This is a genomic window from Arthrobacter sp. M71 S08, from assembly GCF_059089725.1.
Genome location: NZ_JBNHEY010000007.1, coordinates 115,344 through 173,014 on the forward strand (window position 1 = coordinate 115,344; position 57,671 = coordinate 173,014).

At 63.7% G+C, this 57,671-nt stretch carries 48 protein-coding genes and 5 tRNA genes (2 of these 53 cut by a window edge); 32 read left to right on the forward strand and 21 right to left on the reverse strand.

The features are described 5' to 3' along the window. Both AC5RTB_RS13975 and AC5RTB_RS13980 read right to left on the reverse strand, forming a co-directional pair. A protein-coding gene (locus AC5RTB_RS13975; protein ID WP_494061663.1) for a hypothetical protein crosses the window boundary here: on the reverse strand, positions 1-78 show its beginning. It extends 522 nt beyond the left edge of the window; the window shows 78 of its 600 coding nt (coding positions 1-78); its start codon is at positions 76-78; its stop codon lies beyond the left edge, outside the window. Between the two features lie 104 nt (positions 79-182). Next, complete coding sequence (locus AC5RTB_RS13980) at positions 183-650, reverse strand: 23S rRNA (pseudouridine(1915)-N(3))-methyltransferase RlmH (protein WP_494061664.1); 468 nt, start codon at positions 648-650, stop codon at positions 183-185. Positions 651-861: 211 nt separating this feature from the next. Between AC5RTB_RS13980 and ectB the strand changes: the two genes are divergently transcribed. After that, on the forward strand, positions 862-2,133 hold the full coding sequence (gene ectB / locus AC5RTB_RS13985; protein ID WP_494061665.1) for a diaminobutyrate--2-oxoglutarate transaminase: 1,272 nt from the start codon (positions 862-864) through the stop codon (positions 2,131-2,133). Then, the gene (locus AC5RTB_RS13990) at positions 2,130-3,551 is read left to right on the forward strand and encodes an aspartate kinase (RefSeq protein ID WP_494061666.1); all 1,422 of its coding nucleotides are present in this window, start codon (positions 2,130-2,132) and stop codon (positions 3,549-3,551) included. Before ectB ends, AC5RTB_RS13990 begins: the two co-directional genes overlap by 4 nt. A 104-nt stretch (positions 3,552-3,655) precedes the next feature. Here AC5RTB_RS13990 and AC5RTB_RS13995 read toward each other — a convergent pair. The 3 genes from AC5RTB_RS13995 to tadA all read right to left on the reverse strand — a co-directional run bounded on the left by AC5RTB_RS13995 (position 3,656) and on the right by tadA (position 5,792). After that, positions 3,656-3,745 (reverse strand) — tRNA-Ser (locus AC5RTB_RS13995). A gap of 51 nt (positions 3,746-3,796) precedes the next feature. Further along, positions 3,797-5,266, reverse strand: a complete 1,470-nt coding sequence (locus AC5RTB_RS14000; RefSeq protein WP_494061667.1) for an SDR family NAD(P)-dependent oxidoreductase — start codon at positions 5,264-5,266, stop codon at positions 3,797-3,799. 46 nt (positions 5,267-5,312) lie between these two features. Continuing rightward, complete coding sequence (gene tadA / locus AC5RTB_RS14005) at positions 5,313-5,792, reverse strand: tRNA adenosine(34) deaminase TadA (RefSeq protein WP_494061668.1); 480 nt, start codon at positions 5,790-5,792, stop codon at positions 5,313-5,315. 22 nt (positions 5,793-5,814) lie between these two features. Between tadA and upp the strand changes: the two genes are divergently transcribed. The 3 genes from upp to AC5RTB_RS14020 all read left to right on the forward strand — a co-directional run bounded on the left by upp (position 5,815) and on the right by AC5RTB_RS14020 (position 8,299). Continuing rightward, complete coding sequence (gene upp, locus AC5RTB_RS14010) at positions 5,815-6,450, forward strand: uracil phosphoribosyltransferase (RefSeq protein ID WP_494061669.1); 636 nt, start codon at positions 5,815-5,817, stop codon at positions 6,448-6,450. Positions 6,451-6,897: 447 nt separating this feature from the next. After that, entirely contained in the window at positions 6,898-7,743 is an 846-nt protein-coding gene (locus tag AC5RTB_RS14015) for a winged helix-turn-helix domain-containing protein (RefSeq protein WP_494061670.1), read from the forward strand. Positions 7,744-7,774: 31 nt separating this feature from the next. Next, positions 7,775-8,299: a SixA phosphatase family protein gene (locus tag AC5RTB_RS14020; protein WP_494061671.1), complete on the forward strand. Its 525-nt coding sequence runs from the start codon at positions 7,775-7,777 to the stop codon at positions 8,297-8,299. On the opposite strand, the gene AC5RTB_RS14025 is transcribed toward AC5RTB_RS14020, so the two are convergent. Together AC5RTB_RS14025 and AC5RTB_RS14030 are read right to left on the reverse strand one after the other, a co-directional pair. After that, on the reverse strand, positions 8,296-9,705 hold the full coding sequence (locus tag AC5RTB_RS14025) for a dihydrolipoyl dehydrogenase family protein (RefSeq protein WP_494061672.1): 1,410 nt from the start codon (positions 9,703-9,705) through the stop codon (positions 8,296-8,298). The genes AC5RTB_RS14020 and AC5RTB_RS14025 overlap by 4 nt on opposite strands. Before the next feature lie 106 nt (positions 9,706-9,811). Next, positions 9,812-9,887: transfer RNA gene (locus tag AC5RTB_RS14030), tRNA-Arg, on the reverse strand. Positions 9,888-10,179: 292 nt separating this feature from the next. Here AC5RTB_RS14030 and AC5RTB_RS14035 point away from each other — a divergent pair. Continuing rightward, on the forward strand, positions 10,180-12,039 hold the full coding sequence (locus AC5RTB_RS14035) for a phosphoenolpyruvate carboxykinase (GTP) (protein ID WP_494061673.1): 1,860 nt from the start codon (positions 10,180-10,182) through the stop codon (positions 12,037-12,039). A gap of 80 nt (positions 12,040-12,119) precedes the next feature. Here AC5RTB_RS14035 and AC5RTB_RS14040 read toward each other — a convergent pair whose 3' ends face one another. Continuing rightward, positions 12,120-13,526 carry a phosphomannomutase/phosphoglucomutase gene (locus tag AC5RTB_RS14040; RefSeq protein WP_494061674.1) on the reverse strand — a complete coding sequence of 469 codons (1,407 nt, stop codon included), beginning with the start codon at positions 13,524-13,526 and terminating at the stop codon, positions 12,120-12,122. A 123-nt stretch (positions 13,527-13,649) separates the two neighbouring features. Here AC5RTB_RS14040 and AC5RTB_RS14045 point away from each other — a divergent pair, with 123 nt between their 5' ends. Continuing rightward, a complete protein-coding gene (locus AC5RTB_RS14045) occupies positions 13,650-15,764 on the forward strand; it encodes a RecQ family ATP-dependent DNA helicase (protein ID WP_494061675.1) in 2,115 nt (704 codons plus the stop codon). A 96-nt stretch (positions 15,765-15,860) separates the two neighbouring features. Here the strand turns inward: AC5RTB_RS14045 and AC5RTB_RS14050 are convergent. Beyond that, a tRNA-Ser gene (locus AC5RTB_RS14050) sits at positions 15,861-15,948 on the reverse strand. A gap of 64 nt (positions 15,949-16,012) precedes the next feature. Next, a complete protein-coding gene (locus AC5RTB_RS14055; protein ID WP_494061676.1) occupies positions 16,013-18,103 on the reverse strand; it encodes a prolyl oligopeptidase family serine peptidase in 2,091 nt (696 codons plus the stop codon). 92 nt (positions 18,104-18,195) lie between these two features. On the opposite strand from AC5RTB_RS14055, the gene AC5RTB_RS14060 reads away from it, so the two are divergent. Together AC5RTB_RS14060 and AC5RTB_RS14065 are read left to right on the forward strand one after the other, a co-directional pair. Next, the gene (locus tag AC5RTB_RS14060; protein WP_494061677.1) at positions 18,196-20,562 is read left to right on the forward strand and encodes an ATP-binding cassette domain-containing protein; all 2,367 of its coding nucleotides are present in this window, start codon (positions 18,196-18,198) and stop codon (positions 20,560-20,562) included. Between the two features lie 62 nt (positions 20,563-20,624). Then, the gene (locus AC5RTB_RS14065; RefSeq protein ID WP_494061678.1) at positions 20,625-22,541 is read left to right on the forward strand and encodes an FAD/NAD(P)-binding protein; all 1,917 of its coding nucleotides are present in this window, start codon (positions 20,625-20,627) and stop codon (positions 22,539-22,541) included. Between the two features lie 136 nt (positions 22,542-22,677). On the opposite strand, the gene AC5RTB_RS14070 is transcribed toward AC5RTB_RS14065, so the two are convergent. The 3 genes from AC5RTB_RS14070 to AC5RTB_RS14080 all read right to left on the reverse strand — a co-directional run bounded on the left by AC5RTB_RS14070 (position 22,678) and on the right by AC5RTB_RS14080 (position 28,224). Beyond that, the gene (locus AC5RTB_RS14070; RefSeq protein WP_494061679.1) at positions 22,678-27,156 is read right to left on the reverse strand and encodes an ExeM/NucH family extracellular endonuclease; all 4,479 of its coding nucleotides are present in this window, start codon (positions 27,154-27,156) and stop codon (positions 22,678-22,680) included. A 321-nt stretch (positions 27,157-27,477) separates the two neighbouring features. Beyond that, on the reverse strand, positions 27,478-28,020 hold the full coding sequence (locus AC5RTB_RS14075) for a septum formation family protein (protein WP_494061680.1): 543 nt from the start codon (positions 28,018-28,020) through the stop codon (positions 27,478-27,480). A gap of 116 nt (positions 28,021-28,136) precedes the next feature. Next, a tRNA-Ser gene (locus tag AC5RTB_RS14080) sits at positions 28,137-28,224 on the reverse strand. A gap of 75 nt (positions 28,225-28,299) precedes the next feature. Between AC5RTB_RS14080 and AC5RTB_RS14085 the strand changes: the two genes are divergently transcribed. From AC5RTB_RS14085 to AC5RTB_RS14140, 12 genes are all read left to right on the forward strand, one after another. Beyond that, positions 28,300-29,280, forward strand: a complete 981-nt coding sequence (locus tag AC5RTB_RS14085; protein WP_494061681.1) for an NAD(P)H-quinone oxidoreductase — start codon at positions 28,300-28,302, stop codon at positions 29,278-29,280. A 69-nt stretch (positions 29,281-29,349) separates the two neighbouring features. After that, positions 29,350-29,589, forward strand: coding sequence for a hypothetical protein (locus AC5RTB_RS14090; RefSeq protein WP_494061682.1), 240 nt, complete (start codon positions 29,350-29,352; stop codon positions 29,587-29,589). Positions 29,590-29,721: 132 nt separating this feature from the next. After that, on the forward strand, positions 29,722-32,019 hold the full coding sequence (locus tag AC5RTB_RS14095) for a carbon starvation CstA family protein (RefSeq protein ID WP_494061683.1): 2,298 nt from the start codon (positions 29,722-29,724) through the stop codon (positions 32,017-32,019). Further along, entirely contained in the window at positions 32,019-32,195 is a 177-nt protein-coding gene (locus AC5RTB_RS14100; RefSeq protein WP_494061684.1) for a YbdD/YjiX family protein, read from the forward strand. Before AC5RTB_RS14095 ends, AC5RTB_RS14100 begins: the two co-directional genes overlap by 1 nt. A 104-nt stretch (positions 32,196-32,299) precedes the next feature. Continuing rightward, entirely contained in the window at positions 32,300-32,548 is a 249-nt protein-coding gene (locus AC5RTB_RS14105; protein ID WP_494061685.1) for a hypothetical protein, read from the forward strand. Positions 32,549-32,592: 44 nt separating this feature from the next. Beyond that, complete coding sequence (locus AC5RTB_RS14110) at positions 32,593-33,240, forward strand: bacterial proteasome activator family protein (RefSeq protein ID WP_494061686.1); 648 nt, start codon at positions 32,593-32,595, stop codon at positions 33,238-33,240. A gap of 15 nt (positions 33,241-33,255) precedes the next feature. Then, complete coding sequence (locus tag AC5RTB_RS14115; RefSeq protein ID WP_490892598.1) at positions 33,256-33,714, forward strand: hypothetical protein; 459 nt, start codon at positions 33,256-33,258, stop codon at positions 33,712-33,714. Between the two features lie 65 nt (positions 33,715-33,779). Beyond that, complete coding sequence (locus AC5RTB_RS14120) at positions 33,780-34,619, forward strand: aldo/keto reductase (protein ID WP_494061687.1); 840 nt, start codon at positions 33,780-33,782, stop codon at positions 34,617-34,619. A gap of 117 nt (positions 34,620-34,736) precedes the next feature. Beyond that, positions 34,737-35,780, forward strand: a complete 1,044-nt coding sequence (locus AC5RTB_RS14125; RefSeq protein WP_494061688.1) for a lactonase family protein — start codon at positions 34,737-34,739, stop codon at positions 35,778-35,780. A gap of 54 nt (positions 35,781-35,834) precedes the next feature. Further along, a complete protein-coding gene (locus AC5RTB_RS14130) occupies positions 35,835-37,736 on the forward strand; it encodes an amylosucrase (protein WP_494061689.1) in 1,902 nt (633 codons plus the stop codon). 88 nt (positions 37,737-37,824) lie between these two features. Further along, a complete protein-coding gene (locus AC5RTB_RS14135; protein ID WP_494061690.1) occupies positions 37,825-38,973 on the forward strand; it encodes a zinc-dependent alcohol dehydrogenase in 1,149 nt (382 codons plus the stop codon). A 9-nt stretch (positions 38,974-38,982) separates the two neighbouring features. Beyond that, positions 38,983-39,561 (forward strand): hypothetical protein, encoded by a 579-nt coding sequence (locus AC5RTB_RS14140; RefSeq protein ID WP_494061691.1) that lies wholly within the window; start codon positions 38,983-38,985, stop codon positions 39,559-39,561. Between the two features lie 41 nt (positions 39,562-39,602). On the opposite strand, the gene AC5RTB_RS14145 is transcribed toward AC5RTB_RS14140, so the two are convergent. The 4 genes from AC5RTB_RS14145 to tmk all read right to left on the reverse strand — a co-directional run bounded on the left by AC5RTB_RS14145 (position 39,603) and on the right by tmk (position 43,108). After that, positions 39,603-39,675: transfer RNA gene (locus tag AC5RTB_RS14145), tRNA-Thr, on the reverse strand. Positions 39,676-39,756: 81 nt separating this feature from the next. Continuing rightward, positions 39,757-41,304 (reverse strand): alpha/beta hydrolase, encoded by a 1,548-nt coding sequence (locus tag AC5RTB_RS14150; protein WP_494061692.1) that lies wholly within the window; start codon positions 41,302-41,304, stop codon positions 39,757-39,759. Then, positions 41,301-42,464, reverse strand: coding sequence for a DNA polymerase III subunit delta' (locus AC5RTB_RS14155; protein ID WP_494061693.1), 1,164 nt, complete (start codon positions 42,462-42,464; stop codon positions 41,301-41,303). Before AC5RTB_RS14155 ends, AC5RTB_RS14150 begins: the two co-directional genes overlap by 4 nt. Beyond that, positions 42,461-43,108, reverse strand: coding sequence for a dTMP kinase (gene tmk, locus AC5RTB_RS14160; RefSeq protein WP_494061694.1), 648 nt, complete (start codon positions 43,106-43,108; stop codon positions 42,461-42,463). The genes AC5RTB_RS14155 and tmk overlap by 4 nt, the downstream gene beginning before the upstream one ends. A gap of 163 nt (positions 43,109-43,271) precedes the next feature. On the opposite strand from tmk, the gene AC5RTB_RS14165 reads away from it, so the two are divergent. Together AC5RTB_RS14165 and AC5RTB_RS14170 are read left to right on the forward strand one after the other, a co-directional pair. Then, the gene (locus AC5RTB_RS14165; protein WP_494061695.1) at positions 43,272-44,465 is read left to right on the forward strand and encodes a trans-sulfuration enzyme family protein; all 1,194 of its coding nucleotides are present in this window, start codon (positions 43,272-43,274) and stop codon (positions 44,463-44,465) included. A gap of 9 nt (positions 44,466-44,474) precedes the next feature. Further along, the gene (locus AC5RTB_RS14170; protein ID WP_494061696.1) at positions 44,475-44,795 is read left to right on the forward strand and encodes a DUF2516 family protein; all 321 of its coding nucleotides are present in this window, start codon (positions 44,475-44,477) and stop codon (positions 44,793-44,795) included. Between the two features lie 18 nt (positions 44,796-44,813). On the opposite strand, the gene AC5RTB_RS14175 is transcribed toward AC5RTB_RS14170, so the two are convergent. Then, a complete protein-coding gene (locus AC5RTB_RS14175) occupies positions 44,814-45,611 on the reverse strand; it encodes a class I SAM-dependent methyltransferase (protein ID WP_494061697.1) in 798 nt (265 codons plus the stop codon). A gap of 80 nt (positions 45,612-45,691) precedes the next feature. Here AC5RTB_RS14175 and AC5RTB_RS14180 point away from each other — a divergent pair, with 80 nt between their 5' ends. Beyond that, complete coding sequence (locus AC5RTB_RS14180) at positions 45,692-46,447, forward strand: phosphoglyceromutase (RefSeq protein ID WP_494061698.1); 756 nt, start codon at positions 45,692-45,694, stop codon at positions 46,445-46,447. 80 nt (positions 46,448-46,527) lie between these two features. On the opposite strand, the gene phoU is transcribed toward AC5RTB_RS14180, so the two are convergent. After that, on the reverse strand, positions 46,528-47,187 hold the full coding sequence (gene phoU, locus AC5RTB_RS14185; protein WP_494061699.1) for a phosphate signaling complex protein PhoU: 660 nt from the start codon (positions 47,185-47,187) through the stop codon (positions 46,528-46,530). Between the two features lie 172 nt (positions 47,188-47,359). Here phoU and AC5RTB_RS14190 point away from each other — a divergent pair, with 172 nt between their 5' ends. Both AC5RTB_RS14190 and AC5RTB_RS14195 read left to right on the forward strand, forming a co-directional pair. Then, positions 47,360-48,619 carry a sensor histidine kinase gene (locus AC5RTB_RS14190; protein ID WP_494061700.1) on the forward strand — a complete coding sequence of 420 codons (1,260 nt, stop codon included), beginning with the start codon at positions 47,360-47,362 and terminating at the stop codon, positions 48,617-48,619. Next, the gene (locus tag AC5RTB_RS14195; protein ID WP_494061701.1) at positions 48,616-49,296 is read left to right on the forward strand and encodes a response regulator; all 681 of its coding nucleotides are present in this window, start codon (positions 48,616-48,618) and stop codon (positions 49,294-49,296) included. The genes AC5RTB_RS14190 and AC5RTB_RS14195 overlap by 4 nt, the downstream gene beginning before the upstream one ends. Before the next feature lie 69 nt (positions 49,297-49,365). Here the strand turns inward: AC5RTB_RS14195 and AC5RTB_RS14200 are convergent, their stop codons facing one another. Next, the gene (locus AC5RTB_RS14200) at positions 49,366-49,905 is read right to left on the reverse strand and encodes a hypothetical protein (protein ID WP_494061702.1); all 540 of its coding nucleotides are present in this window, start codon (positions 49,903-49,905) and stop codon (positions 49,366-49,368) included. A 258-nt stretch (positions 49,906-50,163) separates the two neighbouring features. Between AC5RTB_RS14200 and AC5RTB_RS14205 the strand changes: the two genes are divergently transcribed. From AC5RTB_RS14205 to glgX, 6 genes are all read left to right on the forward strand, one after another. Next, positions 50,164-50,646 carry a CarD family transcriptional regulator gene (locus AC5RTB_RS14205; RefSeq protein WP_056546372.1) on the forward strand — a complete coding sequence of 161 codons (483 nt, stop codon included), beginning with the start codon at positions 50,164-50,166 and terminating at the stop codon, positions 50,644-50,646. A gap of 106 nt (positions 50,647-50,752) precedes the next feature. After that, on the forward strand, positions 50,753-51,472 hold the full coding sequence (gene ispD, locus AC5RTB_RS14210) for a 2-C-methyl-D-erythritol 4-phosphate cytidylyltransferase (RefSeq protein WP_494061703.1): 720 nt from the start codon (positions 50,753-50,755) through the stop codon (positions 51,470-51,472). Beyond that, positions 51,469-51,957 (forward strand): 2-C-methyl-D-erythritol 2,4-cyclodiphosphate synthase, encoded by a 489-nt coding sequence (gene ispF, locus AC5RTB_RS14215; protein WP_494061704.1) that lies wholly within the window; start codon positions 51,469-51,471, stop codon positions 51,955-51,957. The genes ispD and ispF overlap by 4 nt, the downstream gene beginning before the upstream one ends. A gap of 52 nt (positions 51,958-52,009) precedes the next feature. After that, a complete protein-coding gene (gene cysS / locus AC5RTB_RS14220; RefSeq protein WP_494061705.1) occupies positions 52,010-53,458 on the forward strand; it encodes a cysteine--tRNA ligase in 1,449 nt (482 codons plus the stop codon). An 88-nt stretch (positions 53,459-53,546) separates the two neighbouring features. After that, on the forward strand, positions 53,547-54,539 hold the full coding sequence (rlmB, locus tag AC5RTB_RS14225; protein ID WP_494061706.1) for a 23S rRNA (guanosine(2251)-2'-O)-methyltransferase RlmB: 993 nt from the start codon (positions 53,547-53,549) through the stop codon (positions 54,537-54,539). 16 nt (positions 54,540-54,555) lie between these two features. Beyond that, on the forward strand, positions 54,556-56,634 hold the full coding sequence (gene glgX, locus AC5RTB_RS14230; protein ID WP_494061707.1) for a glycogen debranching protein GlgX: 2,079 nt from the start codon (positions 54,556-54,558) through the stop codon (positions 56,632-56,634). On the opposite strand, the gene glgP is transcribed toward glgX, so the two are convergent. After that, positions 56,631-57,671 carry the final stretch of an alpha-glucan family phosphorylase gene (glgP, locus tag AC5RTB_RS14235; RefSeq protein ID WP_494061708.1) on the reverse strand. The gene runs 1,572 nt beyond the window's last position, so only the last 1,041 of its 2,613 coding nucleotides appear in the window; the start codon falls outside the window, past its right edge; the stop codon is at positions 56,631-56,633. The genes glgX and glgP overlap by 4 nt on opposite strands.

Below are 57,671 nucleotides of genomic sequence, written 5' to 3' on the forward strand. Positions count from 1 at the left end.
GTGCGCGCCTGCGGCAAGAAAGAAGACGACGACGGCGGTCGCTGCGGCGCGCACCATGCGCACGTGGGTGCCGGCCATCAGTCTCCCCCTCTCAGGACTTCCACTTCTTTCTACATCACGTAGAAGTGGTGTTGCAGTCCTACTGTATTCGTTGCCGCCGACGGTTTGGCTCGGTCGTCTGCCTACTCGTGATGGTAAGGGCGGCGCCCCGCGATTTCCTGGGACCGGTAGAGCTGTTCAGTCAGGATGAGCCGGACCAACTGGTGCGGGAAGACAAGCGGCGAGAGCGACCACACGAAGTCTGCTCGCTGATGCACTTCAGTATTCACCCCGTAGGCACCTCCGATGATCAGGGTGATGTTGCGCGAGCTGTCGAGAGGTTGCTGAAGCCTGGCCGAGAGTGTGGGGGAGTCCACGGCCTTGCCGCGTTCATCGAGGAGGATGACATAGTCAGTGGCGCTCTTCCCCCCGAGCCGTTCGAGGAGGCGTGCCGACTCTTCGTCCCGCGCGCCGTCGCCCTCGCGGGCGGAATGCGGGATGAGCTGCCAGGTGAGCTCGAAGGGCTTTTTGAGCCGCTTCTCGTAACGGGCGATGCCCTCCGCCACCCAGGACTCGTGTTTCCGGCCGACAGCCAGCGCGCGTAATGCCATAGGACAACGCTAGCGCCGGCGCATGTGTGCGCGAGTCGAGGATTTTCACAAGGTGCGGAGTTCAGAATCGAAGCATCACTCAGTACAGGTGCAAAGGTGCACCCGCGAACAGCAGGTCAATCTCCTGTTGCCGTATTCAGGCTCGCCGGAGCCTTCTATATCGATCATCAACCGCCACTCGGGGTTGTTAGACGAACCAAGGGGACCCGTGATGGATATTTTCGAAAACCTTGAATCAAACGTTCGATCCTACTGTCGGAATTGGGACACGGTCTTCTCCCATGGGGAGGGAAGCCATGTACGCACCGAGGACGGGAGAGAATATGTGGATTTCTTCTCCGGGGCTGGAGCCTTGAACTACGGCCACAACAATCCCGCTCTGCTCGCCCCGCTCATTCAGTACCTGCAGTCCGGCGCCATTGTGCACGCACTCGATATGAAGACTCCTGCCAAACGGAGATTCCTGGAAGTCTTCCGAGATCTCATCCTCGCTCCGCGCGGGCTGGAGTACAAGGTGATGTTCACCGGCCCGACGGGTACCAACGCCGTGGAAGCCGCCCTGAAACTTGCGCGTAAAAACACAGGCAGGCACCATGTCCTCAGCTTCACCAACGCATTTCATGGGATGACGCTCGGCTCCCTGTCAGTCACCGGTAACTCCATGAAGCGTGGGGGAGCCGGAATCCCGCTGAACAACACCTCCAGCATGCCGTACGACGGGTATCTTCCTGAACAGGCGGATAACCTCATTTGGTTGCGCCGGGTTCTTGAGGACAGCGGGTCGGGCGTGGACAAGCCGGCGGCCGTCATCGTCGAGACTGTTCAGGGCGAAGGCGGGCTAAGAGCAGCACGAGCACCGTGGCTCAAGGGCCTGTCAGAACTTTGCCACGCGCATGGAGTCCTGTTGATCGTCGACGACGTGCAGGCAGGATGCGGACGAACCGGATCCTTCTTCAGTTTCGAGCCGGCCGGCATCACCCCCGACATCGTCTGCCTGTCGAAATCCATCTCCGGTTTCGGACTCCCCATGGCGCTGACACTGTTCAGGCCGGAGCTGGACATCTGGCAACCAGGCGAGCACAACGGAACCTTCCGCGGCCACAACCCGGCCTTTGTCACCGGAGCTGCGGCGCTCGAGGAATATTGGGCCGACGGAAGACTTCAGGAGCACATAGCCGCCCGCGCAGGAGAACTGCATGAACGACTCGGAGGCATTGCGGCCCGCACAGAGGGGGCGAAGGTTCGCGGACGCGGAATGGTCGCCGGTATCTTCTACCCAGATCCGGAAACGGCACGGAAGGTTGCCTCCGAAGCCTTCAACGCCGGTCTGCTCGTGGAAACCTCCGGTCCGCAGGGCGAAGTGGTCAAGGCAATGCCCCCATTGACCATTACCGCAGAGGACCTCTCCCGCGGGCTCGACATCCTTGCGCAAGCGGCCATGTCGGTAACCGGCGACTCGATTGCAAAAGCTGATCTCCGATGACTTCGGACGTCGATTCGCCGGACGCGATAAGCCCGCCGGATGATGCCGGGGACCCCCTCTACCCCCCGTACGTCGGCCCCTCAAGCTATTTGCCGCCCCGCGGCAGCCTGATTGTGCAGAAGTTCGGTGGTTCGTCAGTCAAGGATGCCGCCTGCATCCTCAACGCCGCTCAGCGGCTTGCGGGCGCACACCTGGCCGGATACAAGGTGGTGGGCGTCGTTTCCGCGATGGGCGACACCACGGATGAGTTGCTGGAACTGGCTCACTCTGTGTCCGAACATCCACAGCAGCGTCATCTGGATGCGCTGCTGACTACGGGTGAACTTGTCCCGATGACGCTGCTGGCCATTGCTCTTGCTGATCTGGGGATTAAGGCCCGCACCTTCACGGGGGATCAAGCCGGCCTGATCACGGACCATGTCTACGGACATGCACACATCATTGACGTCAAACCACACCGTGTCCGAGCCTGCGTTGAACAGGGAGGGATTGCCATCGTCGCGGGCTTCCAGGGGCGCATCCGGAAGAAGAAGAGGAAGCTCACCACCCTTGGAAGGGGAGGGTCGGACCTGACTGCTGTTGCACTCGCCGCGGCACTGGAAGCAAGCCTTTGTGAAATCTACACCGACGTCGACGGAGTCCACACGGCTGATCCGCGGATTGTGCCGACTGCCCGCAAGATCGACGTTCTCTCCAGCGAGGAGATGCTCGAATTCGCCGCTTCGGGTGCCAAGATCCTGCATTTGAGGTGTGTTGAGTACGCTCGCCGGTTCGACGTTCCCATTCACGTGCGGTCATCGTTCACTCAGGCGGCCGGAACCCTCGTCCTACCCTGCCTCGAAGGACGCCGTGATACCTCCGCGAGGGAACGGCCCGTCATTTCGACCGTAACGAGCAACAATTCGGCTGCCACCGTAACGCTCACGGACGTGCCGGCGAAGCCGGAAATTACTGCCCGAATATTTGAGGATCTTGCGAAATCCGGGCTGGCTGTCAATACGATTAGTCAATCCCTCCATACGGAGAATCACTCGAGCTCGGACGTGGTATTCATGATTCCTGGCACTGACGTGGCCACAGCGCTCATGACGCTCACCGAGATGAAGGCGACCATCGGTTTCCGACGCGTCCTGATTCAGGATCATATGGGTGAGATCACCGTTTCCGGGCTCGGGCTGCGTTCCTCCTCGGAGGTGCTTTATGCGTTTGTGAGAGCTCTCTCAGATGCCGACATCCCGGTCCAGCTAATGGAGACTTCGGAGCTGTCGCTCTCAGCAATTATCCCCGCCGATCGGCTCCCAGAAGCGGTGACGAAGGTTGAAGCCGCATTCGGGCTCGGGAAGGCTCACGCCCAATTCTCTGCGGCACACCCGCAGAGCGCTCTGACGAGTAGGGCACCTGGGCTCAGTTACACCTGACTACGCGTTTCGGGCCACTCACGCTTAAACGAACGGTTCCCCCTCCTCGCCTGGCGAGGAGGGGGAACCTGTTACTGCAGTTCAGCGGATCAAGAATCCGCCCATGGCGGTGACGGTGGGATTTGAACCCACGTTGGCTTTTACACCAAACAACATTTCGAGTGTTGCACCTTCGGCCGCTCGGACACGTCACCAACGGTGCCACTTTACCGGCTGAGGTGCTCCACTCCCAAAATGGGTAGAACCTACAGGTCTACGACGTCGTTCTTGCGCGGATCTGGGCGATCGCCCGAGACCATGCCCTTGGCAATCTTGATGGCGGCGACCACGCGAGGAGTGTCCAGAGACCAGTATTCGGCCGTGTCGCCGTCGACCTTGATGAGGGCAACCTTCGGGTCGTCCTTTCCATCGAACCAGGGCTTCACGGATGCGCTCCACAGTTCGTCGATCTTGGCGCGGTCCTTTGTCAGTGTGGCCGTGCCGGCGATCGAGACATAGCCCTTGCCGCTGCTGATGGACACGTTCACCTGAGGGTTGGCTCGGATTTCGTCCGCCTTCGGGGACGGGTCGTCCGTGAAGAACCACAGGTCGCCGTCGAAGTCGGTGTCCTGCACCGCAAGCGGTCGGCTTACGAGCTGACCGTGGGCGTTCACCGTCGTCAGGATGGCGATGTCCGCATCCTTCACGATCTTGGCCAGTTCCTTCATGCCGTCCTGCTGCGAGTTCATTTCTGCTCCTTTGTGATGAGTTGTGTGATTATTTGTCGGCTGATTCGTTGACGAGCGATCTAACGGGTTCGGCGGAGCGCTGCGATGGAGGCGTCCTAGCTTGCCCCACCCGCCGGTCACGGAGTTTGCGCCTCGGACAGGTGCGAACACCGTTCCCGGGTGCGGAGCTACGCGGCCGCGGCGAAGGGCAAGGAGGTTCATCAATGGGCCAACGCCCACGTCATACAACCGCGGCAACAGGGCGTGCACGGGGATGAGCGTTCGCTGCACTGCTCCCACAATCGTGACTGCCCGCGGCGTTTTGACAGTGCGAAGAATGGCCTGCGCCACCCGCTCGGGATGGACTACCGGGGGCAGGGGATGGACATGGTGCCCGGTGTAGTTCGCGGCGTGCTGATAAATAGGCGTGTCAATTGTGGCGGGAAGCACCAGCGAGACGTGGATGCCGCGGGCCTTCCGCAATTCCTGACGAAGTACGCGGACAAAGCCGTACAGCCCAAATTTGCTCGCTACGTATGCGGATACATAGGGAGAGGTGATTCTCGAATAGACGGAGCCGATGAAGATCAGGGTTCCGGCGCCCTGTTCCCGCATGTGCGGCAGCGCCTGCCTGGCGGTGTTGGCGGCACCGACAAGATTGGTCTCGACGACCTTCCTGAACACCTCCGATGGAGTGGCTTCGAAGGTTCCATAGGCGTACACCGACGCGTTCGACACGCAGACATCGATCCGGCCGAATTCCTCAACAGCCGCCTGCATCAGCGCCGCCACCTGTGCTTCGTCACAGACATCCGCCGGGAGGCAGATCACGCGGGCCCCGCGCTCGCGGCACTCGCTCGCTACTTCCTGCAGGTTGTCGTCACCGCGCGCAGCAAGAACCAGATGGGCACCCTTCTCGGCGAAAGCCCGGGCGGTGGCCCGCCCAATCCCGCTGCTGGCACCGGTGATGACGACGACGGCGCCCTTGATACTTTTCCCGCGCTTCACTGGACCCTCCATGTGGTTGGTAAGCACGCTTATCAACCACCGTACGTCAGCGTCTGCGAATAGCGAAGAACTCCTTCAGGAGCGCAGCACACTCGTCCTCGAGGACGCCGGGGAACACTTCGGTCCAATGGTTCAGGCGGCGTTCGCGCAGAACGTCGAAGACTGACCCGGCAGCGCCGGCCTTCTCATCCCAGGCACCGAAGACAACCCGGGGGATGCGCGCGAGCACACTGGCCCCCGCGCACATCGAACACGGCTCAAGAGTCACCACGAGCGTGCACCCGTCCAGCCGCCATGTCCCGAGCGCAGCGGCCGCCCGGCGGATTGCAAGCACTTCGGCGTGGGCGGTGGGATCACCGGTCGCTTCGCGTTCATTCCAACCGGTGCCCAGCACCGTGCCGTCAGGACCAACGACGACGGCGCCAATCGGCACATCCGCCGTCTCGCCTGTGCGACGGGCCGCCCGCAGCGCCAACTCCATCCACGCGGCGTGATCCCGCTGTACGGGGGCAGGGTGGGCAGTCATGTGCCAATGATACTTTTGACCAATGCGCGTTCTGGTTGTCGACCATCCCCTGGTGTCCCACAAACTGACGGTCCTGAGGGACAAGAACACTTCGTCACCGGTTTTCCGGTTGCTAACGGAAGAGTTGGTGACCCTGCTCGCCTATGAGGCAACCCGGGATGTGCGCGTTCAACCTGTGCGGATCGAGACCCCGGTGACTACCGCCGTCGGAACCGGCCTGGTGAAACCCACGCCGCTGGTGGTCCCCATCCTGCGCGCAGGACTGGGCATGCTCGAGGGAATGACGCGTCTGGTACCCACCGCCGAAGTGGGTTTCCTCGGCATGGCCCGTAACGAGGAAACCCTCGAAGCTATCACCTACGCCGAGCGGTTGCCGGATGACCTTACCGGCCGTCAGGTGTTCGTGCTCGACCCGATGCTTGCTACGGGAGGCACCCTGCGTGAGGCGATCAAGTTCCTGTTCCGCCGCGGCGCAGCCGATGTCACCTGCATCTGCCTTCTCGCTGCGCCCGAGGGCCTGGAGGCACTCCAACAGGAACTTGAGGGCGCCAACGTCACCATTGTCCTGGCATCGATTGACGAAAAGCTGAATGAAAATGCCTACATCGTCCCTGGCCTGGGAGATGCGGGTGATCGCCTTTACGGCGTTGTGGGCTAGGCCACCCCTGTCCATTATTCGGGCAGCGGGATGAGACCCTGCAGTGCAACCGGTTCACTTGCTGGACGATTTGCCTCGTGCAGGGGGGTTTGACTTCGATCCGTCTTCAGGTGTGGTGTGTCAGGGAGTCGCCATTGACATTTCGTCCACTTGAGGACCAGTCCAGAATGCGGACGCTTTACCATTGTTACTTGCGCGTAGCCGATTGTTACGTGCAATAATTCGAATTGTGAACACCAACTCAGCAGCATCTGCAGCCGCAGCATATTCCCCGGGCATCATGTCCGCGCAGGGATCGCGCTGTTGTCGAATGTGCGCGTAACGGATTACCCCACCTGTTACGCATTTACTAGCCCGACGGCGGGCTCCACAGAAGCTCCATCTCGACCGGGCACACCCCTGCATTCGAGCCGTGATGACGGCGATTCACCATGAGGTTGTTTAGACATGACCCTTTCTTCCGGATACGTCCACATTTCCCTCCGCAACGCCCAGAACCGCGCCAGCGCTCAGCGGCAGGCCTACGGCCAGCGTCCCGGCGTTCCTGGTTATACCCAGCCCGCTGCTGCTGGGTATGCTCCGGCTTACGGACAGCTGCAATCCGTACCATCACCTGCTGACGCAGCGCAGCAGCCCATTACCGCACCCGTTCCGGTGGTGACTCCCAACGGGATTCCCGGACCGCAGCCGGTTACGGGGGACACAACCGCACGCGGCTTCGTGCTCTACGTTGCGCTGGACGAGGACACCGCCGCTGAGCATGACACAACGCTGAGCAAGCTTGCGCAGGACGTGCGTGCCTACGTCCGCACCCTGGTCCCCGGCGCACAGAGCCACGCCGCCGTTGCTCTTGCCCCCGCCGACGCCGTCGGCACCGATATCGACGTTGTCCGGCAGGCGCTCGGAGACCCGACGGTGAACCGTCGGCCGCGCACCGACCAGCAGCCCACCCCGCCGCCGGCCCCCCGCCCTACCGGCGTCCTGATCGACCTTTCGCGGCGCGAAGTGCACCTTGACGGAGACATCCTGAACCTGACGTTCAAGGAATTCGAGCTCCTCAATTACCTGGTCGAGAATGCGTCGCGGACCGTCGGACGCGAGGAACTTCTCTGCGGACTGTGGCGCAATGCCGACGAGGTGCCAAACGAGCGCACCATCGATGTACATATCCGCCGCCTGCGCTCGAAGCTCGGTCGCCTGGCCAACACCGTACGTACAGTCCGCGGACAGGGTTACCGTTTCTACGAGCACCCCGAGGTCGTTGTCTGGGCCGCTCCGGAGTACTCCATCTAATCTGCCGCATTGCACGAAGTAGGGTGAGAGGATGTCCTCGCACCATCTGAAGCGCCTGATGCTCATGCGGCATGCCAAGTCTGACTGGCATGGCGATGTGGCCGACCATGAGCGGCCCCTGAGCGCACGCGGGCATCGGGATGCGCCGCTGATCGGGCGGTGGATGGTGGATAACGGCGCCGTTCCTGACCTCATCATCACGTCAACGGCACTGCGCGCGCGCCAGACCTGCATCTGGGTATGCCAGGAACTGGGGGAGAAGGCACCGACACCGAGGCTCGAGCCGAAACTCTATGCGGCGAGCGCTACGGAGATGCTCACCGTAATCAACCACGTGCCGGAAACGGCCACCAGCGTCCTGGTGATCGCGCACCTGCCCGGCATCCAGAACCTCGCGATGCGGCTCGCGTCAGTGGATTCCGACGAGGACTCCGTCGTTGACCTTGCCACCCATTATCCGACAGCGGGGCTCACCGTCCTCAACCATGCCGGCCAGTGGGCTGAGCTGGACGGGCGCGATGCCGACGTGACCGACTTCGTAGTCCGCCGCGCCTAGAGCCCGTACTCCTCCAGCAGGCGCAGCCATACCTCGCTGATCGTTGGATAGGCGGGCACCGCATGCCAGAGGCGGTCCAGCGGAACCTCGCCGGCGATTGCGATGGTCGCAGCATGCAGGAGCTCGGCGACGTCGGGTCCGGCGAAGGTCACGCCCACCAGCACTCTCCGGTCCTCGTCGACCACCATCTGCGCCCAACCCTCGTACCCGTCGGCGTGGAGCGAGGATCCGGCGACCGCCAGATCGAGCGACGTCTCGCTGACGTTCAGTCCGTCCTTCCTTGCGGCCTCGAGGGTTCTGCCGACCATGGCTATTTCCGGATCGGTGAAGACAACCTGGGGAACTGCGTGGGTGTCCGCGGTCGCTGCGAACGGGCTCCACGGTTCCGGCTTTCCCATGAGTGAACCGTTGGCCCGCGCGACGATGGCGTCGCCGGTCATCCGCGCCTCGTACTTGCCCTGGTGGGTGAGGAGCACCTTTCCGGCGGCATCGCCGACAGCGTAGAGCCATGGATGGCCACTGACCTGCCCGGAATCGTCCGTATCGATCGCCTTGGGTTCCAGCCCGAATTGCTCGACGCCAAGATCGGCCAGCGCCGGACGGCGGCCCGTGGAGACCAGCAACTTCTCCGACTCCACGATGGCACCGCCGGCCAGGCTCACACGGAACCGGGCGTCGTAGGCGACAGATTCGGTGTCCGAATGCAGATGGAGGGTGACGCCGTCGCGCTCCAGTCCCTGCTGCACCAGGCGTGCAGCAGGTTCCGGGTAATTACCGAGCAGCCCGCTTCGCGCAACCAGGGTTACTGTCGAACCGAGCCGCGCGTACGCCTGCGCCAGCTCTGTTCCCGCAACGCCGCCGCCCAGGACAGTGAGGCTCTCTGGGACCTCCATGGCGGCCGTCGCTTCCCGTGTGCCCCAGTAGTTCAGCCCATTGAGTCCGTCAATAGGCGGGATGAACGGGGTGGATCCGGTGGCGAGCACCACGGCGTGGCGGGCAACGAGGGTGGCCGCGCCGTCGTCGGTGGTCACCTCCACCCGACGCTCGCCGCTCAGGCGCGCGCTTCCGCGGATCAGCGTGATGCCGGTGTTGCTTACCCACTCCGCCTGCGAGGAATCGTCCCAGTGGGACGTGAACTCGTTGCGTCGGGAGAGCACTTGCGGTGCGTCGAGAGTGCCGGTGACGGCCTCACGCGAGCCGGCCACCGCACGTGCAGCCTGCAGGGCGGACCCGGGCCGCAGCAATGCCTTGGACGGCATGCATGCCCAGTAGGAACATTCGCCTCCCACCAGTTCGGCCTCCACGAGCACGGCGGACAGTCCCCCCCGGACTACGCGGGCGGCAGCGTTCTCACCGACGGCGCCTGCTCCCATAACAACGACGTCGGTGGTTTGTTCAGCGCTCATGGTCCTGAGCTTTCCACCCGACCGTCGGGTGGGCAAGCAGTTAGCTTAAGTCCGTTGGGAAGGCGGTTAAACGCAGAACCGCCCCGGTTTCCCGGGGCGGTTGGTCTGGTGCGCGCGAAGGGATTCGAACCCCCAACCTTCTGATCCGTAGTCAGATGCTCTATCCGTTGAGCTACGCACGCAATTCAAAAGCCGTATTAGTGACTTCTTCATGGCCGTTTGGCCGTAGATAACTTTACAGCCATTCTGAACCTAATGCTAATTGGCCGGTGGGGGTGTCTTCTACTCACAGGTAGTATAGACCGGTCTATGTGACCTTCGTCACACCCCCTGTTCCGGTGGTCTATTGAATTCCGCAGAAACTCGCGGATCAAGCGGAACCGGGGTCGAAGTGAGAGCGCGCAGCCACTGAAACCGCCCGGGATCCCACCCCTAGCATCAATACACACCATCCACCCAACGAAGGGAAGAGAAATGGGCGATTTCGCGCGACAGCCGCTGCTCGCAGACCGAGCGACTGACCGGAATGCAGCAACATCTGCACCGACAACCCACCAGGGACTGCTGGACTGGGTTGAGGAGACTGCCGCGCTGACACAGCCGGACCGGGTGTATTGGGTCAACGGATCCGAAGAGGAGAACAACCAGCTCACTGACGAGCTGGTCTCCGCAGGCACGTTCACACGCCTCAACCCTGAGATCTTCCCTAATTCTTTCGCGGCGTTCTCCGACCCGGCCGATGTTGCCCGCGTCGAAGAGCAGACGTTCATCTGCTCCCGTAACGAGCGTGACGCAGGGTTCACCAACAACTGGATGGACCCCGACGCGATGAAGGAGAAGCTGCGCGGCCTGTTCGCCGGCTCCATGCGCGGCCGGACCATGTACGTGATCCCGTTCGTGATGGGCCACCTCGACGCGTCGCACCCCAAGTTCGGCGTCGAGATCACAGACAGCGCCTACGTGGTGACTTCCATGCGCATCATGGCAACCATCGGCACGAAGGTTCTGGACCGGTTGACGGAGCTCAAAGCCGACTTCGTTCCAGCCCTGCATTCCCTCGGTGCGCCGCTTGAGCCCGGGCAGGAGGACGTCGCGTGGCCGTGCAATGACGAGAAGTGGATTGTGCACTTCCCGGAAGAACGCTCCATCTGGTCCTTCGGCTCCGGATACGGCGGAAACGCGCTGCTCGGCAAGAAATGCTACGCGCTGCGCATTGCCTCCGTGATGGCCCGCGACGAAGGCTGGCTCGCGGAGCACATGCTCATCCTTAAGCTCACCTCGCCGCAGAACAAGACCTACTATGTCTCGGCGGCTTTCCCCTCCGCGTGCGGCAAGACGAACCTCGCCCTCCTTGATCCGACCATCGAGGGGTGGAAGGTCGAAACACTCGGCGACGACATCACCTGGATGCGCTTCGGTAAGGAAGGCGAACTACGGGCAGTGAATCCGGAAGCAGGCCTGTTCGGCGTTGCGCCCGGCACCGGCTGGCAAACCAACCCCAATGCCATGCGCGCGATCGCCAAGGGGAACTCCATCTTCACCAATGTGGCACTGACCGACGACGGCGGTGTCTGGTGGGAGGGTATGACCGAGGAAGTGCCTGCGCACCTGACGGACTGGAAGGGTGATGAGTGGACGCCCGCCTCCGACGCAACTGCCGCGCACCCCAACGCCCGGTTCTGCACGCCGATTGACCAGATCGACATGCTCGCCGAGGAGTTCAATGATCCGGAAGGTGTTGAGCTGTCGGCGATCCTGTTCGGCGGCCGGCGCAAGACCACGGTCCCGCTGGTCACCGAGTCGCGAGACTGGACCAACGGAATCTTCATGGGCTCCACGCTGTCTTCGGAGACTACGGCCGCCGCTGCCGGGGCGGTCGGCAGGGTTCGTCGCGATCCGATGGCGATGCTTCCCTTTATCGGGTACGACGCCGGTGATTACCTGAGCCACTGGCTGAAGGTCAGCGGGCAGGCGAATCAGGCCCGTCTGCCGAAGATCTTCCTGGTGAACTGGTTCCGCCGCACCGCGGACGGCGGCTTTGCGTGGCCGGGCTTCGGCGACAACTCCCGCGTCCTGAAGTGGATTATTGAGCGGCTCGAAGGTGAAGCCGATGCAGTTGAAACACCGATCGGGTACGTGCCTGCACCGGATTCCCTCGACCTGACCGGCCTGGACCTCAGCCCCGCTGACGTTGAGCAGGCGGTTCGCGTCGACCGGGACGAATGGGCGGCCGAACTCGAAGGCATCGAGCAGTGGTACCAGCAGTTCGGTGATTCGCTGCCGGGCGAGCTCTCCAGCGAGCTGCAGAGGCTGAAGGAGCGATTCGCCGTCTGACGGACGCGTAATTGAGTGCGTAGTGTGGCCGGTTCTGCGATCAACGCGGAGCCGGCCACATCGCATTTCCGGACCGGCTGCTACTGGCGGATCTGCACGAGCACAGCGGTAGTGAGGTTCTCGAGGGTCCGGGGATCTTCCGCTTCAGCGTTCAGCCTCAGGAACGGCTCCGTGTTGGACGCACGGAGGTTGAACCACCAGGAGCCGTCTTCGGCGGTGAACGTGAGGCCGTCAACCTCATCCACCGTGACGCCGTCGTTCTCGAATTCCTGCCGTACCCGCGCTGTGGCGGAACTGACGTCCTGGAGCCGGGTGTTGATTTCACCGGACGCGAAGTAGGGCTCGTATTCCCGGCCCAGTTCTGACAGCGGCTGACCCTGTTCGCCGAGTGCGGCGAGTACATGCATCGCCGCGAGCATTCCCGTGTCGGCGTTCCAGAATTCCCGGAAGTAGTAGTGAGCCGAGTGCTCCCCGCCGAAGACCGCGCCTTCCTCTGCCATGACGGCCTTGATGAACGAGTGGCCTACCCGGGTGCGGACCGGCTGCCCGCCCTCGGCGCGGACGAGTTCCGGCACGGCGCGCGAGGTGATGAGGTTGTGGATGATGACCGGCTTCTGCTCGCCGGCTGCCTGCGCCCGGCGGATCTCCCGCCTCGCAACCATGCCCGTAATGGCACTGGGCGATACCGGGTTGCCCTGCTCGTCGATGACGAAGCACCGGTCGGCGTCCCCGTCGAACGCCAGACCGATGTCCGCTCCGTTGCTGACTACTGCCTGCTGCAGGTCGCGAAGGTTCTCCGGCTCGAGCGGATTCGCGGGGTGGTTGGGGAAAGTCCCGTCAAGCTCGAAGTAGAGCGGGACGATGTCCAGCGGCAGCGCGTCCAGGTACTCCGCACCGAGTACCGCGGGAGTGGTGAGTCCGGCCATGCCGTTGCCGGCATCCACGACCACCTTCAACGGACGGATTCCCGAGAGGTCCACGAGTGAACGCAGGTACTCGGCGTAGTCCTTCAGGACGTCGCGGGAGGAGGTGGAACCTTGCCGGTCGGCCGCGGGAATGGCGCCCTCCAGAAGGTACCGTTCAGCCAGTTCCTGCACTTCGGCAAGACCAGTCTCCGAAGACACCGGAACCGCACCGGGGCGGGACATCTTCATGCCGTTGTACTGGGCAGGATTGTGGCTGGCCGTGAAGGTAACCCCCGCCGCGTTATAGGTTCCGCTGGCGTAGTACAGCTCGTCGGTAGAGATCAGCCCAAGAAATACGACATCAGCACCGCGGGTGGTGGCTCCTTCGGCGAACGCCTCGGAGAACTCGGGGGAGGAGGGACGCATGTCTCCACCCACCAGAACCGTTTCCCCGGAAAGCTTCAGCACATCGACGAACGCCGCGCCGACCGCCCGGACGGACTCCACGGTGATGGTCTCACCGACGATCCCCCGTACGTCGTAGGCCTTGAACGATGCGGAAAGGTCGATGGTTGTGTTCACGCTGGAAAGTCTAACCGCTCGGGCAGGTCCGTCCACGGGCAGGGGAGCAATGGACGACGGTGGTTGTCCACACTGCGAAAAAGACCGGCGAATGCGTCAGGGGCAACTGCCATACTGGGGCGCATGGCTGAAACAACCACCCTCCACCAGCGGGCACTCTCGATTCTTCAAACGCTCGTGGGGCGTGAGGATGCTGTCTTCCACGAGGGCCAGTTCGAGGCGATCGAGGCACTGGTTAACGGTGGCCGTCGCGCCCTTGTGGTCCAGCGCACCGGCTGGGGGAAGTCGGCGGTGTATTTCGTTGCAAGCCTTCTGCTGCGCGCTGCGGGTGCCGGGCCAACTCTCATCGTGTCCCCGTTGCTCGCCCTGATGCGGGACCAGGTGGCGGCGGCTGAACGAGCGGGCGTCAGGGCCGCGGCAATCAACTCGGCCAACCAGACGGAATGGCAGGAAATCACCGCCCTGCTTGACGCCGACCAGCTCGATGTTCTGCTTGTATCCCCCGAACGGCTGAACAATCCGGCCTTCCGGGAGAACCAGTTGCCTGAACTTGTCCGGCGCACGGGGCTGCTGGTGATCGACGAGGCCCACTGCATCTCTGACTGGGGCCACGATTTCAGGCCGGATTACCGCCGTCTCCGCGATCTCATTACTGCCCTGCCGCAGGGCGTGCCCGTGCTAGCGACCACGGCGACCGCGAACTCGCGGGTGGTCAAGGACGTTGAGGATCAACTCGGCACAGACGGCACTGCCGTCTACACGCTGCGCGGTGAGCTTGCGCGCAAATCGCTGCGGCTCGGTGTGCTCCGTCTTCCCAGCCCGCGTTCCAGACTTGCATGGTTGCTGACTCATCTCGGAGATCTTCCCGGAAGCGGAATCATTTACACCCTCACAGTCTCGGCCGCAGAAGACACGGCACGGCTCCTGCGCGAAAGCGGTCATGCCGTGCTGGCCTACACGGGGCGCACCGATCCGGCAGACCGCGAATCGGCAGAGAAGGCACTGAAAAGCAATGAGGTGAAGGCACTGGTTGCCACCAGCGCGCTCGGTATGGGCTTCGACAAGCCAGACCTCGGTTTCGTGGTTCACCTCGGAGCACCATCTTCCCCGGTTGCTTACTACCAGCAGGTGGGCAGGGCCGGTCGTGGGACCCCTAATGCCGACGTTCTTCTGCTTCCCGGGAACGAGGACCGTGAGATCTGGGAGTACTTCGCCACCTCATCGATGCCCGCTGAAGACAAGGCCCAGCGCATCCTGGAGGAGCTGGCCGGTGGCGCAGTTCTTTCCACGCCGGCATTGGAAACCCGGGTGGACGTGAGGCGCTCGCCGCTCGAGCTCCTTCTGAAGGTGCTTGATGTGGACGGCGCCGTCCAAAAGGTCACAGGAGGCTGGCAGGCCACCGGGAAACCCTGGACCTACGACCGCGAGCGGTACGCGCGCATCTCCAAAGCCCGTGTGCAGGAACAGAAAGCAATGCTCGATTATGAGAACACCGGTGGCTGCCGCATGGAGTTCCTCGCCGCAGCGCTGGACGATCCTTCTGCGGCGCCGTGCGGAAGATGCGACAACTGCGCAGGGCCCTGGTACTCGGATGAGGTGTCCCACGATGCATCCGAAAGCGCCGGTAGTGCGCTCGGGCGCGTTGGTGTACTGGTTGAGCCCAGAGGGCAATGGCCTTCCGGGATGGACAAACTCAGCGTCCCGGTCAAGGGGCGCATCGCTGCAGACCAGCAGGTTTCCGCCGGCCGTGCGCTCGCACGCATGACTGACCTGGGCTGGGGCAACCGGGTGCGTGAACTCCTCGCGGACTCATCCCAGGACGCACCTCTGGACCCGGCTTCCCTGCAGGCCTGTGTCCGGGTGCTGTCCGAGTGGAAGTGGGACGCCCGGCCGGTCGCCGTCGTCGGCATGCCGTCACGACGGCGGCCCCTCCTTATCCGTTCGCTCGCCGAAGGACTGGCCGGCGTCGGCCGCATTCCGTACCTCGGGGCGCTGCAGTTGCCTCAGGGATGGCCAAGTGGGAGCTCGGGCGGCAACAGTGCGTTCCGTCTCGCTGCGGTGTGGGACAGGTTCGCGGTGCCTGAAGAGGGCCGTGCCTGGTTTGAGGCGAACCCGGGGCCGGTGCTGCTGGTCGATGACTTTGCAGACAGCCGCTGGAGCCTCACGGTAGCCGGCAGGGCGCTCCGTCAGGCCGGCGCTCGGGAAGTACTTCCCTTCGTGCTCGCACTGAAGGCCTGACGTGCAGGGCCGGTGCGGGGGCACCGGCTGAAGACAATCGGCTGAAGATAAAAGGTAAGGCGCCCCGGTGATGAAACCGGGGCGCCTTTCGCAATGCGGAGACGGGGGGATTTGAACCCCCGGTAGGCTTTAGGCCCACACTTCATTAGCAGTGAAGCCCATTCGGCCGCTCTGGCACGTCTCCAGCGGCTATTACTAGCCACCCAAGACTACCCAGAACCTCCGGGCAAGAGCAAAATAACCCAGGCCTACAGTTGGCCGGTGAGCGCCTTCCATACGAATTCGTAGGACATGGCGTGCATACGGGCAGCCTGTCGGTTATCCGATGCCCCGGCATGCCCACCCTCAAGCGCCTCGTGGAACCATACGTTTTCGACTCCGAGCGCCTTCATCCGGGCCGCCATCTTGCGTGCCTGGACGGGGCCTACCCGGTCATCGCTGGTCGCCGTCCAGATCAGCGTCTTCGGATACGTCACACCCTCCCGCAACCGGTGATACGGCGAGAACGTCTGGACGTATTCCCACTGCTCAGGCTTGTCGGGATCACCGTACTCGGCGATCCACGAGTACCCGGCGGAGAGCTTGGTATACCGCTTCATGTCCAGCAGCGGTACGCCGCACGAAACGGCCCCGAACAGGTGCGGATACTGTGTCAGCATGTTGCCCACCAGCAACCCGCCGTTGCTCCTGCCCGTGCAGCCAAGCAGGTCAGGACGCGTAACGCCACGATCCACCAGATCCTGCGCTATTGCCGCGAAATCCTCGTACGCCCGATGCCGGTTGGCGTGCAGGGCTGCCTGATGCCAGGCAGGACCGTATTCCCCGCCACCCCGAATATTGGCCAACACGTACACGCCAGGACGCCCATCATCCGTCCGGCGCTCCAGCCAGCCGCGGCCGGTGACGCCGCTGTACACCGGCGTCATGGCGTGCTCGAATCCGCCGTACCCGGAGAGCAGAGTCGGGTTCCCGCCGTCGAGCACCAGGTCTTTCGACGCCACCTGGAAGTAGGGCACCCGCGTTCCGTCACTGGATACCGTGAAGTGCTGTTCGACGGTGAAGGAGGACTCGTCAAAGTACGACGGTGACGCCTTCACTTCCTGGTGCGCCCCACCGATGGTGCCGCGCACAACCGTGGTGGGTGTGAGGAAGCCGGTGGCGATGAGCCAGTAGTCGTTGCCGGCGTCGTCGTCCTCGTCATCCACCGCGTAGGCATCCACTGAGTGCAGAGGCGGGCAGGCGTCCAGCGGCTCAACCGACCAGGAGTCGGCCGGGGTGAGCACACGGATCTCCGAGGAGACGTCCTTGAGGAGGTTGAGCAGAAGATAATCGCGCGTCCAGCTCCAGGACTGCAGGGCGGTGTGCGCATCCGGCTCGAACAGCGGCGTCAGCGCGCGGTTCCCGGCGAGGAAGTCCTCCAACAGTGCAGCCTGGAGGGAACCGCCGCGGTAGGTCACGCCGTCGAGTTCGAAATCGGTTCGGGGACGCAACAACAGCCATTCCCGGTGCAGCGACACATTGACGTCGTCGGGGACGTCGATGTGCACCCACTCGTTCTCGCGGCGCAGATAGGTTCGGCTGGAATAGAAGTCGACAATGTGCGAAGCTACGTCGCGTTCAAAACCCGGTGTCTGGTCGTGCATCACGGCAGCCATCATTGAGTTCTCAGGAATCTCGAAGTACAGCTGGGCAGCCTCCAGCGGCTCACCACGGCGGAGAGTCCGCACCGTCCGCGGATAGGAGCTCGTGGTCATGGACCCCGGCCCGAAGTCAGTGCCGACATGCAGCGCATCCGGCCCGGCCCAGCTGATTCTGCTCTTTGCCACCGGAATGTCGAAGCCGCCCTCCACAAAGGAACGGTCGACGACGTCGTACTCGCGGTAGCGCTGCGCGTCACCGCCGTCGGGGGAGAGAGCAATCAGCGCACGCCGGTAGGGCTCGCCGGCAGGTGGGCGTAGGAAGAGCGCACCGCCCCACACCCACTCCTGGCCTTCCGTTGCCGCCAGGGCATCGACGTCGAGAAGGACGTCCCACTCCGGGGCATCGGTGAGGTAGCTGTTCCAGGTGGTCCGCCGCCACAGCCCCTTGGGGTGGTCCTTGTCGCGCCAGAAGTTGTAGTAGTGTTCGCCGCGCTTGCCCACCATGGGAATGCGGTCTGTGGAGTCGAGCACCTCAAGCAGGCGCTGTTCGCCGGCGAGGAACGCCTCGTTGACAAGAACTTCCTCGGTGACTGCGTTTTGGCCCCGCACCCACTCGAGGGGTTTGTCCCCGTAGATGTCCTCAAGCCAAAGGAACTCGTCGTCAATTGCCTGGTCATGCCGCTGTGTGGTGGACGTCATACCGTTATCTTAGGCAACCTGCCGGTCAAACGTCTTTCCACCCTCTCCACCAGGGTCTGCCCATCGAAGAGACGAACTGGTTAGATGAGGCTATGCATCTTGCGGACACCCATGACCTGATCCGTGTGCAGGGCGCCCGGGAAAACAACCTGAGGGACATCAGCGTCGACATTCCCAAGCGGCGGCTGACGGTGTTCACCGGGGTTTCGGGGTCGGGCAAAAGTTCCCTCGTCTTCGCCACCATCGCTGCCGAATCCCAGCGGATGATCAACGAAACGTACAGCGCCTTCGTGCAGGGATTCATGCCGACGCTCGCGAGGCCCGAAGTCGACCTCCTTGAAGGGATCACGACGGCGATCATCGTTGACCAGGAGCGGATGGGTGCCAACCCGCGCTCCACCGTTGGTACGGCCACCGATGCCAACGCGATGCTCCGCATCCTCTTCAGTCGACTCGGCTCGCCCTACGTCGGTCCGCCCACCGCGTATTCCTTCAACGTGCCGACCCGCAAGGCCAGCGGCGTCATGTCCACTGACAAGGGCGGCCGCGTGGAGAAGAGCGTAGTCAGCCAGGCTGTCTACCTCGGCGGCATGTGTCCGAGGTGTGAGGGGATGGGCCACGTCAGCGACATCGATCGATCCGCGCTGTACGACGAGTCAAAATCACTCTCGGAGGGCGCACTCACTGTGCCCGGATACTCGATGGACGGGTGGTACGGGAGGCTGTTCGAGGGAATGGGCCTGGCGATGGACAAGCCCATCGCGAAGTTCACAAAGAAGCAGCTCGACACGATGCTCTATGCGGAGCCGACCAAGATCAAGGTCGAAGGCGTAAACCTCACCTTCGAAGGCATCATCCCCAAAATCCAGAAGTCGATGCTGTCCAAGGACCCGGAAGCGATGCAGCCGCATGTGCGGCGGTTCGTTGAGCGTGCGGTTACCTTCCAGACCTGCCCGGACTGTGAGGGCACCAGGCTTACGAAGGAGGCTTTGTCCTCGAAGATCGCGGGAAAGAACATCGCCGAAGTGTGTGCCATGCAGATCAGCGACCTCGCGCATTGGCTGCGGGATCTCAAGGAGCCGTCGGTGGCACCGCTGCTCAAGGGCCTGCAGCACCTCCTGGACTCCTTCGCGGAAATCGGGTTGGGCTACCTTTCGCTAGACCGCCCCGCAGGCACTCTTTCCGGCGGCGAGGCGCAGCGAACCAAGATGATCCGGCACCTCGGCTCCTCTCTCACTGACGTGACGTATGTCTTCGATGAACCGAGCATTGGTCTTCACCCTCACGACATCGAGCGCATGAACAAACTGCTGCTCCAGCTACGGGACAAGGGCAATACGGTGCTCGTGGTGGAACACAAGCCCGAGACGATCACCATTGCCGATCACGTTATCGACCTGGGACCGGGAGCCGGTACCGGCGGCGGAACGCTCTGCTTCGAGGGAACCGTGGAAGGACTGCGGAAGAGCGACACCGTGACCGGCCGACACCTTGACGACCGCGCGAAGCTCAAGGAGGCCGCACGTTCTTCCCGGGGGTCTCTCGAAGTGCGAGGGGCATCGACGCACAACCTGAAGGATGTCGACGTCGACATTCCGCTCGGCGTGCTGTGCGTCATCACCGGTGTGGCCGGGTCCGGCAAAAGCTCACTGATCCACGGATCCGTCGCACAGCGCGACGGCGTTGTGGTGATCGACCAGGCCGCCATCCGCGGCTCACGGCGAAGCAATCCGGCCACCTATACCGGGCTGCTCGAACCGATCCGCAAGGCCTTCGCCAAAGCAAACGGCGTCAAGCCCGCGCTCTTCAGCTCCAACTCCGAGGGCGCCTGCCCCACCTGCAACGGTGCCGGCGTGATTTACACGGACCTTGGTGTGATGGCCACGATGGAATCCACCTGCGAGGACTGTGAAGGCAAGCGGTTCCAGGCCTCGGTGCTCGAGTACACGCTCAGTGGGAAGAATATCTCCGAGGTGCTCGCCATGCCGGTATCGGAAGCAACGGCGTTCTTCGGTGACGGCGATGCGCGCACGCCGGGCGCCCACAAGGTTTTAGAGCGTATGGCCGACGTGGGTCTGGGATACCTCAGCCTCGGCCAACCGCTCACCACCCTGTCGGGCGGGGAGCGGCAACGCCTCAAGCTCGCCACGCAGATGGGGGAGAAGGGCGATATCTACGTCCTCGACGAGCCGACCACCGGCCTGCACCTCGCCGACGTCGAACAGTTGCTCGGACTGTTGGACCGGCTGGTGGACTCCGGCAAATCGGTTCTGGTTATCGAGCACCATCAGGCAGTGATGGCGCACGCCGACTGGATCATAGATCTCGGTCCGGGGGCAGGGCACGACGGCGGCAGGATCGTTTTCGAGGGACCACCGGCAGAGCTCGTAGACGGGCACAAGCGTGACCGTCCCTCCCTGACGGGCGAGCATCTGGCAGCCTATGTGGGCAGGGGCTGAGGGCACTCCGCTGCGCGGACCCGCTGAACAAGGTCGCCCTGTCCGGCAGATAATCTAGATGGATGGAAACGACGCGGACAATACAGGTAGCCATCATCGGCGCCGGTCCACGCGGTACTTCCGTCCTTGAACGCCTTGCTGCTAACTGGACTGCCCTCCCGGAGGCACGCCGGCAACGTATCACGGTGCACTTGATCGACCCCCATGACCCCGGGTCGGGGCACGTGTGGCGGACCGACCAGTCGCGGCATTTCCTCATGAACACCCCGGCGCTGTTTCCCACCGTGGTTCCCGTCGGACAGGCTGCGCAGGAGCGGGCGCCCTCGCTTGTTCCCCTGTCCTTCGACGCCTGGCGGCAGTTGATGGCCGCTGTACCGGATGACCGGCTCAGTGATGAGGATCGCAAGGAGCTTGAGTCGCTCACCTCCGCGGACTTCGCGAGCCGGCCGCTGTACGGCCGCTACCTCGAATGGATTTACGCCTCGCTGGCCGGGTGCCTTGGTGACGGGTTTTCCGTCGTTGAGCACCGTGCCGAGGCACGGCACGTCCAGTCTCTGTCGGAGGGCTTCCGGGTGGAGCTCAGCGATGGAGGCACGGTGATGAGTGACGCCGTCGTGCTGGCGCTGGGCCATCTCCCCGCTCAACTGAATCCTGAGCAGGAGGCGCTGCGTGACGGCGCAGCCCGCCTCGGGCTGCAGTACTGGCCGCCGAATGTGCCGGCTGACGTCGACTGGAACCGGCTTCCGGCGCGCAAGCCCGTGCTGGTGCGCGGGCTTGGCCTGAATTTCTTCGACATCATCACCCATCTCACGGAAGGTCGGGGCGGGACGTTTGTTCCGAGCGGCGAACCAGCCGGTAAGGCGCTGACGTACCGGCCCTCGGGGAGGGAGCCGCTGGTTATCGCGGGGTCCCGTCGGGGCACACCGTACCGCGCGAAGGCGAAACTGGACAGCTACGTTCCACGCAGTGTCCACCTCCGATACTGCACACTGGAGCGGGCCGGCAGCTTCGCGGCGAACGGGATCCAGCCCGGTTTCGACCACGACCTCTGGCCACTGCTGCACCGTGACGCCATCTGGGCCTACTACAGCACGCTTGCCCGGGTATCGGCATTGCCCGATACCTTCCTCAGGTCGCTCCAGGACGTGCTTGACGACCCAGACACTGCCTGGCCCGGCCGACTGGAGAAATTCCTCGCCGACGCGGTACCCGTCGCAGATCGACTGAATCTCGAAGCGCTCGCCCGGCCGTTCGGACGGCACCGGTTTGCCTCGGCGGAGGAATACAACGGCGCCGTGCTGCACTATCTCGAAGAGGATGCCGCCGGGGCTGACCGCGGCGAGAATGATCCCCTCAAGATGGCGATCGGTGCCATGAACGCGGGACGGACGGTGATTAAACAGATCGTCGCCGACGGTGGTATCACGCAGGCGTCATGGACCGGCGAACTACGGGGCTGGTTCGAGCCCCTTGTCGAAGGTCTAGCCAGTGGCCCGCCCGCCCTCCGGATCGAGCAGCTCGCCGCATTGGCGCGCGCCGGCATCGTGCGTTTTGCCGGTCCGGCCCCGCGGTTCGAGCTCAACGCGCAGCTCGGACGGTTCACCGTGTCCTCGCCGTGGGTGGAGGGAAGAAAGTACGACGCCGGTGTGCTCGTCGAGGCGATGATGCCGGCCAACCGGGTGGCTCAGAACCGTTCGGCTCTGCTCCGCCGGCTGATTGAGGACGGACTGGTGCGTGCCCGAACCACCATGTCCGAGGACGGCGTGCCGGAAATGTCCCATGGGCTCGACGTCACCAAGCCGCCGTACCGGGCTGTGGGTGCGAACGGCCTGGTGCAGGAAAATCTGTTCGTCCTGGGTTTGCAGCTAACTTCCGTCCAGTGGGGGACCGCGATCGCCGCCGAAGCGGGCGCGTCCCTTGACGGAGGAGGCCGAACGCTGCGCGACGCTGACGACATCGCGCGTGTGATCCTCTCCTGACGTCCCGACTGGGCGCCGGGCGGTTTGGCCGCTGAGCTGGCGCAATCAGTGCAAGAGCAAAGGAAAGCGCCCCTTCCGCCGACTGCGGAGGAGCGCTTTCCTTTGTTCTACAGCTTTACATCAGCCACCGGTGGTTCTAGCCGCGGCGAGCGTCAGTAAGGCACTTTCGGTACTCAGCCATCGCTTGCCCGAAGCTGTTCGGCTTCTCGGCACCAGATCCGCGCTCCGGTTTGACCGGGGCGACGCACCCGGTTCCGGCGGCGGCTTCGACGGTGACGGGAATTTTCACCGTAGTGCCGGATTCCTTCGCAACCAGGACAATCGTCCCCGCGCCCGGCGCTGCTTCAGGAACTGCAACTGTGACCTCAGCTGTGCCGTCGCTGACGGGCGTGGTGCCCAGTTCGGTAACATTGCCGGCGCCGTCAATGAAACTTACCGACAGGCTGGTGTTTGCAGGGCTGCCCAGCGAGGTCAGGTTCAGGTTCGCGACACTGAAGGCGACGGAATCGCCAGCCTGGACTGTGGTCGGCGCATCCTTCACGATCACTCCCCGACGGTCGAAGCTCGGCGACAGCGGGCTGTTCTGCTCGACGTAGCTGATCCAGGCGTCACGGTCCACGAGCCCCGAGTCGCGGACGTCGGTTCCCTCCTGGAAGACAGTGAAGTTGTCACCGCCCTGAGCCAGGAAGCTGACCGTCCCGATCCGGTACTCCTTGGCTGGATCAAGCGGTGCGCCGTCGATGGTAACCGACGTGATGCGGGAGCCGGCTGCGAGGTCCGGGTTGTAGGTGTAGGAAACGTTGTCCGAGAGCCCGAGCGCCAGGAAGGACCTGGAGGCACCTTCGGGCTGCCACTGCTGCTCCAGCATCGTCGTGAACTGCTCGCCGGTCAGCGTGACAGTCCATAGATTGTTGACGAAGGGCAGGACAGCGTTCGCTTCCGCGTAGGTGATGACGCCGTCCTCGCCGTAGTACAGCTCGTTGCGCAGCCCACCCGGGTTGACGACCCCGATGTCCGCTCCACCCCGTTCAGCAGATGAAAGCGATGCCCGCAGGGAATCGGCGACCAGGTTCCCGAGCGTCGACTCGGAACTGCGGTCGTCCCGGGCGCCGTCAGCGAAGGCGGTGGTGATGTCGGCAGTCACTGAGCCGACCGGGCGGCTGCCGATAACCTGCGCTTCAGCGAGCGCGGCATCGACGATCGACTTCACCTCGGCGACGCGGGGGTAGGTGGCTACCAGAGTTGCCGGATCGGTGGCCGTACGCGCGATGTTCTGCGCGGTATACGACTCAACATCGCCCGTGGCGTTATCCACGGTGAGCGTGATTTGACCGATGAACTCACCGTAGGAGCCGGTCTGAACGATCGGACGGGTTTCACCCTCAACGCCGGGTACCGGGGCATCCCACGCGTACTGCTTGTGCGTGTGACCGGTGTAAATGGCGTCCACCTGCGGCGAGGTGTTGGTGACGATGTTCGCAAACGCTCCGCCGGCGGCGATCTCCTCTTCGATCGAGGAACCGCTGGCACCATCTCCGGCCCCCTCGTGGTACCCGGCAATGATGACGTCAGCCAGGTCTTGCTCCTCGATCTGCTGTACAACCCTGTTCACGGCCTCGACCGGATCACCGAAGTCAAGATCCGAGATCCCGCCCGGGCTCACCAGCGACGGCGTTTCCTGAGTGACTGCACCGATGACGGCAACATCGATTCCGCCCACGTTCACGATCTCGTACTCCTGAAGGGCGGGAGTTGTAGTGCCCTTCTGATACACGTTGGCGCCAAGGTAGGGGAACTCTGCGGCGTCGGCTACACGGCCGCTCAGATCAGCGAAACCGCCGTCGAACTCGTGGTTTCCCACCGCCGAAGCCCTGAGGTCCAACGCGTTGAGGACGTCGATTGTAGGCTGATCCTTCGCGACTGATGAAGCGAAGAGCGAAGCTCCTATGTTGTCTCCGGCGGAAAGGAACAGGGAGTTCTCCTCGCCGTACTGTGCCCGCAGTTCCTCGATGGTTCCAGCGAATTTCACGGTGTTCGAATCGATTCGCCCGTGGAAGTCATTGATGCCCATGAGGTTGAGCTCGGTCGTGGTGTCTGCGGGCGCAAGATTCAGGCCAACGATCACAGGGTCGTGATCACTCGCCCGGAACTGGTTGGGCTCGTAGAAGTTAGTCGCGTTGTAGTTGTAGCGGCTGTACTCCAGTGCTACCGACTCCACCGCGTTGATGTTCCACACGTCCACACCGGAGACCGTCGCGTCCGCGGCGGGAGAGGCAAGAATGTGGTCCAGGGACCCGACGAGGCCCGAGAATACGTAGGAGTATCCATCGGTCTTTGTGCCCTGGTTGATGTAACCGGCGTCGTACAAAACCTGCATGGGATCTTCAGCCGAGTAGGAATTGAAGTCACCGGCAAGGAAGACCTTGTCAGTGCCGGCGTCCGTCTTCAGCTGATCAGCGAAGGCCACGAGAGCCGTTGCCTGCTCAACGCGGTCGGCGTTGGAGGCGCCCTGACCGTCACCCTGATCAGCGTTCTCCCCGGAGCCCGATCCCTTCGACTTGAAGTGGTTCGCGATCACGAGGAACTTGGTGGATTCTTCACCGTCGACGACGTTGAAGGACTGGGCCAGCGGCTTGCGGGCGTTCGAGAACGCCACGTTGTCATCGAGAATGACCGACTCGCCTACCGGCTCGACGACTGCCTTCTTGTAGATGAAGGCGGTGCGGATGACGTCCTCATTCTCGATAGCGGGCAGCTGCGCCGGTGAACGGACGTAATCCCACACGCCGGGAGTAGCTTCATTCAGCGCGGCGGTCAGCGTGGCGAGGGCAACGTCCCGGTCTTTGCCGAATTTCGCTGAGTTCTCGATTTCTTCGAGGGACACGACGTCGGCACCGAGGCCGTTGATCGCCGCGACAATCTTCGCTTCCTGGCGCTCAAGGTTCTCCGCGTTTGCTGCACCGCGGGCGTCGCACCCGCCGCGGACCGTGATGGGGTTGCCGGCGCGGTCCTCGTAATAGGTGCATCCGGTGAGCTGGTCACCGGTGGTGGTGAAGTAGTTCAGCACGTTGAAGGACGCGATCTTGACGTTGCCGCCTACGATCTCCGGCGCGTCGGGACGCGTGCCGTCAAACGTGACGGGTTGTACTTCCGCCGCGTTTGCGGCGGTGAGGGCGGCCAGCGGCTGGAACTTCCAGGAGCTGTTGCGGAAGTCCAATACGACTGGCGACGTGAAGGTTGCCGATGAACTGACCCGCACCGGCTGCTCCGGTGTGAGGTACGGCAGCGGCTGGTCCATGGCGCCGCGGAGGAAGTTGGTGGTGGCGCCGTCGTCGAGCTTCACGCGGCGTGCGGAGTTGTCAGCAGCAACGGCAGCGTTCTCGGCGGTTCCCGGCGGTGCAATTTCCGTCGGCTGGACAAGGGGCGTGTCTCCTGCGGCGAGAGTGAGCTCACCGTACTGGTTCAGCGCGTAGTTGTCGGTGACGGTGAAGCCGGTGGTCGGCTGGACAAGCATTCCCTCCAGCGCTTCACGCCCGACGTCGTCGGCCGGATAGGCAACGGAGGCTGCCTTGACCGCTTCGGCGGCTTCGGCGGGCTTGGTCATTCCGCCGGCGGGCACGGTGATCTGCGAGAGGCTGAAGAACTCACCCGCTGTGCCCGTTACCTCAACGAAGTCACCGACGGCAATGTCAGCAACCGTCTCAGGGGAGTAGATGAAGATGCCGTCCGATGCCGCATGATCGGGCCCGAGGTCTCCGCCGGTCCCCGCAGTCTGGATGTAGTAACCGTCGAATCCACCGGAGGGGTAGGCAGCGGTCACAACGCCGCGGGTGGTTACGACCTGACCCGCGTAAGGTGTTGCACTGCCGGTTCCCTGAATCTGGTCGATCGGAATAACCTGACCGGCAGCCGGAGGTTCAGGCTCCGGTTGGGGCTCGGGTTCGCTTCCGGCTGTCTCACCAGCGGCGTTGGTGGGCGTTACGGCGTCGAGAGCGGTGAAGTCCACTTGATTGTTGTCGGTGTCCACGCCATTGGCGCGGTTCATCGACAGGGTTACCGTGCCGGCCGGACCTTCCTCACGGGCTGTCTCGTAAGAGTTGGATGTTCCATAGCCCAGCAGGTCGACGACGCCGGGCGCCCCCACAACGGAGCCCGTAGCCAGTTCATTCAGCGCGGTGGCCTGGTCGGACAGCACGATCGTTCCGCTGGAACCACTCGGGTTCAGTGCACCGCTGGACACGTCCGGCGCCGGCAGGGCGGCGCCGTTGCTGCTGTTGTTGGTGCCGCCCTGCACAAGGAAGTGCCCGCCAGCCGGGATGGTCCCCTTCAGCGGCGCTACGCCGGTCGGTGCCGCTGCCCCCGACGCTGAGCGATACTGCAGCGACCAGCCATCAAGGCTCACTGGAGCGTCAGTGGTGTTGATCAGCTCAACGAATTTGTGCGTGAACGGTGCGTTGGCACTGCCCCCGTTGACGTATGCCTCATTGATGACGACGCCGGCGCCCGCCTGGGCCTCGACGGTTTCCTCTGCGCTGGCCGGCGAGAACGCCATCGGTGAGGCAAGCAGCCCTACCGAAAGCGCTGAGCACAGCGCGCCCCTCCACGAATTTTTCATTCGTTCTGCTTCTCCTTGACTTTGGCCGGGTTACGGCCGCGAGTGATGCCCGCTGTCGGCGCTGTGCTTCGGCGGAGCTGGCCACGAAAGTGACTATAGGAACTGCCGGTGACATTCCGGCCGCGGCAAGCCAACCACGCCGCAGTGAACGGGTGGTTACCTGGCGGGGAACAGATCAGCCGGGTAGAGACCATTAACGGTGTTTCCCATCGTCGGCCCGGTGGTATCGGACTTCGGCGTCCCGACCCAGCCTCACTCGGTAGTGACGTGGGTCACAGCAGACACCTTCCACATTCAAACACGACTGCTTGCTGTTGGGAACTACTTGTTGGACTCGCGGAGTGTCCCCGTCGAAAGCTCACCGTCGGCATTGCCGACGAGGCACACCACTGACCGTCCGCCGTCTTCGGTCCATTCCGACTCGACGGGATAGAAGTATTGAAGGTCAAGGACGGACGCGTCATGCTCCACGCCAACGAAGTCAAGGAATTCAGTACGACAGAACTCCTGCGCCTGCGCATCTGCCTCGCCGATGCCCGGATAGTCGCCCTGGGGCAGTTCGGTAGTGGCGTACACCTCGAACGCGTGCGGCTCGGCACACGGAATCACCTGAATGTTCGGATCTGTCGCCGTGCCGGAATCCGTCATGCACTGACCCTGCTGCAGGTCCTTCGCCTTGACCTCGGCAGCCTCCCGCGCCTTCGAAACTTCGACGGCCGCCGGAGATCCGGAAGGTGAGACGCCGTCGTCATTCCCGGCAGCGCAGCCGCCGGCCACAGCCGCCATGGCCGCCACGGAAACGGGCAGAAAATATCGGCTCGGGGCGGCGATCATCATCGACAGGCTCCTCGTCGTTGTCTGCATTTCCGGGAGCCTACCCGATGGAATTCCGGTCCCAGCGCGAAAAAGCCTCAGTGAAGCAGAAGCACCCCCGTCCTTCAGGGCGGGGGTGCAACTGGTGAGCCTGGCTCAGCTCGATGCGGAAGGTAAGGGATTCGAACCCTTGAGACGGGGTTACCGTCCACTGGTTTTCAAGACCAGCTCCTTCGGCCGCTCGGACAACCTTCCTCAGAGGAATAGTGTTTCATGCAGAGCAGGCTGTACAAAACTCCCGACCAGCGGGGCAGATCCAGAAAGGCAACGATGAAAGCCGTAGTGCTGCGCGAGTTTGGTGGACCGAGCGTCCTCGAGGTGTCCAGAGTCGAGCCACCGCGTCCGCAAGCGGGCGAGGTGCTGATCGATGTCGTCGCGGCCGGGTTGAATCGGGCGGATGTGCAGCAACGCAGAGGCGTGTACCCGCCGCCGCCCGGCGCGTCCGAGTACCCCGGCCTTGAGGTGTCGGGGAGGATTGCCGACGCCGGCTCCTCGCATTTTCAAACGGGTGACGCAGTCGTTGCGCTGCTCGCTGGCGGTGGCTATGCCGAGCAGGTGGCGGTCCCCGCGGGGCAGGTTCTTCCCCTCCCCGGCGGCGTGGACCTGGTGGCGGGCGCGGGGCTGCCCGAGGTGGCGGCGACGGTGTACTCCAACCTGGTCCTGACTGCTGGACTGTGCCGTGGGGAAACGGTCCTCATTCACGGCGCGTCCGGTGGAATCGGCACCATGGCCATCCAGCTTGCACGCGCGTTGGGTGCCCGGACCATCGTGACGGCGGGAACGCCGGAGAAGCTTGCCTTCGCGCGGTCCCTCGGCGCGGAGGTCGGCGTGAACTATCGGGAACAGGACTTCGTCGCGGAGGTGGGCTCGGCCACGGCCGGCCGCGGTGCGGACGTGATTCTCGACGTCGTCGGAGCCAAATACCTCAGCCGCAACGTTGAAGCGCTGGCGACCGGGGGTCGGCTCGTGATTATCGGGTTGCAGGGCGGTGCGAAGGCTGAACTCAACCTGGGCACCCTCATGGCCAAGCGCGCGTGCGTCAGCGGAACAACGCTGCGTGCGCGGTCTGTGGAGGAAAAGGCGGCCATCATGGCCGGCGTGTACAGGCACATCTGGCCACTTATCGCCGATGGGTCGATCTCCGTGCCTGTCGACCGGACTTTCCCCCTCGCCGACGTGGTGCAGGCACACGACTACTTCGACTCAGGCCGGCACACCGGCAAGGTACTACTGACGCTTCAGGAACCGTGACACTAAGTATGCTTTGTAGATTCCGGGCGATGTGACAAGCTGAAACCACCGGAATCCCAAGGAGGAACCATGGCAAAGCACAGGGCAGAAGGCGAACCGGACCGCGCATCCGACGGCAAGGACGAAGAGTCGGGCCTGCAGCGCGCCGCGGAAAACTGGGCGGAAAACCTCGCCGACCAGGTGAATGACGGCGTCGAGAGCAGCCCCCGTGACACCGCCGATGAAGGGCCTGATCCGCGGACGGAAACCCATGCCAGCCTCAGCGAGGGTTCCAAGCCCCGCGACGGTCGGGACGAGCCCTCCCACTAACGGGCACGCCGCTCACCTCACAGTGAGGGCCGTTTGGCGATTCCCTGACGTGACGCGCCAACGAGCTGTGATCTAGCCCTCATTCCGTTGCTACCTTCGAGAAGTTAATCCACTCAACTTCAAGGGAGCACCATGAGTGAGAGCAAATTCGGTCGCGGGCAGGCGGGGGCGAGCCGCGTCCAACGGAGCGAGGACACAGGGGTCCTCGTCCAGGATCCGGCGTTACCGCCAACAGCGGTAGACCCGGATAAGGAAGACCGCGGCTGGACGCCGCTGAAAATCGCCATCTGGGTAGGCATCGCCCTACTCGGTGGCGTGAGCTGGACGATGCTGGCCATCGTCCGTGGCGAGACGGTCAACGCAATCTGGTTCGTGTTCGCGGCGGCCTGCACCTACCTCATCGCGTACCGCTTCTACTCCAAGTTCATCGAGCGCAAGCTCCTGCAACCCAATGACCGCCGTGCCACCCCCGCCGAGTACAAGGCGGACGGCAAGGACTACGCGGCCACTGACCGCCGGGTGCTCTACGGTCACCACTTCGCCGCAATCGCCGGTGCCGGCCCACTGGTCGGTCCGGTACTCGCTGCGCAGATGGGTTACCTGCCCGGCACCATGTGGATCATCGTTGGCGTCATCCTTGCCGGCGCAGTCCAGGACTACCTCGTCATGTTCTTCTCCATGCGCCGCGGAGGACGTTCGCTGGGACAGATGGCGCGCGAGGAACTCGGCCTGGTCGGCGGCACCGCAGCCCTGGTCGCAACCCTCACCATCATGATCATCATCGTCGCGATCCTGGCCCTCGTGGTCGTCAACGCGCTCGGTGAAAGCCCCTGGGGGGTCTTCTCCGTATCGATGACAATCCCCATCGCTCTGTTCATGGGCGTCTACCTGCGCTACATCCGGCCCGGCAAGGTGTCCGAAGTGTCCCTCATCGGGTTCGCGCTGCTGATGCTCGCGATCATCTCGGGCGGTTGGATTGCCGAAACCGAGTGGGGCGTCGCCCTCTTCACGCTCGATCGCGTCACCATTGCCTGGGGCATCATCATCTACGGCTTCATCGCGGCCGTCCTGCCGGTATGGCTGCTGCTCGCTCCCCGCGATTACCTTTCCACCTTCATGAAGATCGGCACGATCGTCATGCTGGCTGTGGCAATCGTGATCATCCGTCCGGAAATCAATGTCCCGGCGGTGAGTGAGTTCGCCACCCGCGCAGACGGCCCGGTTGTGCCGGGAACCTTGTTCCCGTTCCTGTTCGTGACCATCGCCTGTGGTGCGCTCTCCGGGTTCCACGCACTGATTGCGTCCGGAACCACCCCGAAGATGATCGAGAAGGAGCGCCAGACCCGTTTCATCGGTTACGGCGGCATGCTCATGGAGTCCTTCGTGGCCATCATGGCCCTCGTGGCGGCGCTGTCGATCGACCGCGGCATCTACTTCGCGATGAACTCGTCCGCCGCAGCAACGGGCGGCACCATTGAGGGCGCCGTCGCGTTCGTCAACGGACTGGGGCTGACCGGTGTCAACCTCACCCCTGAGGCGCTGAGCACTCTTGCCACCAACGTCGGCGAGGAATCAGTCGTGTCCCGCACCGGCGGTGCGCCGACGCTGGCTGTCGGCATCGCACAAATCATGCAGGGACTCATCGGCGGCGCAGGCATGATGGCGTTCTGGTACCACTTCGCAATCATGTTCGAGGCACTGTTCATCCTGACTGCGGTCGACGCCGGCACCCGGGTTGCACGGTTCATGCTGCAGGACAGCATCGGCAACTTCATCCCGAAGTTCAAGGACACCTCGTGGCGGGTGGGCGCCTGGGTCTGCACGGCCATCATGGTGGGAGGCTGGGGCGCGATCCTGATTATGGGAGTCACGGACCCGCTGGGCGGAATTAATACCCTGTTCCCGCTCTTCGGTATCGCGAACCAACTCCTCGCGGCCATTGCCCTGGCTGTCTGCATGGCGATCTGCGCGAAGAAGGGCGCCTTCAAGTACCTGTGGATCCCGGCGCTGCCGCTGACCTTTGCGGCAGTGGTCACCATTTCGGCGTCGTTCCTCAAGATCTTCTCGCCGGTTCCCGCCGTGGGTTACTGGGCCAACCACATGGCGTTCCGGAACGCCCTGGCCGCAGGAGAGGAGAGCTTCGGCAACGCGCCTACGGTCGAGGCGATGGAAAAGGTGGTCCGCAACACCTTCATCCAGGGGACGCTATCCATCTTCTTCGTGACTCTGGCGATCATCGTCATCGTTACAGCGGTCATGGCTACCATCAGGGCGTACCGCGCGGGCGGCGGGCCGAGCGCCGAGGACCCGGCCGTCCCCTCGCGCACCTTCGCCCCGGCGAGCCTGATCGCGACACCGGCGGAGAAGGAACTCGAAAAGCAGTGGGCGAGCCTGCCGCAGGACAAGAAACCGGAACGGGTAGGCCACTGATGAGCGTCAAGGAGCTGATCTGGCTCTTCAAGGGTGTGATGGGCGAGAACGCGTACCAGCAGTATCTCGACTACCACGCGGCCACCCACAACAGCGGGCCGCCCATGACGGAGCGGCAGTTCTGGCGTGACAAGACCGACCGCCAGGACGCCAATCCGGAGGGCCGCTGCTGCTAGGGCTGAAACACCGAAGATAAGGCGGGTTCGACTACGGTCGCACCCGCCTTATCTGCGCTCAACGTCCCTAGCGCCACCGAACGCGAGCGTGGTTTGCTGGATGAATGACTGAGAATCTGCCAGAACACCTCCGCGAAGACATCGGCGTTCCCACTCCGGCGGACGCCTCCGATGACGAACACCTCCGTGAAGACGCCAACATCCCCACCGAAGAGAACGACGGCGGCCCCGAGTTCTCCGAGGACCACTTCACGTCCGGACAGCTCAACGCCGGGCAGCGCGTGCCGGGCCTGAGCCCGGCCGGTGAGTACGCAACCGGCCGCCAGGAGGAACTTGAGGAGGGCGGGGACTGAGGTGCTCCGCCCGGAGCCTCAGCCCGGCGTGAGAGCATAAACCTATGACCGAACAGCAGCCCGAGCACTTCACTGTCACGCCCGAGCAAGCGGCAAAGGAACACCAGGAGAGCCCAGTCCTCCTCGGAAAACTGGATGCAGGCCGCGGGCTTCCGGAACAGAAAGACGACGGCGGCTCCCGGAACGAAAAAAGCCAGCCCACGAAGCTGACCGAACTGGTGGACGAGCCCGCCAAGGTCATGCGCATCGGCACCATGCTCAAGCAGTTGCTTGAGGAAGTGCGCAGCGCCCCACTGGATGACGCCGGACGCAGCCGTCTCGCTGAGATCCATGAGCGGTCCGTGCACGAACTCGAGGACGGCCTCGCCCCCGAACTGGTCGAGGAACTGCACCGGATCAACCTGCCGTTCACCGACGACTCCGTTCCCACCGACGCCGAACTACGCGTTGCTCAGGCGCAGTTGGTCGGATGGCTCGAAGGACTTTTCCACGGTATTCAGACCGCCCTGGCCGCCCAGCAGATGGTCAACCAGCAGCTCGCAGCGCAGCTTCAGCTGAAGCAGTTGCCTGCCGGCACGGTCATTGCTCCGGGTGTCGTCGTGGGTGAAGACGGTGAACCGAAACGCGCTCCCGGGGCACGGCCCGGTGCGCCACAGAAACCGGACACCCACGGCCCGGGTCAGTACCTGTAGGCGCAGGTAGGGCAGGTGGCTCTTTTCGCGGCGGCCCGGCAGGGCCGCAAGGATGATGCCGAGCTCGGCACGGGTGTGTGGCGCCGCGCCCACGACCGTTTCCGGCGCGGCCTCGACCGCTACCACCAGATCCTCGAAGGCGTGGAGGACGACGCCGTTTACAACGAGCTGGCCGGCCTCGCCAATGAGCTGGCCCAGTTGCTGCCACGGGTGCGCGAGTGCTGCGTGGCAGCGCAGGCGCAGCATCCGAGCGAGGGACTGGATATCCCCGGCGCACTCCTGGCGGTTCACCGGGCGCTGTCCCGCGCCGGCAATGCGCTTGCAACCACGGCCGAGGCTGCGGCGATGGCCCGTCTCGACGGTGAACGGTGGGGTATCGCGTCGGCCGGGCTGGACAACGTCCGGCGGCGGGCGGAAGTAGTCGCCGAGGACGTGACCGAAGCTGAACGTTTGCTCTCAGGATCCGGCCAGTAGGAATACTTGAGGCCGGGCATGAGTTGGCATTGTTCGGCAAAGCAATCAGTCATCGAAAGGGATACATGAGCACCTCACCCAACCTGACGTTCAACGACGGCCGTACCGTTCCCCAGCTGGGCTACGGCGTGTGGCAGGTCGACGACGCTACCGCAGAGGACGTCGTCGGTCGCGCCTTCAAGGCCGGTTACCGCCACATCGACACGGCGAAGATCTACGGTAACGAGGCTGGGGTAGGTCGGGCGATTGACGCCTCCGGCCTGGGCCCCGAAGAGCTGTTCATCACCACCAAGCTGTGGAACGCGGATCAGGGTTACGAGAGCACGCTCGAGGCCTTCGAGGGGTCCATGCAGCGGCTTGGCCTCGAAACCCTCGACCTCTACCTCATCCACTGGCTCCAGCCGAAGCAGGGCAAGTACGTGGACACCTGGAAGGCGCTGATCGAACTCCAGAAGCGCGGACGTGTGCGCTCCATCGGTGTCTCGAACTTCACGGTCGAAGCGCTGCAGGAAATCATCGACGAGACCGGCGTTGTGCCCGCGATCAATCAGGTCGAGACCCATCCGTACTTCAACCAGGCTGAATTGCGCGCCTTTGAAGCGGACAAGGGAATCCTGCACGAGTCGTGGTCGCCGCTTGGATCAGGCAAGGGCCTGCTGGAAGATCCGGTGCTCGCCAGGATCGCTGAGGAGCGCAACGCCACCCCCGCACAGGTTGTGCTGGCGTGGCACCTCGCGCTCGGCTCCGTCGTAATCCCGAAGTCGGTGACTGAGTCCCGCATCATCGAGAACTGGGGCGCTCTCGAGGTCTCACTGACTGAGTCGGACATCGAAGCGATCAACGGCCTCGACAAGGGAGAGGCCGGCCGTATTGGAGCCAATCCCGCGACTGCGGATTTCTCCTGATCGGTAGTTTCGCGCACGTAGCCGCACGGTAGCTGTCCCCCAAAGGGTGCAGGCACTGCATTCGTTGTCCTCAACGTATGCGGCGTCTGCACCCTTTTTGTGTGAACAATGGTTCCCATGAACAGCGACACCGTACATCTCATGATCGGCACCTACCCGGCGGACGGCGCAGAGCCCGGGTCAGGCGAGGGCATCTGGCGGGTAAATCTGGACCGCCGCAGCGGCGCGCTCAGCGGCGAGGAACTCGCTATTACGACGACGGCGCCCTCCTTCCTGGCGTTCCACCCTTCCGGCCGTGTGCTGTACGCGGTGGGGGAGACGGAGCAGGGCGAGGTGAGCGCCTTCGGCGTCGACGGCGACGACCTGACACACCTGCGCTCTGTGCCCACCGGCGGCGCCTTCCCCTGCCACCTTCTGGCCTCGCGGGAAGCGCTCTGGGTCGCCAACTACGGTGACGGTGCCGTCAGCCGGTTGGACCTCAACGAGGATGGGGAGCCCGCCGAAGTGCCGGCGGTTTACCGGAATTCTGGAGCGGGCCCCAATACGGAGCGGCAGGAGGGTCCGCACGCGCATTACATTCATGACGCCGGGAACGGTGAGGTGTGGGTAAGCGATCTTGGCACCGACGAGTTGCGCAGATTCACCCCGTCCGGTCCTGACGGCCTTGCGGCGGTGCTGCCGCCGGGCACGGGGCCACGGCACCTGGCAGCGCTGGCGGGCGGCGCCGTCGTAATCGGTGAACTGGACTCCCGCCTGCACATGATCTCAGCTGACGGAAGCGGGTCGCTCCTCTCAAGCCAGCCCGCGCTCGGCACTTCCGTGCCGGACGGGCAGCCGAGTCAACCGTCCCACATCGACGTGGGCGCATCCACGGCAACGCGCCACCTGCTCTACGCCGCAACCCGGGGTCCGGACGTCCTCGCCGTGTTCGCGGTGGAGGGCGGGCGGACGCTGACTCACCTGTCGGACACGCCGGTCGGAGGAGCCTGGCCGCGGCATTTCGGGGTCGTGCCCGCGAGTGATGCCTCCGCGGACTTCGTGATCGTGGCGAACCAGTACTCGTCCACTCTCGATGTGCTGCGTGTCGACGGCACCGGTCATGCCGAGCAGGTCCGCTCACTCCCGCTGCCGGTTCCGGCCTGCGTCATCCGGAGCCGGTGAGCGTCTCGTCTGAGAGGATGGAGCGCACAATTGCCCGCAGTTGGAGGAGCATTCATGGATGATCACGACCTGTATGGCGCATTTACCCATATACGGGAAGTTGTGCGCTCGGATGCCGAGTCCGACGAGCAGAACTGGCTGGACTTCAACCGCCGGTTCGACGCCCACTTCCCGAGGCTGTACCGGCTCTTCGAATCGCTGTACGGGAACCGAAGCGACTGGCTGGACCAGCTCACCCAGCTGGTCCTGTTGGCCGCCCGCTCCTGGGCTACCCGTTCCCCCGAACTGAAGGTGCTGGACCGCGAGGAGGAACAGGACACCGCCTGGTTCCTGTCCAACAAAATGCTGGGCGGGGTCTGCTACGTCGACAGATACGCCGAGAACCTCGACGGCGTGCGGAACCGCATCCCGTACTTCAAGGAACTGGGACTCACCTACCTGCACCTCATGCCGCTGTTCCTGGCCCCGGAGCCAAACTCGGACGGCGGCTATGCCGTGTCGAGCTACCGCGAGGTCAACCCGCAGTTAGGAACGATGGAGCAGCTCCGCGAACTGGCCGCGGAGCTTCGCAACGAAGGCATCAAGCTGGTCGTCGACTTCATCTTCAATCACACCTCGAACGAGCACAGCTGGGCGCTGAAGGCGGCGGAGGGGGATCCCCGTTACAGCGACTACTACTGGATTTACCCTGACCGCACCATGCCGGACGCCTTCGAGACCCACGTCCGCGAGATCTTCCCTGACGATCACCCGGGGTCCTTCGTTCAGCTCGACGACGGCCGCTGGGTCTGGGCCACATTCCACAGCTTCCAGTGGGACCTGAACTATTCGAACCCCGAGGTCTTCCGGGCGATGGCGGAGGAAATGCTCTTCCTCGCGAACCAGGGCATCAGCATTCTGCGGATGGACGCGGTTGCATTCGTCTGGAAACAGCTGGGCACCCCCTGCGAGAACCTGCCAGAGGCGCACCTGCTCCTGCAGGCGTTCAACGCGGTATGCCGGCTGGCAGCGCCCTCGCTGCTTTTCAAGTCCGAGGCAATCGTGCACCCGGACCAGGTGGCGGAGTACATCGACCCGGGGGAGTGTCAACTCTCCTACAATCCCCTCCAGATGGCGTTGATTTGGGATGCCATGGCCACGCGGGACGTCTCGCTCCTGTCACAGGCGCTCGAACGTCGGCATGACCTTCCCGAGGGCACAACCTGGGTGAACTACGTGCGCAGCCACGACGACATCGGTTGGACCTTTGCCGATGAAGACGCCGCCGAGCTGGGGATCAACGGGTTCGAGCACCGCCGGTTCCTAAACTCCTTCTACGTCAACCGCTTCCCCGGCAGCTTCGCGCACGGCGTCCCGTTCCAGGACAACCCCAAAACCGGTGACTGCCGCATCTCAGGGACGACGGCGTCGCTTCTGGGAGTGGAGCAGGAACCAGCCGCTGCTGTCGAGCGAATCCTCCTCGCGCATTCCATCATCCTGAGCACTGGCGGCCTGGCGCTGATCTACCTCGGTGACGAAGTGGCCCAGGAAAACGACTACGCCTACACCTCCGAAGTCGGGCATGAGGCCGACAGCCGCTGGGTTCACCGGCCGCAGTATCCAATGGAGGGTTATGCGAAGCGAACGGATCCGGGCTCGCCCCAGGGTGCGGTGTACTCGGGATTGAAGGAGCTCATCGCCGTCCGGTCAACCACACCGGAGTTCGCGGGCACGCGGTTGGTGGATTTCCACACCGGAAACCGGCATGTGCTCGGGTACCAGCGGCCCGGCGCCGGCACTGTGGTCCTTGTGCTCGCGAACTTCGCGGATGACCCCCAGACGGTCTCGGCCGAGACGCTGTCAGGATTCCATGGCACAGCCGCGGACCTGCTCGCCGGTGTCCAGGTCCACCTTGATTCCGGACTCGGGCTTGCTCCGCGAAGTTTCCTCTGGTTGAGGGCTTCCCTGGCGAGCTGAGCCCCTGGTTACGGCATCCGGTGCTACCGGCCGGGCTCGATCGACAGTATGCTTACTATTCCGATGAGCAGCCCACAGTGAGGCGACTATGCGAGCAATGGTGTACCGCGGTCCTTACAAGATCCGCGTGGAAGAAAAAGACATCCCTGCAATCGAGCACCCGAATGATGCCATCATTCGGGTTACCAGAGCCGCGATCTGCGGTTCGGACCTGCATCTCTACCACGGCATGATTCCGGACACTCGTGTTGGAACAACGTTCGGGCACGAGTTCATCGGTGTAGTTGAGAAGGTCGGCGGCTCTGTGCAGAGCCTCAGTCCGGGGGACCGGGTGATGGTTCCGTTCAATGTCTACTGCGGATCCTGCTACTTCTGCGCCCGTGGTCTCTTCTCCAACTGCCACAACGTCAATCCCAACGCGACGGCGGTGGGAGGCATCTACGGCTACTCGCACACCAGCGGCGGGTACGACGGCGGTCAGGCCGAATACGTGCGCGTCCCCTTCGCTGATGTCGGGCCCTCGCTCATTCCGGAGTGGCTGGATGACGAGGACGCCCTCCTCATGACCGACGCCCTCGCCACCGGCTATTTCGGCGCGCAGCTGGGCGACATCGTGGAGGGGGACACCGTCGTCGTCTTCGGTGCGGGACCGGTGGGGCTCTACGCGGCGAAGTCCGCGTGGCTGATGGGAGCGGGCAGGGTGATCGTCATCGATCAACTGGAGTACCGCCTGGAAAAGGCGCGGACGTTCGCGCACGCCGAGACGTTCAACTACACCGAATACGACGACATTGTGGTCGAAATGAAGAAGACCACCGACTATCTGGGCGCCGATGTTGTCATTGACGCCGTTGGGGCCGAGGCGGACGGCAACTTCCTTCAGCACGTGAGCGCAGCAAAGTTCAAGCTTCAGGGCGGCTCACCCATCGCGCTCAACTGGGCCATCGATTCTGCACGCAAGGGCGGCAACGTCTCCGTCGTCGGCGCCTACGGGCCCGTCTTCAGCGCGGTGAAGTTCGGTGACGCAGTCAACAAGGGGCTCACGCTGCGGATGAACCAATGCCCGGTCAAACGGCAGTGGCCGAGGCTTTTGGAGCACATTCGTAACGGCTATCTGAAGCCGAACGACATCGTCACCCACCGCATACCGCTCGAGCACATCGCAGAGGGATATCACATCTTCTCGGCCAAGCTGGATAACTGCATCAAGCCGCTGATCGTTCCGAACGCAAGCTAGGAGAGTTCCGTGCACTCAACGCCTTACGTCGCCAACAAGCCCAAGGACAATGAGACCCGCGAGGAACTGAGGGCGCGCATTCCCGGATGGGGCGCAGATCTGGACCCGGCGGACCGGCCGTCCTACCCTAAGGAGCGGCTGGACCCGTTCTTCACCGGCGCCCACTGGGACTTCCCCGAAGAGCAACCAGGCAGGGATGACCGCGAGCGCTCGATAGAACACGAGATTGTTCCGCCGGTCTTCGGCACGTCCGTCCCACTCAAGGGCCTCTCGGGGATGATTCGGCGCCACGCGTATGCGTCCTACAGCGAGGGGCGTGCTGCTCACTGGCTGCTCCTGATCCTCGGCGACCGCGTTGATGCGTGGGAGAGCCATCTTCGCTCCTTCGCCTCAGCACGGCCGGACAACCCCGTAACCCAGACGGGCATCCTGTCGGAGAAGCGCCGGCACGGCATCGCGTCGCGCTTCGGAGTGAAACGGTCGGACATCAATCACCAGTGGATAGACCCGTTGATCGTGGGCGGTCCGTGGGTAGCGGCGGGCGGCGCCGCCGTTCTCGTCGCGAGGAAGCTGGCTCGACGACGGTAGGCGACAGTATTCGGTAGCCACAGAAGCCAGGGCACAAAAAGAGCCTCCTGCCAGAGTCGAACTGGCGACCTTCTCATTACGAGTGAGACGCTCTACCGACTGAGCTAAGGAGGCTGGTGGCGGAAAGTCTTCGAAAACTCAAAGGCTCATTCCACAAGCAATAACTCTATAAGAGCATGCGCTCACTGGTCAAAATCAGCAGCGGACGCCGTCGTCGGGCACGGTGCCGTTGATTAGGAAGTCATCGACGATCGATTCGATGCACTCACCGGCACGACCGTAGGCTGTATGACCCTGCCCTTCCCATGTCACGTGGACGGCGGATTCCAGCTGGTCGGCGAGGGCCAGCGACCACTCGTATGGCGTCGCGGGATCACCGGTGGTTCCGATGACGATCATGGGTGGCGCACCAGGTGCACTGGCGGGAGAGGGCTCGAGCACCGGCTTGTGTGCCCAGTCCTTGCAGGCGAGGGCGCCGTAGCTGAGGTACTCACCGAACACAGCCGACGATGCCTCGAGCGCCTTCGCCTCTTCCTCCATCACCTCCGGGTCTGCTGACAGAGGATAGTCGAGGCACGTTACCGCTGTGAACACGGCCGACGCGTTGGTGAGGTATTCGCCGTTGGGTTGGCGCTCCGCGCTGAGGTCGGCAAACCGGAGGAATTCAGTGGGATCGCCCTGCAGCGCCTTGTCGATCGCCGCTGTGAGAGCCGGCCAGCTCGCGCTGTCGTACATCGGAAGCACAAAGCCCTGGAAGAAGGTTCCGATCGTGACCGTCCGGCCGTCGGCTGCGGTCATCGGGCTCTCCTCAACCGATTCGAAGAGGCCATCGATGACCGCCACGCCCTCCTCAACGTCACCGGGAAGCGGACAGTCACTCTTCGACTGGCAATCGGCGACGTAATTCCGCAGCGCCTCGTCGAACGCGGCAACCTGGCCCGCCGTGATCTCGGCAGAACTCAATGAGGGATCCACGGCACCGTCGAGCACAAAGCGCCCCACATTGTCAGGGAACAGCCCGGCGTACGCCGCGCCCAGCTGGGTCCCGTAGGAAAAGCCCAGGTAGTTCAGCTGCGCGTCACCCACCACCGCGCGCAGGATGTCCATGTCTTTCGCGGCGCTGACCGTGTCGACGTAACCCAGCAGTTCACCGGTTCGCTCCGCGCACAGGTCCGCGTACTCCGCCGAGTCCGCCTCGAGTATCTCCAGCGCCTCCGCGTCGGTGGCCTCCGGAGGAATCGTCTCAGTGCGCGCTTCGTCGCGTTCCTCGTCCGTCAGGCATTCCACGGCGGAGGACCGGTTGACCCCGCGCGGATCGAAACCCACCACGTCGTACGACTGGCGCAAGCGGTCGCTGAGAATGAAGTCCGCCGAGTCACGAATCAGGTTGTAACCGGAACCGCCGGGACCGCCGGGGTTCACCAGCAGTGAGCCCTGTGCGTCACCGGAGGCATCGAGTCTAATCGCGGCGATGTCAATGGATGCCCGGCCGGGATCGCTGTAGTCCAGGGGCACCTTCACGGTGGCGCAGGCCAGTTCGTCCTCGCATTCAGCCCAGCTCACCTCCTGGGAGTAGAACTCCTGAAGATTCTCCGGGACATCCCCGATCACTTCAGGGGGCGCGGTCACCGCGCCGGTCTCCGGACCAGCAGTGCAGCCTGAAAGCACCAGACCGACGACGACGGCGGCAGCACCTGCCAGCGCGCGCAGGGGTGAGCGGCGCGCGGGTTGGGAGTGTGTCACGCAGATGGGTCCTTCTCTGGCAGGAGGCTGACAGCCATCGCTTCGATGGCCAGCAGCGGGGCGATATTCGTTCCAACGATTCGGGTTCGCACTTTGTTGATGGCCTCGATCCGGCCGAGAGTCTGTTCCGGCGTTCCGTGCTGCGCATAGCGCTCGAGTTCAGGCCGCAACGGCTCGTTCACCAGGTAACCGCCCGTGCCGAGCTGAAGCATGAGAACGTCGCGGTAGAACGAGGTGAGGTCAGTGAGCGCCCGGTCGAAATAGTCGTTCTTCGAACGTTTGGCCCGCCGGTTCTGGTCTTCCTCCAGCCGCTTGACCTGTGCACGGATGGCCGGGGGCAGGGTTCCGGATTCAGGGGCGCCGAGGGAGGTCAGCAGAGCGGCCTTCTCCTCTGCGTCCCGCTGCTCGAAGGAACTCTGCGCTTCGGCTTCGGCGAGCTTCACCAGATCCGCGGCGGCTTTCATGGCGCCGGCTATGTTGCGCAGGTTCAGCGGCAGCCGCACGATCTGGTTACGCCGTTCGCGGGCGTCCGCGTCGGTGGCGAGACGTTTTGCGACACCGATGTGGCTCTGGGCGGCACGGGCGGCCGCTTCGGCGATGATCGGGTCGATTCCGTCCCGCTGCACCAGCAGGTCCGTCACCGCCTCGACCGGCGGAACGCGGAGACTGACGGAGCGGCACCGGGACCGGATGGTCACCAGCACATCGCCGGGACTCGGTGCGCAGAGCAGCCAGATGGTGCGCGGAGGAGGTTCCTCGATCGCTTTCAGGAGAACGTTGGTGCTGCGTTCCTGCATACGGTCGGCGTCTTCGACAATGATGACGCGCCAGCGGCCGGTGGACGGCTTGTCCTGTGCCTTTCGCACCAGCTCGCGGGCCTCATCGATGCTGATCGTGACCTTCTCAGTGGTCACATTGGTGATGTCCGCATGCGAGCCCGCCAACGCCGTCCTGCACGCCTTGCACTCACCGCAACCGCGCTCCTCCAGCAGGTGGCGATCGCAGAGTAGTGCGGCGGCGAAGGCGCGCGCGGCGTTCGAGCGGCCCGAGCCGGGAGGCCCGGTGAACAACCAGGCGTGGCTGGGCTGCTCAGCTGCTGCCGCGCGGCGCAGCTGTTCCACGGCTGCCGCCTGGCCGGTCAGGAACGTCCAGACGCTCATGCGAGGCGTTCCCGGACAGTGCTCGCGATAGTTTGTGCCAGCTCATCGCGCGGGTTGGAGGCGTTCAGCACGAGGTATTGCTCGGGGTTCGACGACGCCTGCTCACGGAAAGCGGCCCGAATCTGCTCATGGAAGGAATCGGGTTCCGATTCCATGCGGTCTTCCGGCGCGGCAGTCGAGGTTCGGCGTCCACGCCCTTCCACATGGTCAACGTCCAGCAGCACGGTGAGATCGGGGCGCAGTCCCTCGACGGCCCAGATGTTGATGTCCAGCACGCTGTCCGTACCCAGACCCCTGCCCACGCCCTGGTAGGCCACGGAGGAGTCGATGTAGCGGTCACAGATCACGACGTCGCCGCGCTCAAGCGCTGGGAGAATCACCTGGTGTACGTGGGCAGCCCGGGCTGCGGCAAAGATCAGGGCCTCCGTGCGGGCGTCGATGTGGCCGTGCCCGTGTTCAAGGACGAGGGAGCGCAGCTTCTCACCGATCTCGGTTCCGCCGGGTTCGCGGGTGCGGACCACTGTATGGCCGTCGGCCTCAAGCGCTTCAGCGAGCCGGACAGCCTGCGTGGATTTGCCGGCGCTGTCTCCACCTTCGAAGGCAATGAACATGCCAGCGGTGCGGCGGGGGCTCTGAGATGTCACTGAATCAGCCTACCGACTTGAGGTGCATACCCGTTCCCCCAAGGTCATGCCTGTGGACCACCCGCGTCGAGCGGGCATTCAGGAGCTGATTCTCGCTCAAGACTCTGTAATAACTGCCCGCTCGATGCGAAAGACCTCCACCCGGACCAACTAACCTGATTGAATGACCCAGCACGCGCACCTTGCCCCGGATACGCTCACTGTGGCCGCAGGCCGCCCGTCCCGCGAGCACGATTCACCGGTCAACGCGCCGATTGTGCTGTCATCCACCTTCCACGAGACCGCACCGCCCACCGGAAGCGACCGCATCTATGCGCGTATGTCGAACCCCACCTGGGATCCCTTCGAGGAGGCGCTCGCCCAACTTGAGGGTGCCGCGCTGCCGGCGCTCGCTTTTGCCTCAGGACTCGGAGCTGCCGCCGCGGCACTGTCGCTGGTACCGACCGGGGGAGTGGTGGTCATACCGCGCCACGCATACGGTGGCTCGGTGTCGCTGGCGCTCGCAGAGGAGGCCCGCGGCCGCCTGACGGTCAGGCAGGTGGACATCGCCGACACTGACCAGGTTCTGGAACAGCTCGACGGCGCCGACATGCTCTGGCTGGAAAGCCCCACCAACCCCATGCTTGAAGTTGCCGACACAGCGGTCCTCACGGACGCTGCCCATGCAGCTCACGCCGTCGTCGTCGTCGATAACACCTTCAACACACCGCTGGTGTGTCGGCCGCTGGACTACGGCGCCGACGTCGTCCTGCACTCCGTCACCAAGTATCTGGCCGGTCATTCCGACGTCGTCCTCGGCGCGCTGGTCACCTCCAACGCCGAACTGCGCGACCAGTTGACCTCCTACCGAACACTGCACGGCGCGATCGCCGGGCCGTTCGAAGTATGGCTCGCGCTTCGCGGACTGCGCACCCTTGCGTTGAGGATGGAACGAAGCCAGGCCAACGCGCTGGAGCTTGCGCGGCGACTTGAGGCTCACCCGTCCATCGCCCGCGTCCGGTATCCGGGATTACCTGCAGACCCGGGCCACGAGCGCGCCACCGCACAGCTCAAGGGCTACGGCGGCATCATCAGCATCGAGCCGACCGGCGGGCGGGAAGCCGCCGATGCCCTCGTTGCAGCCGTCCGCCTGTGGCTTCCGGCCACTTCCCTGGGCGGCGTCGAGTCCCTGATCGAACGACGACGGCGCCAGCCCGGCGAGCCCAAGACGGTCCCGGAGGCGCTGGTTCGCCTGTCCGTGGGCATTGAAAACGTTGAGGATCTCTGGGCTGATCTCGAAACGGCACTCTCATCCACGCCCGATAACGGTTGGACTGATCTCGAAGCGGCACTCTCATCCGCGCCGGATAACGGTTAGGCTGATTTCGTGGAAATTGTGCTGTGGACCGAGTTCTGGCTGTTCAAGGGCCTCGCTTTTCTCGCGCTCGGTATTGAACTGTGGGCGCTGGCTGACTGCGTGCAGCGCAAGCCCTCGTCCTTCGAAGCAACGTTCAAGCGCACGAAGGGTTTCTGGCTGGGCATGACCGCCGGGGCTGCAGGTATCGGCGCACTCACCGCCTGGGCGGGTGCCGCCGGATTGTTCGGCCTGCTGCAGCTCGCCGCCGTCATCGCGGCCTGCGTCTACCTCGCCGACGTGAAGCCCGCGGTCAGCGAAGTTCAGGGCAGCGGACCTTACGGGTCCTGGTAAATCACAGGGCCTGGCAAATCACAGGGGAGAAACGGCCTCCCAGGCGACGGTGATTTCGCCGAGACGCCACCGGGATGGGCCGTCGAGAAGCGGCCACCCCGCATTGGCCATTGAAGAACACATGCGCATCCAGCGCTGCCGGTGACCAAAGGAGCCGAGCGGCGCCGCGTCGAACCAGGCCCGATCGAGCGCCTGCAGGTAATCGAACACCCGTTCACCGGGAACATTGCGGTGGATCAGCGCCTTCGGCAACCGTTCAGCCACATCCGAGGGCAACTCAAACCCTCCAAAGCGCAGCGAGATACTCAGCGACAGCGGCCCCGCCACGGTGACCGCCGCCCAGGTGGAGCGCCGTCCGATCTCGTCACAGGTCCCGTCAATGAACAGCCCGTTCTTCGACAGCCCGCCGCGCACACGGTCCCAGTGCGCCAGGTACTCGTCCTCACCGTACTGGCGCAGCACATTGAATGCGCGCACTACGACCGGACGCCGCCCGTTGAGCGGCAACTCGAAGCCGCCCTGTACAAAACTCAGGCCCGGCCGTTCAAGCGCACGGGCCGCGCGGACGCGCTCGGGGTCGATCTCTATGCCCACAACCTCAACGTCGTTACGCACTGCACCCAGGCGAGTGGAGAGCTCGACGGCGGTGACCGGCGTCGCGCCGTAACCAAGGTCCACCACGAGCGGGTCGTCGGCTCCCCGGATACGCCATGCCTGTGGACCGGCAAGCCACCGGTCCATGCGCCGCAACCGGTTCGGATTGGTGGTCCCCCGCGTGATGGCTCCCACCGGCTTACCGGGCTTTCGTAATGGCACCGTACAAGGTTACGGGTAATGAAACCGCCATCCGGAGCCGATCGGATGCCGCTCATGGCCAAATACGGCAGACTTGGGCCATGACTTCTTACAAAGTGATCCTGCTGCGCCATGGCCAGAGCGAGTGGAATGAAAAGAACCTTTTCACAGGCTGGGTGGACGTGGCGCTAACGGAACTGGGCCGCAAGGAAGCCGTACGCGGCGGCGAGCTGCTGGTGGAGCATGACATCCTGCCGGACATCGTCTACACCTCACGGCAGAAGCGTGCCATCATCACCGCGAACCTTGCGCTGGAAGCGGCTGATCGGAGCTGGATCGATGTCAAGCGCGACTGGCGCCTCAACGAGCGGCACTACGGTGCGCTGCAGGGCAAGGACAAGGCGCAGACGCTTGCCGAGTTCGGCGAGGAACAGTTCATGGAGTGGCGCCGCTCGTATGACACGCCCCCGCCCCCCCTCGATGATTCCAGCGAGTATTCCCAGGCCAATGATCCGCGCTACGCGGACCTCGGCGACAACGTGCCGCGTACCGAGTGCCTCAAGGACGTCCTTGACCGGTTCCTGCCGTACTGGGAATCCGATATCAGCGTGGACATCAAGTCCGGCAAGACGGTGCTCATCGCGGCGCACGGTAACTCCCTCCGCGCACTGGTCAAGCACCTTGACGGCATTAGCGACGCGGACATCGCCTCACTGAACATCCCCACCGGTATCCCGCTCGTGTACGAACTGGACGAGGACCTCAAGCCCATCAAGGCCGGTGGTACGTATCTCGACGCCGACGCCGCTGCGGCCGCCATCCAAGCGGTCGCCAACCAGGGCAAAGCCAAGCACTAGCAGCCGACGCATTTATACAACGACGGCGGCCCGCCTCCTGGGAAAGGAGGCGGGCCGCCGTCGTTGCTGGCTCAGTTGTGTCAGTTGAGTGGAGCGCTGGGCTGCCATTCCCCGGTGACGAGGTAGGTGACCTTCCGTGCAACGGAGACGCCGTGGTCAGCAAAACGCTCGAAGTAGCGGCTGGCAAGCGTGACATCCACGGTGGTCGGTGCGGATGCAATCCAGTCCGCGGCGGCAACAGCCTTGAAGACTCCTGCGTGCAGCTCATTGATCCGCGAGTTGTGCGCGTAGATCTCGTTGCTCAGCTCAAGATTGCGGGTTTCGAGCAGTTGGGTGACCTTGCTCGCGATCGCGATGTCCAGCTGCGCCATCTCATTGAAGGTGGGCCGGATGCTCTCGGGGATCACATACTCCGGGAAGCGAAGACGCGCGAGCTGGGCGATGTGCCGGGCGAGGTCGCCCATCCGCTCGAGCGACGCGCTCATCCGCAGGGCGCCGACGATCATGCGTAAGTCACTGGCAACCGGCCCTTGGAGTGCGAGCACGTCGATGGCACGCTCGTCGAGGTCGTTCTGAAGGAAGTCGATGCGTGCATCCGCGGCGATGACTTCCTGCGCCAGCTCGGTGTCCGCTCCCTCAAGCGCGGTAGTGGCCTTCTGCATGGCCTCTGAAACCAGCTTCGAGATCTCGATGAGTTCTTCGCCGATATGGTGAAGCTCCGCCTGAAAAACCTTACGCACGTGGCGTCCTTTCCCTTTGAGGTGCTGAACGGGCGCAAATGCGCAGTCCTGTCCAGCACGATTTCAGCTCCCGCTTAACTGTTACGCGCCTTTAGGTGAACGTTAGTTGAACCACTGGTCCAAAGCCACCGGATCAGCAAGGGGCGTCACAACCACGGCCTAAGCTAGATTCGTGGATCCTGTACTGCTGAGTCTCGTTGCCGGGCTGGTCGGCCTCGCCATCGGCGTGGCTGGCATCCTCGCGTTCCGGGCCAGCGAGGTGCAGCGCCGTGCGCGCCTCGACTCCGATGAACCCGTGCTCCCCAAAGGGGCGGCCGATGTGCTCTCCGTGGTCGGACGCGCCTACGTCATCGTTGATGCGATCGACGGCGTGGTCCGCGCCAGCCCGGCCGCCTACGCTTTCGGGCTCGTTCGGGGCCACACGATCGTGCATCGAGAACTCCTCGAACTCACCGCGCGGGTTCGCCGGGACGGGGTCATCGAGGAGCGTCAGCTGGAATTGCCGCGCGGTCCCCTGGGGCAGGGCACCATCATCGTGCAAGCCCGCGTTGCCGCGCTCGGTGAGGAATACATTCTGATCCTGGCTGATGATCGTACCGAGATCACCCGCACCGAAGAGATCCGCAACGACTTCGTCGCAAACGTGTCCCATGAACTGAAGACTCCCGTCGGAGCCATCTCCCTTCTCGCCGAGGCGCTGGATGACGCCGCGTCGGACGAGGTGGCGGTGCGCAGATTCGCCCAGCGGATGCACAAGGAATCAGGCCGTCTCTCGGCCCTGGTCCAGGACATCATCGAACTTTCCCGGCTGCAGGGGACGGACGTCGTACGGCGGGGGAAGCCGGTCAATATCAATGCCGTGCTCGCCGAGGCAGTGGACCGCAACAAACTCCCGGCGGAAAGCAAGCACATCGACATCGTGGTCGGCGGCAAGATTGATGCGCCGGTGTACGGGGACCCCGATCTACTGATGACTGCCTTTCGCAACCTCATCGACAACGCCATCCGCTACTCGCCGGAGGGAACCAGGGTGGGCGTCGGCCTGCGCTCACGCGACGGGCTTGCGCAGATCTCCGTCACAGACCAGGGCCTTGGCATCACGCCCGAGGAACAGGAACGAATCTTTGAGCGCTTCTACCGCATCGATGCGGCACGCTCACGACAGACCGGCGGCACGGGCCTCGGCCTGAGCATCGTCAAGCATGTCGTCTCGAACCACGGTGGCGAAGTGACCGTGTGGTCGCAGCCGGGCCAGGGCAGCACCTTCACGGTGCGCCTGCCCGAGATGGAGCTCACAGAGGACAATCAGGACGACGCCGGCACCGGGCCCGCCGCCAGCATCACCGGAAGTGCGTCGCCGGTAGGCAAGAAGCACGAGAGTGCGCATAGCGACAAGGGCAACAGCGCCCAGAATCAAGGAGTGAAAGCGTGAGCCGCATCCTGATCGTTGAGGACGAGGAGTCCTTCAGCGACCCTCTGTCCTATCTGCTGGGCAAGGAGGGCTTTGACGCCGTCGTCGTCGATAATGGCCTTGATGCGCTGACTGAGTTCGATCGAGCCGGAGCGGACCTTGTGCTGCTCGACCTTCAGCTCCCGGGACTGTCCGGCACGGAAGTGTGCCGCCAGTTGCGGCAGCGCTCCAGCGTTCCGGTCATCATGCTGACGGCGAAGGACTCGGAAATCGACAAGGTGGTGGGCCTGGAACTGGGGGCCGACGATTACGTCACGAAGCCCTACTCTTCACGGGAACTGGTCGCACGGGTCCGGGCGGTCCTGCGCAGGCAGGGCGAGCCGGAGGAGCTGATCTCCAGTACCGTCGCCGCCGGTCCGGTGCGCATGGACGTTGAGAGGCACGTGGTGAGCGTCAACGGCGCGCAGGTTTCGTTGCCGCTGAAGGAGTTTGAACTGCTCGAGATGCTGCTGCGCAATTCCGGAAGGGTGCTCACCCGCGGACAGCTTATTGACCGGGTATGGGGATCTGACTACGTCGGTGATACCAAGACCCTCGACGTTCACGTCAAACGGCTTCGGGGAAAGATCGAACCCGACCCTTCGGTGCCACGCCACCTAGTTACCGTGCGGGGTCTGGGTTACAAGTACGAACCGTAAATCAGCGTAAGAACGCAGTAGAAACGCAAAAGGCGCCGGTCATCATGACCGGCGCCTTTTGCTGAAGTTCTAGTGGCCTTGTTCAGCGCCTTGTTCAGGAGACTGAGTAGCAGGCGAAGGCTCCGGGGTGAAACCACCGGGGACAAATTCGCGGTACTCCTCGAGCGTTCCGTCCAGGACAGGGACGCGGAACGTCTCGCTCTCTGAGTTAACCGTGAATTCGAGGTCAACCAGGGAACCGGGGATTTCGCTGATGCCCTGAAGGGTTCCGTCGTCGTCCACCTCGTCTTCGAAGACGTACTTGTCGTTGGCTTCGATGGTGATTTGTGAGCTCTCGTTCTCCGCGTCGATGGTGACCTGGACGGGGGAGTCCGACTCATTGAACATGGTGCCCAGCATGGTGCCCGGCTCTCCCTCAGCGGAGGTGATGATGAGGATGTTGCGCAGCTGAACCGGCCCTACGCTTTCCACGATTCCGTCCGAGGCGGCGTACTCAAGGGTGGTGGCCTGCAGGCTGGTGGCGGAACAACCGGTTGCTCCAAGGAGAGCCAGTACAGCGCTTCCGGCAGCTACTGCCAGCTGTACTCGTTTCTTCGGGGCACTCTTCACGGCACTTACTCCTGTGGTAGCTGGTCACGCGGACCGACGGACAACGCTACGGAACAGCCTATCGGCAATGGCAGCGATTATTGGACTTTATGGCAGGTGGTCGGCCCTGCGCAGCGCATCCGCATACACCAAATCTGCCCTGCGTCAAGAGCGGAATCATAGCTAATTGATCGCCATTCGCCCCGCTGACCTGCGAAAACGCGTAATCGGCGTGTCGTTTTCGTGATAAACTGATCTGCGGGAAAGGGGATTATCCACATGGTTTTTGAGGTCGGCGAAACAGTTGTTTACCCTCACCACGGCGCAGCGAAGATCGAAGAGATCAAGATGCGTGTCATCAAGGGCGAAGAGAAGATGTATCTCAAGCTCAAGGTGGCGCAGGGTGATCTGACCATAGAAGTGCCAGCAGAGAACGTTGACCTCGTCGGGGTACGCGATGTTGTGGGCAAAGAAGGCCTTGAGCACGTTTTTGACGTACTCCGGGCTGAATTCACCGAGGAGCCTACGAACTGGTCACGCCGGTACAAGGCCAACCTGGAGAAGCTCGCATCGGGTGACGTCATCAAGGTCGCCGAAGTGGTTCGGGATCTTTGGCGTCGCGATCACGATCGCGGTCTGTCTGCAGGCGAGAAGCGGATGCTGGCGAAAGCTCGCCAGATCCTGATTTCGGAACTCGCTCTGGCAGAGAAGACTGACGAAGAGAAGGCAGCCACGGTACTCGACGAAGTACTGGCTTCCTAGGAAGAAAAAGGACCGCGTCATTGCGGTCCTTTTCCTTTTGGTGGCTTGTTCACAACAGTCGGTTACACGCACATGCTCAGCTCTGTGCTTCGCGTAGGGTGAAGCTGTGTCTGAACATCGATCATGTGTCGGCGTAATAGTGGTCGCCGCAGGTGCCGGGGAGCGTCTTGGGCGCGGCATGCCCAAGGCCCTCGTTCAGTGCGCCGGGCGTACGTTGCTTGAGCACGCCCTCGACGGCGTCCTTGCCTCGGCAGTGGCTGGCCATGTCAGAGTTGTTGTGCCCCGCGGCGACACAACACTTCGTTCAATTGTCGAGGCCCGGGTTCACCCGAACGTCAGTATCAGCGCCGTCGACGGCGGCGCAAGCCGGCCTGAATCCGTACGCGCCGGGCTGGGCGCTCTCCCAGGCAATGTGAACATCGTCCTCGTTCACGATGCCGCCCGGGCCCTAACCCCGCCGCACGTCTTTCAGGCTGTGGTGAAGGCGGTGCGCCAGGGCGCTGCCGCCGTCGTACCTGGTATTCCGGTGTCCGACACCATCAAGGTGGTGGAAGGCAACACGGTCACGGCCACTCCGGACCGGACATCGCTGCGCGCAATCCAGACCCCTCAGGGCTTCGACGCGGCGACCCTGCAGGCGGCGCATGGGGCCTCGCAGGATGACACCTCCGTCACCGATGACGCGATGCTGGTCGAGGCCCTGGGCATACCGGTGACAATTGCCCCTGGCGATCCGCTGGCTTTCAAAGTGACCACACCCAATGACCTGATGCTCGCAGAAGCACTCGTTCTTCAGGCACGCGAGCACGCACAGGAGCTGCAGTGACCGCCAACCTTCCGCGCACCGGCATCGGTATAGACGTTCATGCTTTCGCACCCGAGGACCAGCCCAGAACTCTCTGGCTCGCCGGCCTTGAGTGGCCGCAGGAACGCGGGCTTGCCGGCCATTCCGACGGCGACGCCGTAGCCCACGCCGCAGCGGACGCTCTGTTCTCCGCCTCGGGGACGGGCGATCTTGGCAGCAACTTCGGCACCGACAGACCGGAATACGCAGGCGCTTCCGGCGTCACCCTCCTGGCCGAGGCCGCCCGCATCGTGCGTGCGGCAGGTTTCGAGATAGGCAATATCGCCGTTCAGCTCGTGGGAAACCGTCCGCGGTTCACGCTGCGCCGCCTCGAAGCGGAATCCGTGCTGTCCGAGGCGGTCGGTGCTCCGGTCACCCTATCGGCGACCACCAGCGATGGACTGGGTTTCACCGGACGGGGCGAGGGTATCGCTGCGATCGCGACCGCCGTCGTCGTCCGCGTCTAAGCCTCCAGTCACGGCTGCTGGTTCACGAACCGGGATTGGGTAGTCTGGGTCGGTGAGCCTGAGATTCTATGACACCGCAACCGCAGAAGTCCGTGAGTTCACGCCCCTGACGCCCGGGGCAGCGCGGGTGTATTACTGCGGGGCAACCGTGCAGGGAATGCCGCATGTGGGCCATGTGCGCTCAGCCATCGCTTTCGACCAGCTCACCCGTTGGCTCCGGGTGCGCGGCTTCACTGTCACGGTCGTCCGTAACGTCACGGATATCGACGACAAGATCCTTGCCAAGTCCAGAGCGTCCTTCGAGGAAACGCCGGAGGATCCGGATGTCGTGCCCAACGAGGAGTGGTGGGCTTTGGCCTACCGCTACGAGCAGGAATTCCTCAAGGCTTACGACACACTCGGTGTCCAGCGCCCTACCTACGAGCCGCGCGCAACCGGGCACATCCCCGAGATGCACCAGCTCATCGGGCAGCTTATCGAGCGCGGTCACGCCTACCCGGCGGAGGACGGCTCGGGGGACGTCTATTTCGACGTACGGTCCTGGCCTGCCTATGGAAGCCTGACCCGCCAGAATGTTGATGACATGCAGGCGGCGCCGGATGTCGAGGCGCAGTTCAGCAACCGTAAGCGGGACCCCCGGGATTTCGCGCTCTGGAAGGGATGGAAGGAAGGCGAGCCGACGACGGCGGCCTGGCCCAGCCCATGGGGTGCCGGCAGGCCCGGGTGGCACCTCGAGTGCTCCGCAATGGTCACCAAGTACCTCGGTACCGAATTCGACATCCACGGCGGCGGACTCGATCTGCGCTTTCCTCACCACGAGAACGAAATGGCGCAGTCCCAGGCTGCCGGCCACCCGTTCGCCAGGTTCTGGATGCACAACGGGATGGTGACCTACGAGGGTGAGAAGATGTCCAAATCGGTGGGCAACACGGTCAGCCCCGCTGACATGCTGCAGCTCGCCAGTGCCCGGGTGGTCCGCTACTACCTTGGGCAGGCCCACTATCGGTCAGTTCTGGACTATCGGCCTACGTCCCTCCAGGAGGCGGCCGCCGCCGTCGAGCGCATTGACGGGTTCCTCGCCAAGTCCGGGTACGCCGGCGGCCTTGCGGACTGGGAGAATCTTCCCGACGCTTTTGTTGAGGCCATGGATGATGACCTCAACGTCCCCCGGGCGCTCGCTGCGCTCCACGAGACGGTGCGTGCCGGCAACTCCGCGCTTGCTAACAAGGACGGCGACGGCGCGGCCGCTGCGGCCGCCGCAGTGACCGCCATGACCGCCGCACTGGGACTGGACGACACCGGTTCGGCGCAGGGTGCCGAGGAAGCCCCGGAACACGCTGCGCTCGACGCATTGATCCGGTCCCAGCTGGCTGAGCGCGCGGCTGCCCGGGCCGGCAAGGACTGGGCCCGCGCGGATGCCATCCGGGACGCACTGACGGGAGCCGGCGTCGTCGTTGAGGACTCCGCGGACGGCGCGCGCTGGAGCCTGGCCCGCGACTGACGGCTCTGGAAAGCGCCAGGGGGAAGGACCGGGCGTTTGCCCGCGTAAACTGGACTCACGCAAGTCCTCTATCTAAAGGTGTTTCCCCATGGCCAACCCCCACGGACGTCCTGGTGCTATCCGCAAGACCAAGAAGGGTCCCACCATCGGCACGGGCGGACACGGACGGAAGTCGCTCGAGGGCAAGGGGCCAACGCCGAAGGCTGAAGACCGCCCCTATCACAAGGCGCACAAGAGCAAGCAACTGGTGGAACGGTCCGCTGCAAAGCGGCTAGCGGGCAAGGCCGCTTCAAGCCGGTCCAAGCCCAAGTCCGGCGAAGAATATGTGACCGGGCGCAATGCCGTCGTTGAGGCCCTGCGGGCCGGCATTCCCGCAAAGGCGCTGCACGTTGCCATCCGCATCGACGTGGATGACCGTGTCCGTGAGTCCCTCAAGCTCGCAACCGAGCGGGGTATCCCGCTCATGGAGACCGGCAAACCGGAACTCGACCGCCTGGCTGACGGCTCCGTCCATCAGGGACTGATGCTTCAGATCCCGCCCTACGAGTATTCGGACGGCCTGGACCTGGCCCGCGAAGCGATAGGCAAGTGGAAGAAGGGGCACATTTCCCAGGCGCCGCTCTTCGTGGCCCTGGACGGCATCACGGATCCGCGCAACCTCGGCGCGATCATCCGATCCGTTTCAGCCTTCAGCGGCCATGGCGTCATTGTGCCCGAGCGGCGCTCTGTCGGCGTCACCGCGTCAGCGTGGAAGACCAGCGCCGGAGCGGCTGTGCGCGTTCCCGTAGCGCGTGTGGGCAACCTGAACTCGACTCTGAAGTCCTTCAAGGACCTGGGCATCTTTGTGCTCGGGCTCGACGGCGACGGCGACATTTCCCTGCCCGAGATCACCCTCGGCGTCGAACCGGTGTGCCTGGTGGTCGGCTCGGAGGGCAAGGGCCTGTCCCGGCTGGTACGGGAGAATTGCGACCAGATTGTGTCAATCCCCATCGATTCCGCCATGGAATCACTGAACGCGTCGATGGCTGTGGGCATCAGCCTGTATGAGATTTCGCGCCAGCGGGCAGCCGAAGCCCGTTAGGAAACGAACTCCCTCCATGAGCCTTACCACCGAGATCGCCCAACGTTCACAAGCCTTTCCGCTGGGGGTCCGTCGGTGTACCGACAATCAGCCGGACCTCTTCAACGTTGCCGTCTACGCACCCGATCTGGATGCCGTAACCCTTCACTACCAGGACGCCCACGGCGAATGGAACTCCGCTGTACTGCCGGAGTTCACGGACGGCGTTCATCACGGCCTCGTAAGTGGGATGGACGAGTCGTCGCAGTACGCGTTTTGGCCTGCGGATCGGCCGCTGTCCGGTGAGCCCGATACGTGCCAGCTGTTTCTGGATCCCTACGGACGCGCCATCGACACTGTGCAGTCCGGCGAAAAGCCGCTCTACTTCTCCGTCGTTGTTGACCCGGCGTTCGACTGGGGTTCGTCGCGCCGGCCGGACACACGCTGGCGTGACACCGTCATCTACGAGGCACACGTCAAGGGACTCACGCAGCTGCATCCGGACGTACCGGACGAGTTGCGCGGTACCTACGCCGGACTTGCCCACCGGGCGATGATCAGGCACCTTACTGAGCTGGGGGTCACCGCCGTCGAGCTCCTGCCCGTCCATTTTCATATTGACGAGCCGCACCTGGCACCTCTCGGGCTGAGCAACTATTGGGGCTACAACACCCTGGGGTTTTTCGCGCCGCACCCCGAGTACGCCACCGAGTCCGCCCGTGAGGCCGGCCCGAAGGCTGTGCAGGATGAGCTGAAGGGCATGGTGCGGGAACTGCACGATGCGGGGATCGAAGTCATTCTCGACGTGGTCTACAACCACACCGCCGAAGGCCCGCAGGGCGGACCCGCGCTCTGCTGGCGCGGCCTGAGCGAAATGAAGTACTACCGCCATAACGACGACGGCCGGTACCTTGACACCACCGGGTGCGGAAACACGGTCAACTTCACTGAACCGCGCGTCATCCAGTTCGCGCTGGATTCCCTTCGGTACTGGGTGGACGAGTTCGGGATCGACGGATTCCGCTTCGACCTGGCCGTCGCGCTGTGCCGGGACGAGAGCCACCAGTTCACCCCGCGGCACCCCCTGCTGATCGCGATCGGCGCAGACGCTGTCCTGAGCGGCGTAAAGCTCATCGCCGAACCGTGGGATGTTGGCTACAACGGCTGGCAGACGGGCAATTTCCCGCAGGGCTGGGCGGACTGGAATGACCGCTTCCGGGATACAGCGCGTGACTTCTGGCTGTGCGACCAGGCGGCGTTGGCCGAAGGGCATCGCGCCGGCACGGTGGCACGGCTCGCGAGCTCCCTGGCCGGGTCGGCAGACGTATTCGCACGTTCCGGACGCACCGCGGTTTCTTCAATCAACTTCGTTACAGCCCACGACGGGTTCACGCTTGCAGATCTCACGGCATATAACCGGAAACACAACGAAGACAACGGCGAAGCCAACCGTGACGGCCACAATGACAACCGCAGCTATAACCACGGCGTGGAAGGCCCGACCGAGCAGGAAGCGATCCTCGCAGCCCGCTCGCTGACGGCCCGCAACCTGATGGCCACACAGCTCCTTGCGCTCGGTGTCCCAATGATCACTGCCGGTGATGAGTTCGGGCGCACCCAGCATGGCAACAACAATGCCTACTGCCAGGACAACGAGCTGGCCTGGGTGCAGTGGAACCACAACGAGGAGGCCCGGACCATGCTCACGGCCACCCGTGAACTGCTGCGGATCCGCCGGGAGTTCCTCAGCGAGCAACCGGCCGGGTACCCTGCGCGGGAGGAGACCTCCTACCTGCTGTGGTTCAACGCGGACGGCGAACCGATGTCACAGGATCAGTGGTCGGACCCGGAGTGCCGAACCGTCCAGCTGCTGCTTGGCTCCCCGAACGGTGCCATCGATGGACTGATCGTCGTCAACGGCCACCTGGAGGACCGCAGCGTGGTCCTCCCCACAGCGTCGGCCCTCCAGGGATTCGGCGCACCTCAGACTCAGGACCAGATGTTCGAACTGCGGTTCAGCACTGCGGTCGCCAATGGAAAACGCCGCGGTGCCCGTCTCCGTGCAGGAGAAGCAGACACCGCGGCGTCGAACTCGATTTCTGTCTACCGCGCTTAGGCGTTCACCACGAGCCCAAGTTCGGCCTTGGATGCGAGGGTCTCGTGCTGCGGAAGAACGCGAACGGTGTACCCGAAAGACCCTGAGTGGTCGATGACGATTTCACCGCTGAAGAGGAACCGGCCACGGCCGAGGTCCTCCTCGACCTTCAACTCGGCCACCGCTACCTCGCTCAGGTCGTCGTTCTCGGACGCGCGGCCGTGAACCACTTCCACTGTCACGTCCTCCGGACTCAGGCTCCCCAGCGAGACATACGCGTTGACGGTGAGTGAGTCGCCGATCTGCGGCTCCTCCGTGACGCCGACCGAGTCGACGTGCTCAACCTGCACAGCAGACCAACCGTCCTTGATCTTCGAACGCCATGACGCCACCTGCCGGGCGGAGCTGTAGCCGTCCCGGACTGCCAGCCGTGCGGAGCGGGCCGCGGGCTGGTAGAGCTGACCCACGTAGTCCTGCAGCATGCGATCGGCGGAGACCGCCGGTCCAAGCTTGGCCATGGTGTGCTTGATCATCGCCACCCACTGGTGGGGGACGCCGTCGCTCGATGAGGTTGACGGACCGGCCGCTCCGGCTCCGGTTGGGCGCTCGGTGCTGTAGAAGCGGGGGGCCACCTGTTCCTCGATGAGGTCGTACAGTGCCGCCGCCTCAATATCGTCGCGCTCGTCGGCTGTGGCGCCGTTGTTGGCGGTCGGGATCGCCCAGCCGTTGTCGCCGTCGTACATCTCGTCCCACCAGCCGTCCAGGACGGACAGGTTGAGCCCGCCGTTGATGGCCGACTTCATGCCGGAGGTGCCACACGCCTCAAGCGGCCTGAGCGGGTTGTTGAGCCACACGTCGCAGCCCGGGAAGAGGGTGCGAGCCATTGCGATGTCATAGTTCGGCAGGAAGACGATGCGGTGACGGACCTCGGGGTCATCGGTGAACCGGACGAGGTCCTGGATCATGCGCTTTCCCTGCTCATCGGCCGGGTGTGACTTCCCGGCGATGACAAGCTGGATGGGATTTGTGGGGTGGAGCAGAAGCGCCTTGAGCCGGTC

What these genes read in the sequence shown, in the direction of transcription:
- AC5RTB_RS14130 (WP_494061689.1), top strand. Translation starts at nt 35,835, where the DNA reads ATGGATGATCACGACCTGTATGGCGCATTTACCCATATACGGGAAGTT.
- AC5RTB_RS14055 (WP_494061676.1), bottom strand. Translation starts at nt 18,103, where the DNA reads ATGACGTCCACCACACAGCGGCATGACCAGGCAATTGACGACGAGTTC.
- AC5RTB_RS14125 (WP_494061688.1), top strand. Translation starts at nt 34,737, where the DNA reads ATGAACAGCGACACCGTACATCTCATGATCGGCACCTACCCGGCGGAC.
- AC5RTB_RS14135 (WP_494061690.1), top strand. Translation starts at nt 37,825, where the DNA reads ATGCGAGCAATGGTGTACCGCGGTCCTTACAAGATCCGCGTGGAAGAA.
- AC5RTB_RS14205 (WP_056546372.1), top strand. Translation starts at nt 50,164, where the DNA reads ATGGTTTTTGAGGTCGGCGAAACAGTTGTTTACCCTCACCACGGCGCA.
- AC5RTB_RS14060 (WP_494061677.1), top strand. Translation starts at nt 18,196, where the DNA reads ATGCATCTTGCGGACACCCATGACCTGATCCGTGTGCAGGGCGCCCGG.
- AC5RTB_RS14110 (WP_494061686.1), top strand. Translation starts at nt 32,593, where the DNA reads ATGACCGAACAGCAGCCCGAGCACTTCACTGTCACGCCCGAGCAAGCG.
- AC5RTB_RS14025 (WP_494061672.1), bottom strand. Translation starts at nt 9,705, where the DNA reads ATGAGCGCTGAACAAACCACCGACGTCGTTGTTATGGGAGCAGGCGCC.
- AC5RTB_RS14155 (WP_494061693.1), bottom strand. Translation starts at nt 42,464, where the DNA reads ATGAGCGTCTGGACGTTCCTGACCGGCCAGGCGGCAGCCGTGGAACAG.
- AC5RTB_RS14065 (WP_494061678.1), top strand. Translation starts at nt 20,625, where the DNA reads ATGGAAACGACGCGGACAATACAGGTAGCCATCATCGGCGCCGGTCCA.
- AC5RTB_RS14165 (WP_494061695.1), top strand. Translation starts at nt 43,272, where the DNA reads ATGACCCAGCACGCGCACCTTGCCCCGGATACGCTCACTGTGGCCGCA.
- rlmB (WP_494061706.1), top strand. Translation starts at nt 53,547, where the DNA reads ATGGCCAACCCCCACGGACGTCCTGGTGCTATCCGCAAGACCAAGAAG.
- AC5RTB_RS14035 (WP_494061673.1), top strand. Translation starts at nt 10,180, where the DNA reads ATGGGCGATTTCGCGCGACAGCCGCTGCTCGCAGACCGAGCGACTGAC.
- AC5RTB_RS14075 (WP_494061680.1), bottom strand. Translation starts at nt 28,020, where the DNA reads ATGCAGACAACGACGAGGAGCCTGTCGATGATGATCGCCGCCCCGAGC.
- AC5RTB_RS14015 (WP_494061670.1), top strand. Translation starts at nt 6,898, where the DNA reads ATGACCCTTTCTTCCGGATACGTCCACATTTCCCTCCGCAACGCCCAG.
- AC5RTB_RS14045 (WP_494061675.1), top strand. Translation starts at nt 13,650, where the DNA reads ATGGCTGAAACAACCACCCTCCACCAGCGGGCACTCTCGATTCTTCAA.
- AC5RTB_RS13990 (WP_494061666.1), top strand. Translation starts at nt 2,130, where the DNA reads ATGACTTCGGACGTCGATTCGCCGGACGCGATAAGCCCGCCGGATGAT.
- AC5RTB_RS13980 (WP_494061664.1), bottom strand. Translation starts at nt 650, where the DNA reads ATGGCATTACGCGCGCTGGCTGTCGGCCGGAAACACGAGTCCTGGGTG.
- ectB (WP_494061665.1), top strand. Translation starts at nt 862, where the DNA reads ATGGATATTTTCGAAAACCTTGAATCAAACGTTCGATCCTACTGTCGG.
- upp (WP_494061669.1), top strand. Translation starts at nt 5,815, where the DNA reads ATGCGCGTTCTGGTTGTCGACCATCCCCTGGTGTCCCACAAACTGACG.
- AC5RTB_RS14180 (WP_494061698.1), top strand. Translation starts at nt 45,692, where the DNA reads ATGACTTCTTACAAAGTGATCCTGCTGCGCCATGGCCAGAGCGAGTGG.
- AC5RTB_RS14095 (WP_494061683.1), top strand. Translation starts at nt 29,722, where the DNA reads ATGAGTGAGAGCAAATTCGGTCGCGGGCAGGCGGGGGCGAGCCGCGTC.
- AC5RTB_RS14105 (WP_494061685.1), top strand. Translation starts at nt 32,300, where the DNA reads ATGACTGAGAATCTGCCAGAACACCTCCGCGAAGACATCGGCGTTCCC.
- AC5RTB_RS14085 (WP_494061681.1), top strand. Translation starts at nt 28,300, where the DNA reads ATGAAAGCCGTAGTGCTGCGCGAGTTTGGTGGACCGAGCGTCCTCGAG.
- glgX (WP_494061707.1), top strand. Translation starts at nt 54,556, where the DNA reads ATGAGCCTTACCACCGAGATCGCCCAACGTTCACAAGCCTTTCCGCTG.
- AC5RTB_RS14020 (WP_494061671.1), top strand. Translation starts at nt 7,775, where the DNA reads ATGTCCTCGCACCATCTGAAGCGCCTGATGCTCATGCGGCATGCCAAG.
- tadA (WP_494061668.1), bottom strand. Translation starts at nt 5,792, where the DNA reads ATGACTGCCCACCCTGCCCCCGTACAGCGGGATCACGCCGCGTGGATG.
- AC5RTB_RS14070 (WP_494061679.1), bottom strand. Translation starts at nt 27,156, where the DNA reads ATGAAAAATTCGTGGAGGGGCGCGCTGTGCTCAGCGCTTTCGGTAGGG.
- AC5RTB_RS14090 (WP_494061682.1), top strand. Translation starts at nt 29,350, where the DNA reads ATGGCAAAGCACAGGGCAGAAGGCGAACCGGACCGCGCATCCGACGGC.
- AC5RTB_RS14100 (WP_494061684.1), top strand. Translation starts at nt 32,019, where the DNA reads ATGAGCGTCAAGGAGCTGATCTGGCTCTTCAAGGGTGTGATGGGCGAG.
- AC5RTB_RS14120 (WP_494061687.1), top strand. Translation starts at nt 33,780, where the DNA reads ATGAGCACCTCACCCAACCTGACGTTCAACGACGGCCGTACCGTTCCC.